60 protein-coding genes and 1 pseudogene (1 of these 61 running past the window's edge) are annotated in these 57,122 nt (G+C 50.4%); 2 read left to right on the top strand and 59 right to left on the bottom strand.

Annotated elements, in window-relative coordinates:
* From BLS58_RS11150 to sucC, 58 genes are all read right to left on the bottom strand, one after another.
* On the bottom strand, positions 1 to 832 hold the 5' portion of the coding sequence (locus tag BLS58_RS11150; protein ID WP_090398878.1) for a polysaccharide deacetylase family protein. It extends 200 nt beyond the left edge of the window; 832 of the gene's 1,032 nt are visible here — the first part of the coding sequence; it begins with the start codon at positions 830 to 832; the stop codon falls past the left edge of the window.
* Between the two features lie 100 nt (positions 833 to 932).
* Positions 933 to 3,014: a polyribonucleotide nucleotidyltransferase gene (gene pnp / locus BLS58_RS11145; protein WP_090398877.1), complete on the bottom strand. Its 2,082-nt coding sequence runs from the start codon at positions 3,012 to 3,014 to the stop codon at positions 933 to 935.
* An 86-nt stretch (positions 3,015 to 3,100) separates the two neighbouring features.
* Positions 3,101 to 3,370 (bottom strand): 30S ribosomal protein S15, encoded by a 270-nt coding sequence (gene rpsO / locus BLS58_RS11140; protein ID WP_090398876.1) that lies wholly within the window; start codon positions 3,368 to 3,370, stop codon positions 3,101 to 3,103.
* A gap of 142 nt (positions 3,371 to 3,512) precedes the next feature.
* Entirely contained in the window at positions 3,513 to 4,466 is a 954-nt protein-coding gene (ribF, locus tag BLS58_RS11135; RefSeq protein ID WP_245723144.1) for a riboflavin biosynthesis protein RibF, read from the bottom strand.
* Positions 4,467 to 4,480: 14 nt separating this feature from the next.
* A complete protein-coding gene (truB, locus tag BLS58_RS11130) occupies positions 4,481 to 5,404 on the bottom strand; it encodes a tRNA pseudouridine(55) synthase TruB (protein ID WP_342705654.1) in 924 nt (307 codons plus the stop codon).
* 27 nt (positions 5,405 to 5,431) lie between these two features.
* The gene (gene rbfA, locus BLS58_RS11125; RefSeq protein WP_090398875.1) at positions 5,432 to 5,779 is read right to left on the bottom strand and encodes a 30S ribosome-binding factor RbfA; all 348 of its coding nucleotides are present in this window, start codon (positions 5,777 to 5,779) and stop codon (positions 5,432 to 5,434) included.
* Between the two features lie 14 nt (positions 5,780 to 5,793).
* Positions 5,794 to 6,069: a DUF503 domain-containing protein gene (locus BLS58_RS11120; RefSeq protein WP_090398874.1), complete on the bottom strand. Its 276-nt coding sequence runs from the start codon at positions 6,067 to 6,069 to the stop codon at positions 5,794 to 5,796.
* On the bottom strand, positions 6,066 to 8,228 hold the full coding sequence (gene infB, locus BLS58_RS11115) for a translation initiation factor IF-2 (protein ID WP_090398873.1): 2,163 nt from the start codon (positions 8,226 to 8,228) through the stop codon (positions 6,066 to 6,068). Before infB ends, BLS58_RS11120 begins: the two co-directional genes overlap by 4 nt.
* Before the next feature lie 18 nt (positions 8,229 to 8,246).
* Complete coding sequence (locus tag BLS58_RS11110) at positions 8,247 to 8,579, bottom strand: YlxQ family RNA-binding protein (RefSeq protein ID WP_090398931.1); 333 nt, start codon at positions 8,577 to 8,579, stop codon at positions 8,247 to 8,249.
* A gap of 5 nt (positions 8,580 to 8,584) precedes the next feature.
* The gene (rnpM, locus tag BLS58_RS11105; RefSeq protein WP_090398872.1) at positions 8,585 to 8,848 is read right to left on the bottom strand and encodes an RNase P modulator RnpM; all 264 of its coding nucleotides are present in this window, start codon (positions 8,846 to 8,848) and stop codon (positions 8,585 to 8,587) included.
* Positions 8,845 to 10,020: a transcription termination factor NusA gene (nusA, locus tag BLS58_RS11100; protein WP_090398871.1), complete on the bottom strand. Its 1,176-nt coding sequence runs from the start codon at positions 10,018 to 10,020 to the stop codon at positions 8,845 to 8,847. Before nusA ends, rnpM begins: the two co-directional genes overlap by 4 nt.
* Positions 10,021 to 10,078: 58 nt before the next feature.
* Entirely contained in the window at positions 10,079 to 10,546 is a 468-nt protein-coding gene (gene rimP, locus BLS58_RS11095; RefSeq protein ID WP_090398870.1) for a ribosome maturation factor RimP, read from the bottom strand.
* Between the two features lie 206 nt (positions 10,547 to 10,752).
* Positions 10,753 to 15,051: a PolC-type DNA polymerase III gene (locus BLS58_RS11090; protein ID WP_090398869.1), complete on the bottom strand. Its 4,299-nt coding sequence runs from the start codon at positions 15,049 to 15,051 to the stop codon at positions 10,753 to 10,755.
* 47 nt (positions 15,052 to 15,098) lie between these two features.
* Positions 15,099 to 16,796, bottom strand: a complete 1,698-nt coding sequence (locus BLS58_RS11085) for a proline--tRNA ligase (protein WP_090398868.1) — start codon at positions 16,794 to 16,796, stop codon at positions 15,099 to 15,101.
* Positions 16,797 to 16,896: 100 nt separating this feature from the next.
* On the bottom strand, positions 16,897 to 18,156 hold the full coding sequence (gene rseP, locus BLS58_RS11080; RefSeq protein ID WP_090398867.1) for an RIP metalloprotease RseP: 1,260 nt from the start codon (positions 18,154 to 18,156) through the stop codon (positions 16,897 to 16,899).
* Between the two features lie 56 nt (positions 18,157 to 18,212).
* Positions 18,213 to 19,358 (bottom strand): 1-deoxy-D-xylulose-5-phosphate reductoisomerase, encoded by a 1,146-nt coding sequence (gene dxr, locus BLS58_RS11075; RefSeq protein WP_090398866.1) that lies wholly within the window; start codon positions 19,356 to 19,358, stop codon positions 18,213 to 18,215.
* 30 nt (positions 19,359 to 19,388) lie between these two features.
* Complete coding sequence (locus BLS58_RS11070) at positions 19,389 to 20,180, bottom strand: phosphatidate cytidylyltransferase (RefSeq protein ID WP_176764718.1); 792 nt, start codon at positions 20,178 to 20,180, stop codon at positions 19,389 to 19,391.
* A gap of 13 nt (positions 20,181 to 20,193) precedes the next feature.
* The gene (locus BLS58_RS11065) at positions 20,194 to 20,946 is read right to left on the bottom strand and encodes an undecaprenyl pyrophosphate synthase (RefSeq protein WP_090398864.1); all 753 of its coding nucleotides are present in this window, start codon (positions 20,944 to 20,946) and stop codon (positions 20,194 to 20,196) included.
* Between the two features lie 180 nt (positions 20,947 to 21,126).
* Positions 21,127 to 21,684: a ribosome recycling factor gene (gene frr, locus BLS58_RS11060; protein ID WP_090398863.1), complete on the bottom strand. Its 558-nt coding sequence runs from the start codon at positions 21,682 to 21,684 to the stop codon at positions 21,127 to 21,129.
* A complete protein-coding gene (gene pyrH, locus BLS58_RS11055; RefSeq protein ID WP_090398862.1) occupies positions 21,681 to 22,400 on the bottom strand; it encodes a UMP kinase in 720 nt (239 codons plus the stop codon). The genes frr and pyrH overlap by 4 nt, the downstream gene beginning before the upstream one ends.
* A gap of 77 nt (positions 22,401 to 22,477) precedes the next feature.
* Positions 22,478 to 23,362, bottom strand: a complete 885-nt coding sequence (tsf, locus tag BLS58_RS11050) for a translation elongation factor Ts (protein ID WP_090398861.1) — start codon at positions 23,360 to 23,362, stop codon at positions 22,478 to 22,480.
* Positions 23,363 to 23,431: 69 nt separating this feature from the next.
* Positions 23,432 to 24,199, bottom strand: a complete 768-nt coding sequence (gene rpsB, locus BLS58_RS11045; protein ID WP_090398860.1) for a 30S ribosomal protein S2 — start codon at positions 24,197 to 24,199, stop codon at positions 23,432 to 23,434.
* Between the two features lie 223 nt (positions 24,200 to 24,422).
* Complete coding sequence (locus tag BLS58_RS11040) at positions 24,423 to 24,842, bottom strand: DUF6115 domain-containing protein (RefSeq protein ID WP_090398859.1); 420 nt, start codon at positions 24,840 to 24,842, stop codon at positions 24,423 to 24,425.
* An 11-nt stretch (positions 24,843 to 24,853) separates the two neighbouring features.
* The gene (locus BLS58_RS11035; protein WP_090398858.1) at positions 24,854 to 26,242 is read right to left on the bottom strand and encodes a FapA family protein; all 1,389 of its coding nucleotides are present in this window, start codon (positions 26,240 to 26,242) and stop codon (positions 24,854 to 24,856) included.
* A gap of 37 nt (positions 26,243 to 26,279) precedes the next feature.
* Positions 26,280 to 27,047, bottom strand: coding sequence for a FliA/WhiG family RNA polymerase sigma factor (locus BLS58_RS11030; protein WP_090398857.1), 768 nt, complete (start codon positions 27,045 to 27,047; stop codon positions 26,280 to 26,282).
* A 16-nt stretch (positions 27,048 to 27,063) separates the two neighbouring features.
* Positions 27,064 to 27,555, bottom strand: coding sequence for a chemotaxis protein CheD (locus BLS58_RS11025; RefSeq protein ID WP_090398856.1), 492 nt, complete (start codon positions 27,553 to 27,555; stop codon positions 27,064 to 27,066).
* A complete protein-coding gene (locus BLS58_RS11020) occupies positions 27,552 to 28,148 on the bottom strand; it encodes a chemotaxis protein CheC (protein WP_090398855.1) in 597 nt (198 codons plus the stop codon). The genes BLS58_RS11025 and BLS58_RS11020 overlap by 4 nt, the downstream gene beginning before the upstream one ends.
* A 76-nt stretch (positions 28,149 to 28,224) precedes the next feature.
* A complete protein-coding gene (gene flhA / locus BLS58_RS11015) occupies positions 28,225 to 30,261 on the bottom strand; it encodes a flagellar biosynthesis protein FlhA (protein ID WP_090398854.1) in 2,037 nt (678 codons plus the stop codon).
* A 2-nt stretch (positions 30,262 to 30,263) separates the two neighbouring features.
* On the bottom strand, positions 30,264 to 31,376 hold the full coding sequence (gene flhB / locus BLS58_RS11010) for a flagellar biosynthesis protein FlhB (protein WP_090398853.1): 1,113 nt from the start codon (positions 31,374 to 31,376) through the stop codon (positions 30,264 to 30,266).
* Positions 31,377 to 32,150, bottom strand: coding sequence for a flagellar biosynthetic protein FliR (fliR, locus tag BLS58_RS11005; protein ID WP_090398852.1), 774 nt, complete (start codon positions 32,148 to 32,150; stop codon positions 31,377 to 31,379).
* Between the two features lie 16 nt (positions 32,151 to 32,166).
* A complete protein-coding gene (gene fliQ, locus BLS58_RS11000; protein WP_090398851.1) occupies positions 32,167 to 32,436 on the bottom strand; it encodes a flagellar biosynthesis protein FliQ in 270 nt (89 codons plus the stop codon).
* Positions 32,437 to 32,451: 15 nt separating this feature from the next.
* On the bottom strand, positions 32,452 to 33,135 hold the full coding sequence (gene fliP / locus BLS58_RS10995) for a flagellar type III secretion system pore protein FliP (protein ID WP_090398850.1): 684 nt from the start codon (positions 33,133 to 33,135) through the stop codon (positions 32,452 to 32,454).
* On the bottom strand, positions 33,135 to 33,752 hold the full coding sequence (locus tag BLS58_RS10990) for a flagellar biosynthetic protein FliO (protein WP_090398849.1): 618 nt from the start codon (positions 33,750 to 33,752) through the stop codon (positions 33,135 to 33,137). Before BLS58_RS10990 ends, fliP begins: the two co-directional genes overlap by 1 nt.
* 17 nt (positions 33,753 to 33,769) lie before the next feature.
* Positions 33,770 to 34,132 (bottom strand): response regulator, encoded by a 363-nt coding sequence (locus BLS58_RS10985; protein ID WP_090398848.1) that lies wholly within the window; start codon positions 34,130 to 34,132, stop codon positions 33,770 to 33,772.
* A 14-nt stretch (positions 34,133 to 34,146) separates the two neighbouring features.
* On the bottom strand, positions 34,147 to 35,313 hold the full coding sequence (gene fliY / locus BLS58_RS10980) for a flagellar motor switch phosphatase FliY (RefSeq protein ID WP_090398847.1): 1,167 nt from the start codon (positions 35,311 to 35,313) through the stop codon (positions 34,147 to 34,149).
* A complete protein-coding gene (gene fliM / locus BLS58_RS10975) occupies positions 35,300 to 36,298 on the bottom strand; it encodes a flagellar motor switch protein FliM (RefSeq protein ID WP_090398846.1) in 999 nt (332 codons plus the stop codon). The genes fliY and fliM overlap by 14 nt, the downstream gene beginning before the upstream one ends.
* 32 nt (positions 36,299 to 36,330) lie before the next feature.
* Positions 36,331 to 36,759, bottom strand: a complete 429-nt coding sequence (fliL, locus tag BLS58_RS10970) for a flagellar basal body-associated protein FliL (RefSeq protein ID WP_090398845.1) — start codon at positions 36,757 to 36,759, stop codon at positions 36,331 to 36,333.
* Positions 36,760 to 36,761: 2 nt separating this feature from the next.
* Positions 36,762 to 36,965 carry a flagellar FlbD family protein gene (locus BLS58_RS10965; protein WP_090398844.1) on the bottom strand — a complete coding sequence of 68 codons (204 nt, stop codon included), beginning with the start codon at positions 36,963 to 36,965 and terminating at the stop codon, positions 36,762 to 36,764.
* 37 nt (positions 36,966 to 37,002) lie between these two features.
* Positions 37,003 to 37,791 carry a flagellar basal body rod protein FlgG gene (gene flgG / locus BLS58_RS10960; RefSeq protein ID WP_090398843.1) on the bottom strand — a complete coding sequence of 263 codons (789 nt, stop codon included), beginning with the start codon at positions 37,789 to 37,791 and terminating at the stop codon, positions 37,003 to 37,005.
* Positions 37,792 to 37,809: 18 nt separating this feature from the next.
* Positions 37,810 to 38,286 (bottom strand): flagellar hook assembly protein FlgD, encoded by a 477-nt coding sequence (gene flgD, locus BLS58_RS10955; RefSeq protein ID WP_090398842.1) that lies wholly within the window; start codon positions 38,284 to 38,286, stop codon positions 37,810 to 37,812.
* Positions 38,287 to 39,480 carry a flagellar hook-length control protein FliK gene (locus BLS58_RS10950; RefSeq protein ID WP_090398841.1) on the bottom strand — a complete coding sequence of 398 codons (1,194 nt, stop codon included), beginning with the start codon at positions 39,478 to 39,480 and terminating at the stop codon, positions 38,287 to 38,289.
* 53 nt (positions 39,481 to 39,533) lie between these two features.
* Positions 39,534 to 40,100 carry a MotE family protein gene (locus tag BLS58_RS10945; RefSeq protein WP_090398840.1) on the bottom strand — a complete coding sequence of 189 codons (567 nt, stop codon included), beginning with the start codon at positions 40,098 to 40,100 and terminating at the stop codon, positions 39,534 to 39,536.
* 4 nt (positions 40,101 to 40,104) lie between these two features.
* Complete coding sequence (fliJ, locus tag BLS58_RS10940; RefSeq protein WP_090398839.1) at positions 40,105 to 40,551, bottom strand: flagellar export protein FliJ; 447 nt, start codon at positions 40,549 to 40,551, stop codon at positions 40,105 to 40,107.
* Positions 40,548 to 41,870 carry a flagellar protein export ATPase FliI gene (gene fliI, locus BLS58_RS10935; RefSeq protein WP_090398838.1) on the bottom strand — a complete coding sequence of 441 codons (1,323 nt, stop codon included), beginning with the start codon at positions 41,868 to 41,870 and terminating at the stop codon, positions 40,548 to 40,550. The genes fliJ and fliI overlap by 4 nt, the downstream gene beginning before the upstream one ends.
* The gene (gene fliH, locus BLS58_RS10930; protein WP_090398837.1) at positions 41,867 to 42,613 is read right to left on the bottom strand and encodes a flagellar assembly protein FliH; all 747 of its coding nucleotides are present in this window, start codon (positions 42,611 to 42,613) and stop codon (positions 41,867 to 41,869) included. The genes fliI and fliH overlap by 4 nt, the downstream gene beginning before the upstream one ends.
* A complete protein-coding gene (gene fliG / locus BLS58_RS10925; RefSeq protein WP_090398836.1) occupies positions 42,606 to 43,619 on the bottom strand; it encodes a flagellar motor switch protein FliG in 1,014 nt (337 codons plus the stop codon). Before fliG ends, fliH begins: the two co-directional genes overlap by 8 nt.
* Positions 43,620 to 43,630: 11 nt before the next feature.
* The gene (fliF, locus tag BLS58_RS10920; RefSeq protein ID WP_090398835.1) at positions 43,631 to 45,208 is read right to left on the bottom strand and encodes a flagellar basal-body MS-ring/collar protein FliF; all 1,578 of its coding nucleotides are present in this window, start codon (positions 45,206 to 45,208) and stop codon (positions 43,631 to 43,633) included.
* Between the two features lie 37 nt (positions 45,209 to 45,245).
* Positions 45,246 to 45,578, bottom strand: a complete 333-nt coding sequence (fliE, locus tag BLS58_RS10915; RefSeq protein ID WP_090398834.1) for a flagellar hook-basal body complex protein FliE — start codon at positions 45,576 to 45,578, stop codon at positions 45,246 to 45,248.
* A 24-nt stretch (positions 45,579 to 45,602) separates the two neighbouring features.
* Complete coding sequence (flgC, locus tag BLS58_RS10910; protein ID WP_245723143.1) at positions 45,603 to 46,055, bottom strand: flagellar basal body rod protein FlgC; 453 nt, start codon at positions 46,053 to 46,055, stop codon at positions 45,603 to 45,605.
* Between the two features lies 1 nt (position 46,056).
* Positions 46,057 to 46,446, bottom strand: a complete 390-nt coding sequence (gene flgB / locus BLS58_RS10905) for a flagellar basal body rod protein FlgB (RefSeq protein ID WP_090398833.1) — start codon at positions 46,444 to 46,446, stop codon at positions 46,057 to 46,059.
* A 348-nt stretch (positions 46,447 to 46,794) separates the two neighbouring features.
* Entirely contained in the window at positions 46,795 to 47,574 is a 780-nt protein-coding gene (gene codY, locus BLS58_RS10900) for a GTP-sensing pleiotropic transcriptional regulator CodY (RefSeq protein ID WP_090398832.1), read from the bottom strand.
* Positions 47,575 to 47,600: 26 nt separating this feature from the next.
* The gene (gene hslU / locus BLS58_RS10895) at positions 47,601 to 49,013 is read right to left on the bottom strand and encodes an ATP-dependent protease ATPase subunit HslU (protein ID WP_090398831.1); all 1,413 of its coding nucleotides are present in this window, start codon (positions 49,011 to 49,013) and stop codon (positions 47,601 to 47,603) included.
* Positions 49,014 to 49,047: 34 nt separating this feature from the next.
* Positions 49,048 to 49,587: an ATP-dependent protease subunit HslV gene (hslV, locus tag BLS58_RS10890; RefSeq protein WP_090398830.1), complete on the bottom strand. Its 540-nt coding sequence runs from the start codon at positions 49,585 to 49,587 to the stop codon at positions 49,048 to 49,050.
* Between the two features lie 11 nt (positions 49,588 to 49,598).
* Positions 49,599 to 50,504 carry a tyrosine recombinase XerC gene (xerC, locus tag BLS58_RS10885; RefSeq protein WP_090398829.1) on the bottom strand — a complete coding sequence of 302 codons (906 nt, stop codon included), beginning with the start codon at positions 50,502 to 50,504 and terminating at the stop codon, positions 49,599 to 49,601.
* A 178-nt stretch (positions 50,505 to 50,682) separates the two neighbouring features.
* Complete coding sequence (gene topA, locus BLS58_RS10880) at positions 50,683 to 52,755, bottom strand: type I DNA topoisomerase (protein ID WP_090398828.1); 2,073 nt, start codon at positions 52,753 to 52,755, stop codon at positions 50,683 to 50,685.
* 116 nt (positions 52,756 to 52,871) lie between these two features.
* Positions 52,872 to 53,726 (bottom strand): DNA-processing protein DprA, encoded by an 855-nt coding sequence (dprA, locus tag BLS58_RS10875; protein WP_090398827.1) that lies wholly within the window; start codon positions 53,724 to 53,726, stop codon positions 52,872 to 52,874.
* A 211-nt stretch (positions 53,727 to 53,937) separates the two neighbouring features.
* Positions 53,938 to 54,852 (bottom strand): succinate--CoA ligase subunit alpha, encoded by a 915-nt coding sequence (sucD, locus tag BLS58_RS10870; RefSeq protein WP_090398826.1) that lies wholly within the window; start codon positions 54,850 to 54,852, stop codon positions 53,938 to 53,940.
* A gap of 18 nt (positions 54,853 to 54,870) precedes the next feature.
* The gene (gene sucC, locus BLS58_RS10865) at positions 54,871 to 56,031 is read right to left on the bottom strand and encodes an ADP-forming succinate--CoA ligase subunit beta (RefSeq protein WP_090398825.1); all 1,161 of its coding nucleotides are present in this window, start codon (positions 56,029 to 56,031) and stop codon (positions 54,871 to 54,873) included.
* A gap of 137 nt (positions 56,032 to 56,168) precedes the next feature.
* Here sucC and BLS58_RS10860 point away from each other — a divergent pair, with 137 nt between their 5' ends.
* The gene (locus BLS58_RS10860; protein ID WP_090398824.1) at positions 56,169 to 56,372 is read left to right on the top strand and encodes a hypothetical protein; all 204 of its coding nucleotides are present in this window, start codon (positions 56,169 to 56,171) and stop codon (positions 56,370 to 56,372) included.
* A complete protein-coding gene (locus BLS58_RS10855; RefSeq protein WP_090398823.1) occupies positions 56,362 to 56,850 on the top strand; it encodes a nuclease-related domain-containing protein in 489 nt (162 codons plus the stop codon). The genes BLS58_RS10860 and BLS58_RS10855 overlap by 11 nt, the downstream gene beginning before the upstream one ends.
* A gap of 76 nt (positions 56,851 to 56,926) precedes the next feature.
* On the opposite strand, the pseudogene BLS58_RS17565 reads toward BLS58_RS10855, so the two are convergent.
* Positions 56,927 to 57,122, bottom strand: a pseudogene (locus BLS58_RS17565) (IS4 family transposase); the annotation flags it as partial.

The raw sequence follows: 57,122 nt of genomic DNA, 5'->3' as shown, positions 1-57,122 counted from the left end.
TGTTATCTGCTACTCGCTCTACCATAGCATCCGGTTCGGGGTTTTGCCAATCCACCGTGTCCACGGTCCAAAGCACTGTGTACATGTCAAGCTCATGGGCAATCTCTACCACTTCATGTCTGAAACTGCCTGAAGGAGGGGTGAACCAGTCCGGTTCTTCATTCAGCGTCGCTTCAATCACTTCGTTCGTATTTTCCAGTTCCTGTTTAATCTCTTCGGCTGACAGTGAAGCCATATCAGGATGAGAGTAAGCATGATTGCCAATTTCATGGCCTTCTTCCTGAATCATGCGCGCGAGGCGCGGTTGGTCACGCACCCACGACCCTTCCAGAAAAAAAGTGGCTTGTACATCCTGTTCATTTAACTCGTTCAAAATCGTCGGCAGATGTTCATTCCCCCAGGCGACATTGATGACAAAACCGACCATCTCCTTATTCGGATTGGCACGGTAAAAAGGCGTCGGCGGTAAATCTCTATAGGTGACCTCAGGGGCTGTATCATGAAAAACAAGGAGCTCTTCTTCATAGCGTTCATGTTCTTTCATATTTTCATAAGATTCACGAACATCGATGACGCGGCCGTTATAGCCGGGAATTCCTTTCCATACATCATCGACCACGGCATCGACTGGGGGTTCATCGAATTCATCTCTCGCCTCTTCAATCTGTTCACGAATCGCTTCGCTGCTCTCTTCGGTTTGCAAATCTTCTGCTTCCTCTGTCCATGTATCTACCGTCTCTTCCGATGTATCTGGAAATGACCAGGCAGTAAAGCCTACGATGACAACGATAAAACCTATAAGTACCTGCAAAAACCTCGTTTTAAACATCATTTAAGCTCACCCCTCGTCCCAGTTTATGCGAGAGTGTAAGCGTTATGTTACTTGTATAAGACAGTAAAAAAACTTGGCTTTTTACCAAGTTTCTCTGCCTTTAGGCCTCTTCGCTCAAAAGCGCTTTGCGTGACAGGTTGACACGTCCCTGATTGTCGATTTCAGTCACTTTTACTTTGACCGCATCGCCGATCTTCACGACATCTTCCACTTTGTTCACGCGTTCTTTCGCTAACTGTGAAATATGAACGAGACCGTCTCTTCCCTTAAATAGTTCCACAAAAGCTCCGAATTTCTCGATCCGTTTAACCTTGCCTTCGTAAATTTGCCCGACTTCAACCTCACGAACAATGTCTTCAATCGTTTGCTTTGCTTTTTCATTTGCGGTCGCATCCGTTGAAGAAATATAGACGGTGCCGTCTTGTTCAATGTCGATTTTTACACCTGTGTCTTCGATGATCTGGTTGATCATTTTACCGCTCGGTCCGATGACATCGCGAATCTTGTCCGGTTTGATATGCATCGTGAGAATCTTCGGTGCATATTCCGATAATTCGGGGCGTGATGTGCTGATGACATCGAGCATGTTTTTCAACACCTGCATGCGCGCGGTTCGGGCCTGTTCAAGGGCTTCTTCCAACACTTCACGGGTGATACCCTGGATCTTGATGTCCATTTGCAGGGCTGTCACGCCTTCAGACGTTCCTGCGACTTTAAAATCCATGTCCCCGAGCGCGTCTTCCATACCTTGAATGTCGGTGAGCACGCTAACGTCATCGTCTTCCTTGACAAGGCCCATGGCAATGCCTGCCACCGGTGATTTAATCGGAACGCCAGCATCCATCATCGCGAGGGTGCTCGCGCAAATACTCGCTTGTGACGTGGAACCGTTGGATTCCAACACCTCGGAAACGAGACGTATCGTGTACGGGAATTCATCCTCGTCGGGAATCACTCTTTCCAAAGCCCGCTCGCCAAGGGCACCGTGACCGATTTCCCGCCGTCCGGGTGCGCGCATCGGCCCTGTTTCCCCGACGCTATATGGCGGAAAATTGTAATGATGCATAAACCGTTTTGACTCTTCCTGCCCGAGACCATCGATGATCTGTACGTCCCCGAGCGCACCGAGTGTACAAACACTAAGGGCTTGTGTTTGTCCGCGCGTAAACAATCCCGAGCCGTGTGTGCGCGGAAGCAGCTGAACTTCAGAGGCAAGAGAGCGAATCTCTTCCGGGGCGCGACCATCCGGGCGGATTTTTTCTTTCGTAATTAACCGGCGAAACTCTTCCTTGACGAGGGATTGCAAAATGTCCTTTACATCGTCGTGCTGGTCTTCGTCGAAATGATCAACGACGGTGTTTTCCACCTCTTGAATAGCCACATCACGCGCATGCTTCTCTTTAACGAGCACGGCATCTTTCATTTGGCCTTCAGCCTGGTCACGTACTTCTGTCTCCAAATCAGCATCCGGCTTTTGTACCGTAACCTCCATTTTCTCTTTGCCGCACTGCGCGATGATATCTTCCTGGAATGCGACGATTTTTTTAATCTCCTCGTGGGCAAATAGAATCGCTTCCAGCATTTTTTCCTCACTTACTTCGCTCGCGGCAGCTTCTACCATATTAATGGCATCCTTTGTCCCTGCCACCGTTAACTCCATTTCGCTCACTTCTGTCTGCGTGCTCGTAGGGTTAACGACGAATTCACCATCCACGAGGCCAATCTCCACACCGGCAATCGGTCCGGCAAATGGGAGATCCGAAATCGAAATCGCGAGCGAAGAGCCAATCATCGCCGCCATTTCCGGGGAAGCATCCTGATCGACGCTCATCACCGTGCTGATGACTTGAACGTCATTTCTAAAGCCATCGGGAAATAACGGTCGGATCGGCCGATCGATGAGCCGGCTCGTGAGCGTGGCCGCTTCCGATGGACGCCCTTCCCGTTTAATAAAACCGTCGGGAATTTTTCCGTCCGCATATAAACGTTCTTCATAATTCACGGTTAGCGGAAAGAACGGCAAATCCTTCGGTTCTTTTGAACCGGTCGCGGTTGTCAGTACGACGCTGTCGCCGTATTTGACAAGAACAGCGCCGTTGGCCTGTTTGGCAAGTTTTCCGATTTCAAAAGAGAGGGTCCGGCCGCCGACATCGAGAGAAAATATCTGTTCTTCACCTTCCATGCAGAAACCTCCTTTACTGGTTATTGTGTTTGTAAAAAAAGCGGGAACGCTTCCCGCTTTTGGCTGAATTCCGTGGCAAGCGGCCGTTAGCGACGTAAGCCCAGCTTGCGGATAATATCCCGGTATCTTGTAATATCCTTTTTGCGCAGATACGTAAGCAGATTGCGACGCTTCCCGACCATTTTGAGCAAGCCGCGGCGAGAATGATGATCTTTATCATGCGTTTGCAAATGTCGGTTTAAGTCAACGATTTGTTCCGTAAGGATAGCGATTTGTACCTCCGGAGAGCCGGTATCCGTATCGTGTGTCTTATACGTATCGACGATCTCCTGTTTACGTTCCTGTGTTAAAGCCATCCTTTCCACCTCCTTTTTTTATTTCTCCACTTCCCTCGCTTACCGCCGGTGGCGCGCGTGAGCCAAGCAAGTGGACCTGTGGTCAATGCAAGAGACCACAACGAATACGATACCTTTTTTTTTATAAGAATGCAAGGGTTGATTAACGTTCAATGCCAAAATAGTGCATAGCGTCTCTCTTGTCCTCTTCCATCTGCGCGATTAATGCCGCGGCCGAATCGTACTTTTCTTCGGGTCGAAGCATTTTTAACCATTGCAGTTCCACCTGTTTCCCATATATATTTTCATTAAATGCGAGTAGATGGGCTTCGATGACAGGCTCTGGCTGCTGATCATGAAACGTCGGCCGGTAGCCGAAATTACAGACGGCCGGATAATCCCTTCCATCCATCCGCACATTTACACAGTAAACACCGGCCGGTGGCACAACATAAGTATGGCCGGGGACGATATTGGCGGTTGGAAAACCGAGTTCCCGTCCGCGTTTATCGCCTTCTACCACTTCTCCACGAACGGCGTGCGGGCGTTTTAATAACGCTCTCGCTTCCTCCAATTCTCCGGCATCTATACATTGGCGAATCCGCGTGGAACTCACTTTTTCCCCGCCCTGTTCCCACTTCGTTACAACGGTCGTCTCAAATCGTCCGCGGGCTTGGGCAGGCAGTGTTTCCATGTTCCCTTTTCCGTATTGGCCGTAGGAAAAGTCAAAACCGGCAACGACGTGGACAGCATGTAAGGGAATGATATACTGATCGACAAATTGTTGCGGTGAAAGGGAGGCAAGCGTTTTGTCAAAGGTAACGACGTATAGTCGATCCACAGCCAATGCACGAATGCGGTCTTCTTTTTCCGGCAAGGGTGTCAGTTCCGGGTAATCCACGCCTTCATATTCCTTGGCAAGAACGGTACGCGGGTGGGGGTTAAACGTTAAAACCCCTGTTTCGGCGCCTATGGTTTCTGCTGTTTCCCGGGCGGTTTCAATCACTTTCTCATGCCCTTCATGAACTCCATCGAAATAGCCAAGCGCCAGTACCACAGGGGGGCGCTTTTCACGGTCGCCCATTGCTAATCCCGCTCGTAAATATTCCACTTGCATCTCTTCTTACCCCCTTACTGGCCAGACTCCGGACTTAGCATCACTTCTGGTTTGATCATGCCCTCTTTTCTGGGATGGGGCACATAAATCGCCAGCGCCCGATCGTCGTGGGTAAAAACAAGGCGTTCGGCGTGTGGATAGTCACCTGTTCGCAAAACAGCCCCGTTTTTAATTTTCTCCGCTTCCCGATGGCTCACTTCGTAGTGCTGACAGTGGCGTAGAACATATTCAACGGAAAGCAGCGCTTGCTCGGCATCTCCGGCATTCGCCCGCCTTTCCATTTCGGCGATGCTCGTACATCGAGGGCGTTCAATGCCCGCGCTCTCTGTTCTTTTCAACTGAGACAAGTGGGCAGGGTACCCTAATCGTTCTCCCGCTTCCACCGCGAGCGTTCTGACGTATGTCCCTTTTGAACATACGACAGAAAACGGAATGCAGAGATGCTCCCCGTCCGGCGACCAACTCGTTTCTCCTGAACGACGGAGTGCGTGAACGGTGACGGATCGAAGCGGACGTTCAACCGCCTCCCCCGCCCGGGCATATTCATAGAGCCGTTTGCCGTTAACCTTCACCGCCGAATACATGGGTGGCACTTGCTGTATGTCTCCGACGAGCGAGTTGAATACACGCTGCAGTTGCTCCTCGGGGATCTCCCCAGGTACGCGGGCGCGGCTGATGACTTCACCACTGGCATCTTCTGTCGTCGTTGTGCTTCCCAGAGCCATCGTGCCTTCATAGACTTTAGAGCTTTCCATTAGTATGGGCACGAGCTTGGTCGCCCGTCCAATGCAAAGGGGAAGAACCCCCTCGACATCAGGATCAAGGGTACCCGTGTGACCAACCTCCCGCGTCTTAAACCAACGACGGGCCAGGAGCACACAATCGTGGGACGTCATCCCGGCAGGTTTTGCCAACGGCAGAATACCACTCACGACCATATTTTCTCCTCCTGAATCGGTATCCGCTTAATCTTCTTTTTTCAGATCCTTGAGCAATTGTTCAATGTGATTGCCGTAGGCGATCGATTCGTCAAAATCAAAATCGATCTCCGGGGTCTTGCGCAGTTGGATGCGCTTGCCGATCTCGGAACGGATGAACCCTCTCGCTTTTTGCAGTCCCCTTAAAGCCTCTTCCTGTTCCTCAGGCTCCCCGAGCACGGTGACAAATACCGTTGCTTGCTGCAGATCGCCGGTAACGTCAACCCCGGTGACGGTAACGAAATCCACGCGGGGATCTTTCACTTCCCGCATAAGAATATCGCTCATTTCCTTCTTCATTTGCTCGCCAACTCGTTGTGCACGCATCTGACTCATCGTTATGCTCCTTCCTACAGCCATTCATACTGGACGGAATGACATTCGATGCCTTCACTGTGATCGATCAGCTTAAGAACGTGGTCAAGTTCTTTTTCAATCACCTTGCGACTGTTGTTAATACAGGCAATAGCAAGCGTTGTCCGTTGCCATACATCCTGGTGGTCCATCCCCGAAATGGAGATATTCAATCGGCGCGCGCGGGTGATAAGACTCTGCAGGATTGAACGTTTCTCCTTTAGGGAATAACATTCCGGCAAAAAGCATTCACAATGGACGAGGCCGATCATGTGCGCGGAACTTCTTCCATCACATAGGCTTCAATGGTATCTCCCTCTTGCACGTCATTAAATTTGGCCAGCGTAATGCCGCATTCATAGTTGTTGCTCACTTCCCGGACGTCATCCTTAAAACGTTTGAGGTCCGCAATTGTGCCGTCGTAAATAACGACGCCGTCCCGCATGACCCGTGCGTTGGCATTACGGGTAATCTTGCCATCTGTGACATAACTCCCGGCGATCGTTCCTATACGTGATACTTTAAACGTTTGCCTTACTTCCACATGTCCGATGACCTTTTCTTCATATTCAGGGTCGAGGAGTCCTTTCATCGCCGCCTCGATCTCTTCAATCGCGTTGTAAATGACGCGGTAGAGACGGACATCGACGTTTTCCGATTCAGCCGTCTGTTTCGCGTTCGTCCCGGGACGGACATTAAAGCCAATGATGATCGCGTTGGACGCAGAAGCAAGGATCACATCCGATTCCGTAACCGCCCCGACGCCGGTATGAATAACATTCACCTTCACGCCGGCGACATCAATTTTCTCGAGGGAGCCACGAACCGCTTCCACGGATCCTTGCACATCCGCTTTTATGATGAGGTTGATTTCCTTGATTTCACCTTCCTGAATCTGGTTGTACAAGTCATCAAGACTCACGCGGGATGTTTGTTTGCGCTGCGCTTCTTTCGCACGGATGGCGCGCCCTTCTCCGATTTGTTTGGCTTTTTTCTCATCCGCGAAGACGAGGAACTGATCGCCCGCTTGTGGAACACCGTTCAGTCCGGTAACTTCCACGGGTGTCGACGGACCCGCTTCTGTCACACGAAGGCCAACATCGCTCATCATGGCCCGGACACGCCCATACGTATAACCGACAACGATGGGATCGCCGACTTTCAGCGTTCCCCCTTGCACGAGCAGGGTAGCTACCGGTCCGCGACCTCTGTCGAGTTCCGCTTCGACGACGGTTCCTTGTGCCCGCTTCGATGGATTGGCTTTTAACTCTTCAATTTCGGCCACGAGCAGAATCATTTCCAAAAGTTCATCGATGCCTCCACCGTTAACGGCCGAAACGTTGACGAAGATCGTATCGCCGCCCCACGCTTCCGGAACGAGTTCATATTCGGTTAGCTCCTGCATGACGCGGTCGGGATTGGCGTTTTCCTTGTCGGTTTTGTTCACGGCTACGATAATCGGGACTTCCGCCGCCTTCGCATGGTTCAATGCTTCAACCGTTTGCGGCATGACCCCATCATCGGCAGCGACGACGAGAATCGTGATATCGGTCGCCTGGGCGCCGCGTGCGCGCATCGTTGTAAAAGCCGCGTGTCCCGGGGTATCGAGGAACGTTACCCTTTTCCCGTCTTCTTCGACTTGATAAGCGCCGATGTGCTGGGTGATGCCGCCGGCTTCCGTGTCGGTGACCTTCGTTTTGCGAATCCCGTCGAGCAACGTCGTTTTCCCGTGGTCAACATGGCCCATAATCGTAACGACGGGTGCCCGCTCCTGTAAATCCTCCGGATCATCGGCTTCTTCGTAACGTTCAATATCGAGTTCGTCGATAACCTCTTCTTCTTCCACTTCCACGCCGAAATCATGGGCAATCAGCTCGATGGACGTTTTATCCAGCTCTTCATTTTTCGTTGCCATAACCCCTAAGCCCATGAGCTTTTTGATGATCTCTGAGGTGCTTTTGGTTAATTTTTCCGCGAGTTCCGCCACGGTTAAGCTCCCGGCGAATGTGATCTTTTCCGGCATTTTTGGCGCTTCTTTCGTCCGTCGTTTTTGGTTTTTATTGCTTTTGCCTCTCCGGCCCGGACCGTGATTCCCGCCTCGTTGCTGGGACCGCTGCTGCGCGTTATTTTTCTTGCCGCGCTGTTTGTTCCCCTGGGCTTTATTCCCCTGGTTCGTTTTCTGGTTATTGTTCTGGGGGCGTGAGGCTTCATTGCCCTGTTTGGGCTTCGATTGTTTCGTTTGCCTGTTTCCTCCCGGGCGTTCCTCTTGTTTCTTCGCTGGCTGCGCTTGCTCCAGCTGCGCGATCTGCTCATCATCAATGACAGACATGTGGTTGCTCACGGCTATATTTTTCGCCTTTAAGTCGGCGACGACGTCCTTACTCGGCCGATTGACGGACCTGGCATATTCATATACTCGCATTTTCGGCATATACACGACCTCCTGCTTCTATTGATCTTCCATCCGGTGATCCTCCATCCGGTGATCCTCCATCTGGATCAATTTATTTGCAAACCCTTTATCTGTGATGCCGATGACCACGCGCTCCTCCTTCCCGATGGAAGTACCGAGCATCTGGCGCGTTCCGACTTGCAAAAGCGGAACGTGATAATATCGGCATTTATCTTTAAATTTTTTGTGTGTGTTCGGTGAGGCGTCCTCGAAAATAAGAACGACATGAAAACGGTGGGTCTTGATACCGCGCGTGACGGTGTCTTCACCGCTCGAAATTTTATTGGCGCGGGCAGCAAGCCCGAGAAACTGATAAAATGTTTGCATCATAAATGTCATTGAAGACGTTCTGTCTCCAGCCTTTCATACGTTTCTTTATCCACATTCACTTTTAAGTGTCGGGATAACAGATCTTTCTGTTTCGCATGTTGAAAACATTCCCCTGTGTTTGTAATGTAGGCGCCGCGGCCATTCTTCTTGCCCGACGGGTCCACGGATACCTGGCCGTCGGTTCCGCGCACGATTCTTACGAGCTCTTTCTTTGCTTTCATTTCCCCGGTGACGATGCATTTTCGTAAAGGGGTTTTGCGTTTTTTCATTCTTCTTTCTCCTCAACGGGCTCGCTATCCCATCGCTCATCCCCGAGGTCTTCCTCAACATCCCAATCTTCGTCGCCCGCGCTGGCAGTCTCGGGTTCCCCGGGGACGCGGGCGGTAGCCGGATCATATAACCCTTGTTCCTCCGCCTCGGAATAACTTTTAATATCGATTTTCCAGCCCGTAAGTTTAGCGGCGAGCCGTGCGTTTTGTCCGCGTTTGCCAATCGCGAGCGAGAGCTGATAATCGGGAACGATGACGAGGGTACTTTTCTCTTCTTCATCCACCTGGACATCGAGTACGTTGGACGGACTTAAAGCATTTCCGACGTAGTTCACCGGGTTGTTGGAAAAATGGACGATATCGATTTTTTCACCTTTCAGTTCATTGACAATCGCCTGTACGCGTTGGCCGCGCTGCCCGACACAGGATCCGACCGGGTCCACTTCGGGGTCTTCAGCGTGAACGGAGATTTTGGAACGGTCGCCGGCTTCCCTGGCCACGGACCGAACCTCGACAGTTCCATCATATATTTCCGGAACTTCAAGTTCAAACAATCGCTTTAAAAGACCGGGATGGGTGCGTGAAATCATGATTTGCGGACCCTTTGTCGTCTTTTCCACTTTCGTAATAAAGGACTTGATCCGGTCATTATGCTGATACGTTTCATTCGGCATCTGCTCGCTTTGGGGGAGGATCGCCTCCACTTTCCCCAAATCAACATAAATAAAGCGATGATCCTGTCGTTGCACGATCCCGGTCATAATGTCTTCTTCACGATCGATAAATTCCGAATAGATGATACCTCTCTCCGCTTCGCGTACCCGTTGCGTAACGACTTGTTTAGCCGTTTGCGCGGCGATTCTTCCGAAATTTTTCGGTGTCACCTCAATTTCAACGACGTCATCAAGGCCATAATGTACACTATATTCCCTGGAAGCTTCAACAGAAATTTCCATTCGGGGGTCGAAAACTTCTTCGACCACTTGTTTGCGGGCAAACACTTTAATTTCGCCATTATCGCGGTTTATATCGACGCGGACATTGGGTGCCTGGCTAAAATTACGCTTATAAGCTGAAATCAAGGCCGCTTCGATGGCTTCGAGCACGATTTCCTTTTCGATGCCTTTATCTTCTTCCAGTGTCGTTAAAGCTTCCAAGAAGTCGCTGTTCATAACTACTTGATCCCCTTTCAGTGAACGCGCCTTCGCGTTTTGTCCTCTTTGATCTTAACTATAATACGGATAAACGGGCAGTGGCGATCAATCGTTCCGGTACTTGAAAGGCTTTGGTTCGTGTCTTTTCCCGAATATTGATCGTGACTTCTCCGCCCTCATAGGCCGTGAGTAAACCTTCAAATACTTTTTTACCGTCGACCTGTTCATAAGTCTTTACATATACGTTCTTGCCGACAGCGCCTTCGAAATCTTTCGCGTTTTTCAGCGGCCGTTCTGCACCGGGAGAGCTTACTTCCAAATAATAAAACCCCGGAATCGGGTCCTCTTCGTCGAGCTTTTGGCTGAGACGCTCACTGACGAGACTGCATTCTTCCAGACCTACGCCTTCATCGTTATCAATAAATACGCGTAAAACCCAGTTTTGTCCTTCTTTTTTATATTCGATATCGACCAGTTCCATATCGAGGTCATCGAGAATCGGTTGCGCGATCACAGCCGCTCGTTCCTTCACATTGTTTGCCATACGCTCCCTCCTCGCTTCGCTTATGTCTATAAGACAAGTAGAAAGAGTGGGAACGAGGCCCCACTCTTTCTCCATACGTATCCGTTGTGTCCAACGATAAAATATCACACATTCAGCACGAATGCAAGCGAATGATAACCTGCCTCATCGTTTTCTACTCACTATTCTTGCCTGCTGGCACCGTTGCTAAACATCGTGCTTCGCAATTAGAACAACGAAAGCTGGTTCGATTCCGGTAACCCTTCCAGACAACCATGGGCGTCCAAAAGTTGAATGACATTTTTGGTCGCCTTGCTCTTTTGTTGCAAGTCTTCTTTCGACAAAAATTCGCCGTCTGATCGTGCCTCCACAATATTTTTGGCCGCGTTCGCACCCACGCCTTCCAGCGCGCCGAACGGAGGGATCAAGGTGTCACCATCGACGATAAATGTACTGGCTTCGGAACGATAGAGGTCGATCTTTCCGAACGAATATCCCCGTTCGGTCATTTCCAGGGCCAGTTCCAAAACCGTGACCAGGCTTTTCTCTTTTGGAGCGGCCTCGAAGCCTTTCGCCTGAATATCCTCGATGCGGGCGCGGATCGCGGTGCTGCCTTTTTGCATCGTTTCGAGCTCGAAATCGGCGGCCCGTACGCTGAAATAGGTCGCGTAGAAGAGGATCGGATAGTGGACCTTGAAATAAGCGATCCGAACTGCCATCAATACATACGCAGCCGCGTGGGCCTTCGGGAACATATACTTGATTTTTTTGCATGACTCAATATACCAGTCCGGGATGTCATGCTTTTTCATTTCCTCGATCCATTCCGGCTCCAGTCCCCGTCCTTTACGGACGAATTCTGTGATCTTAAAGGCAAGGGAAGGCTCAAGTCCCTTATAAATCAAATTCACCATGATGTTATCGCGCAGACCGATGACGTCTTTTAATTCGCAAATGCCGTCACGGATGAGTTCGTCGGCGTTTCCGACCCAGACGTCCGCCCCATGGGAAAGCCCGGAAATTTGCAGGAGTTCGGAAAATGTCTGTGGCTTCGTTTCTTCCAGCATTTGCCGAACGAAGCGGGTGCCAAACTCGGGAATCCCGTAGGTCCCGGTTTTACACATGATTTGTTCAGGGGTTACGCCGAGCACTTCCGGTCCTTCAAAAATACGCATCACTTCCGGATCGTCAATGGGCACATCTTGCGGGTCAATCCCGCTTAAATCCTGCAGCATCCGTATGACCGTCGGATCATCATGGCCGAGAATATCGAGTTTCAGCAGATTGTCATCGATGGAGTGAAAATCAAAATGGGTCGTCTTCCAGCTTGCATTTTTATCATCGGCGGGATATTGCACCGGGGTGAAATCATGAATATCGTGGTCTTCAGGTACGACGATGATTCCGCCCGGGTGCTGGCCCGTATTTCGTTTTGCGCCTGTACACCCATCCACGAGGCGATCGATTTCAGCGCCGCGCAAGTGCCCGATATTTTGGTCGGTCTGATAGCCACGCACGAACCCATAAGCCGTTTTATCGGCGACCGTGCCAATCGTGCCGGCTCGAAACACCTTATCGTCCCCGAATAATTCACGGGTATAGGCGTGGGCGATCGGCTGGTATTCACCGGAAAAATTCAAGTCAATATCAGGCACTTTCTTGCCTTCAAAACCAAGAAACGTCTCGAAGGGAATATCCTGGCCTTCCCGCGTATAGGTCGTGCCACATTGCTCACATGCTTGCTTCGGCAAATCATAGCCTGAAGCAACAGAACCGTCGTCGAAGAAGACAGAATGGCAGCAACCCGGGCAGACGTAATGAGGCGGCAGAGGATTCACCTCGGTAATATCCGCCATCGTCGCCACAAAAGACGACCCTACCGAGCCGCGGGATCCGACGAGGTACCCGTCCTCAAGGGAGCGTTTAACGAGTTTGTGGGAGATCAAATAAATGACGCCATACCCATGGCCAATAATGCTCTCCAGTTCCTTTTGCAGACGTTCTTCGACGATGCGGGGAAGTTCCGAGCCATAGATACGCTTTGCTTTGCCATAGGTGAGGTCCCGCATCTCTTCATCGGCGCCTTCGATGTTGGGCGTGTATAAGCCACTCGGCACCGGTGCGATCGCTTCGATTTGACCCGCCAACGACTTCGGCGTATGAATAACGACGTTTTGTGCCGTTTCCTCTCCGAGAAAGGAGAAAGCCTCGAGCATCTCGCCGGTCGTCCGAAAATGGACCTTCGGCAACGTTTGTTTACTTAACGGGTGGCCTCCCCCCTGGGAGGAGACGATGATGGTACGATAAATGTGATCCTCCGGCTCCAGGTAATGAACATTGCCGGTGGCGACGACCGGTCGCTCCAGGCGCTCGCCTACCTCGGTCAATTTACGAATAATGTCGAGGAGTTGCGCTTCACTTTTCACCATTTCTCTCTCCAGCAAAGGCGCGTAAACGTCAGGGGGATGGATTTCGATAAAATCATAGAAACGAGCAACCTTCTCCGCTTCTTCTGCAGATTTTTGCATCATCGTTTCAAAGACTTCACCCTGGTCACAGCCCGAACCGATCAACAAACCTTCCCGATGCTGGACGAGTTTGGACCTGGGAATGCGCGGAGTCCGGTAGAAATACGACATGTGTGACAAGGAAACGAGCTCATACAAATTTTTTAATCCGGTCTGATTTTGCACGAGAATCGTACAGTGGGAAGGACGATTCTTGTAAAAGTCGCCTTGCCCGATATTGTCATTGAGCTCGCGATGATAGACAATACCCTGCTCATGGGCGTCCCGAATCATTTTCATAAACAGATAAGCCGTCGCTTCCGTGTCATAAATCGCCCGGTGATGGCTGACGAGTTCAATATCAAACTGTTTGCATAGCGTATTCAGCCGGTAATTCTTCATATTGGGATATAAAAAGCGGGCAAGCTCCAATGTATCCACGACCGGTTGTTCGCTCTCGGCCCATCCCTGTTGCTTAAACCCGGCATTGATAAACCCGATGTCAAAACTGGCATTGTGGGCCACAAGGCCGGCATCGCCCACGAAATCCGCAAACTGTCGTAAAACCTCGCCTACGTCCGACGCATCTGTCAGCATTTCATCGGTGATACCGGTGAGTTCGGTAATTTTCGCCGGGAGAGGCATGTGCGGCTGTGCGAACGATTCAAAGCGATCGACAATCTCGCCGTTTTCAACCTTCACGGCCGCGAGTTCGATAATCGTATCATAGACGGCTGACAAGCCCGTCGTTTCCACGTCAAAGACGACGAATGCTGATTGGGCCAGATGGCGCTCACTTTCGTTGTAAGCGATCGGTACCCCGTCATCGACGAGGTAGGCTTCCATACCGTAAAGTAATTTAATGTCCTTTTTTTTCGCTGCTGCATAAGCTTCCGGAAAAGCCTGTACAACGCCGTGATCCGTGATCGCAACAGCTTCATGTCCCCAGTCGGCCGCCTTCTCCACCATTTCGGAAGCGGACGCTACCCCGTCCATTTGACTCATCGTCGTGTGCGCATGTAATTCGATGCGTTTGTCGTTATCAGGGGCTTCATCCATTCTCTCTGCTTTACTTATTTGAGTTATATCATTGGCGATCATGACGAGATCGCGCACGAACGTGTCATTTTGTATGCTTCCCCGTGCCGTCAGCCACATGCCTTTTTGCACAGCGTTCAATAGCGGGATGTCTTCCTTGTCTCTTGAAAACATCTTCACGAGCAACGAATCTGTATAATCTGTAAGCTTGCACGTCAACAACACACGTCCACTTCTTAACTCACGCGTCTCCACGGCAAACACGTAACCCTGAATCGTCACCCGCCGTTCTTCATCCTGAATCGCTGTCAAAGGAAGCGGCTCATCCTTAATGGGGTAGCCGATGTGCAGTTGCTTCCTCTCTGCAGGTTCGGCCGGTTTTTCCTGTTTCTGCTTTTCCATCATCGCTTCGATGACTTTCGTTTGTTCTTCTTCTTTTTTTTGTTCCAGAAACCGGGTTTCTTCTTCGGTGGCGGCTTCTACCTGCGGAGAAAAAGTAAGCGCTTCAAACCCTAAAGCAGTGACCGCCCGCTCAAGGGCAGGACCTGCCTGGCGGGCAAGCGAAGTTGCCTCAACCTCACTATGGCATCTAAGGACGAGGGCAGTTCCGTTTATGGCAGGCGTCGAACGTTCCAGTTGCATGGCAATATGTGCCGGAAGATCCGTCGCCTTCGCGAGAATCGCAGGCCAATACGCGGCAATATGTTCCGAAGAGACGGGACCCGCGTCATGAACGATGGAAAAATCCACGGCGGCAATATCCTGAAAACCGCTTTGCAATTTTTCCTGTATAAGCTGAATCACGGAGGGCGTGACCGGTTTCTCGAGCCTGAACGTAAAGTGCCATGTTCGCTTCTCCCGGTAAACATCCAATTTATCAATGCGCCCGGAGCTTAGCTCCGTGTGGCCAAGCTCCGCGGGAATTCCGATCTGTTCCAGTAAAAGTTGAAAACGTTCATACCGAACGGCGCTTTCATCCATCTGCGAACTCCTTTCTAGAAGTTAGAGGTGGGAAGTTGGAGGTTAGACTAGAAGCCGATATCCTTAAGGTAAGCAGGCAAGTTTTCGACTTGCACTTCCGTCATTTCTCCGCTTTTTCGGTCTTTAACCTCGACGATGCCTTCACCGGCTTTTTTGCCGACCGTAATGCGAATCGGCATTCCATAGAGATCGGCATCCTTGAATTTAACACCCGCACGCTCATCACGGTCATCCAAAAGGACATCATATCCTTCCGCCTGTAAACCCTCGTAAAGATTTTCAGCAAGGGTCGACTGGTCCTCATCTTTTTGATTGATCATGAGCACATGCAAATCGAAGGGCGCAAGCGCCTTGGGCCAGATGATCCCGCTTTCATCGTGACATTGTTCCACGACCGCGGCGAGGGTACGACTGATCCCTATCCCGTAGCAGCCCATTTGCAGCGACTTACTTTTACCGTTTTCATCGAGAAAGGTGGCGCCGAAGGCTTCCGAATATTTCGTGCCGAGCTTGAACACTTGTCCCACTTCGATGCCTTCGGCAAATTGGATGTTTCCTTTTCCATCAGGGGAAGGGTCTCCTTCCTGTACTATCCGAAGATCGGCAAAGGCATCGATCTCGCAATCGCGCCGATGATCGACATTCAGATAAAACGCTTCCGTTTGATTGCCTCCGCAAATGGCGTTTGTAAGCGGGCGAATCGCCTGGTCAGCGATAATCTTTACATCCGTCGGCGCCTGTACCGGTCCTATGAAACTTTCGGCCGCCCCGAACAGGTGCTCCGTCTGCGCGGAACTGGCCTCTTCCACTTGCAAAGTGTCAAAATAGTTGCCGACCTTGACATCGCTGATTTTATGATCCCCCCGGGTAAGGAAGAGCACCGGGGCTTTATTGATATAATAAAGGTGCCCGTGAATGACAGCAGAAAGGGGGAGGCCCCGTTTGGACGCCAGCTCCTCCCCGGAGGTCCAGCCTTTTTCAAAGTCAAGCTCCGCGGGGGTATCTTCCGGCTCGGTTGCCGGGGGGGCCACGTCCGCAATTTCAACGTTGGCGGCGTAATCCGACTGATCGGAATATGCGATCGTATCTTCTCCGATGTCGGCGAGAGCCATAAATTCATGGGTTCCACCGGTCCCCCCGATAGCGCCGGCATCCGCTTTTACCGCGCGAAAATCGAGACCGCAACGCCTGAATATATTCCTGTAAGCCTCAAACATTATTTCATAGCTTTTATGCAGAGCTTCTTCCGACGGTTCAAAGGAGTAGGCATCTTTCATAATGAATTCCCGGCCGCGCAGAAGGCCAAAGCGCGGACGGCGTTCATCCCGATACTTCGTTTGAATTTGATAAACATTCATCGGTAAGCGTTTATACGAGTGAATGCCATCACGTATAATGGAGGTGATGACTTCTTCATGCGTGGGCCCGAGGACGAAACGTCGATCATGGCGGTCATTTAATCTCATCAACTCCGGTCCGTAGTCATCGAACCGCCCGGACTCCTCCCAAAGTTCTGCGGGCTGCACCGCGGGCATCAGCAATTCCTGGGCGCCCGCCCGATTCATCTCATCTCGCACGATCGCCTGAATCTTTTGCATCACCCGTGTGCCGAGGGGCAGATATGTATAAATGCCGGCCGCCGTTTGCCGCATTAAACCGGCGCGCAGCATAAGCTGATGGCTGGTGGCTTCCGCATCAGCGGGTATATCCCGCAACGTCGGTCCGAAAAACGTCTGTTGTCTCATTCAAAGACCCTCCTTTTCCAGAGATCAGTATTTTATATGTACAGGTGAGAAGCAGAGACTTTCCTTTCCAACTTCTAACCTCTCACCTCTAACTTCCAGATCACATGAATAATCGATTCAAATCATTCCAGGTAACCATGAGGACGAGCAGCATGAGCAAGGCAAAACCGATGAAATGCGCAACCCCTTCCTTGTTGGGATCGATCGGTTTACGCCGGATCGCTTCAAGTCCGATAAACACCAGTCTCCCCCCGTCAAGCGCGGGCAATGGCAACAAATTGATCAGTCCGATGTTGACGCTCAACATCCCGGCCCAACTGAATAAAATGAGTGTTCCCATTTCCATCACTTCACCGGTGTAATCATAAATGCCGACAGGTCCGGCTAAATAGTCCAGCGAGAACTGACCGGTGAAAATAAGCTGCAGAACCTCGAAGATTAATACGACGACCTCCTGGATTTGCGAAACGCTTTGTACAACGGAATCCATAAAGGAATGGCTCACCGCCGCCTCTATCCCGATTTGGCCGATTTCGGCGTCAACCATATCTTCGTATACCGCATCGACGACCATCGTAAACGATTCCGTATCACCGTCGGCCCGTTCCACGAGTAACGTCACTTCTTCTTCCGGCATTTGCTGAATCGTCTGGGTCACATCCGTCCACTCTTCCACAGGGTCGCCTTCGATGGAGACGATCCGGTCGCCTTCGACGATCCCTGCTTCCTCGGCAGGACTGTCTGCCTCTATATTTGCAGCTTCCGGTTGCGGGATGCCCTGGATAGTGAAAAAGATGACAAACAAAATGAACGCGAGCACAAAATTCATCACCGGACCGGCGAAAATCGCAGACGCTTTTTTCCATGGTTTTTTCGAGCCGAATTGCCGATCCCAGGGGGCGATCTGTTCGCGTTCTTCGTCGACGATCATGTCCGCCTGCGGGTGAACGTCATAGCGGGTCATACCGTCTTCATCATCACTGTAGCCTTCGATGAAAAGTTGGTGTTCAAGATCAGCCCGTTCAACGGACACAATTTTGGCATCGGGATGCTTGGCCTTGTTATTCACAATGATCTCTTTAACCGTGTCATCCTGATGAAAGGTTAAGCCTACTTCATATCCGGGCTTGATTTTTACAAGCTCCGGATCTTCTCCGGCCATGCGAACGAAACCCCCGAGGGGGAGCAGACGTAACGTATAAACCGTCTCGTTCTTTTTCTTTGTAAACAGCTTCGGACCGAAGCCGATCGCGAATTCACGGCAAAGAATCCCCACTTTTTTGGCCACATAGAGATGTCCCCATTCGTGGATCGCAATGATCAGGCCGAATATCACGATTATGGCTATGAGCGTTTGCACGTGCTTCCCACCTTACTGGATTATGGAAAGCGGGATGTTATCCCACTTCCCACCTCTCACTTCTCATTTCTGGTGCGCTCCCGTGTTTCCAGGTCGACTTCCATCACCTCATCGATGGAGGGGTGCGCGATGACTGTATGCGCGGCAAGGGCTTTTTCAACGGTGTCCGCGATGCCGGTAAACGACAGCTCCCCTTTTAAAAACTGTTGCACAGCCTCCTCGTTGGCTGCGTTTAAAACCGTCGGTGCCGATCCTCCGGTTTCGCCGGCCTGATAAGCCATCGTTAAACATTGATGTTTGATCGGGTCGGTATTTTCAAAATGGAGCGCTCCAACTTCCCATAAGTTTAACCTTTCCGGCCCATTTAATTCAAGCCTGTCCGGGTAGGCGAGCGCATATTGGATCGCCACCTTCATATCCGGTGTGCCCAGCTGAGCGATCACACTCTTATCTTGATATTCGACGAGAGAATGAATAATGCTTTCGCGATGGATTAAAACGTCAATATTTTCATAAGGCATATCGAACAACCAATGGGCTTCGATGACCTCCAGGCCTTTATTCATCATCGTGGCGGAGTCGATGGTGACTTTCTGTCCCATCGACCAATTCGGATGCTTTAAAGCGTCTTCCGGAGTGGCACGCGCCACCGCGTCGGCACTCCAATCGCGAAAACTTCCTCCGGAAGCCGTCACGATCAGCCGTGTGACTTCGCTGCGTTTGCTGCCCTCCAGGCTTTGCCAAATCGCGGAATGTTCACTATCGACAGCCATTAACTGCGCGCCGTAATGTTTGCTGGCGGCGGTAACGAGGTGACCGGCGGTGACGAGCGTTTCTTTGTTGGCAATACCGATCGTTTTTCCGGCTTCAATCGCTGTCAGCGTCGGTTTTAAGCCCTGGCTTCCGACCAGCGCGTTCATGACGAAGTCAGCATCCGTTTCGGCTACCGCTGCAAGCAATGCCGATTCGCCGGCAACGGCCCGCGTTCCGATCGGGAGATGTCCCTTAAGCTTACTTAAATCACCTTCGTCCCGAATCACGATAACCGCCGGTTGAAATTCTGCGATTTGTTTCTTTAATAGATCAATATTGCGGCCACAAGCCAATAAACGGACCTGAAAACGGTCCGGATGTTGACGGATGACATCGAGCGTTTGCGTGCCAATCGATCCCGTCGAGCCGAGAAGAGCCACTTTTTTCAATAGATTCACCTTCCTCGTTTACATACGTTTTTACGTAAGTAACGCCATCACGACATAAATAATGGGAAACACGAAAATGACGCTGTCAAAGCGGTCGAGAACACCTCCGTGTCCGGGAAGCATCCGGCCGGAATCCTTCACGTTGTAATAGCGTTTCAGGGCCGATTCCACGAGATCGCCGCACTGTCCGGCAACAGAAATAATGATAAGGGCGATCGTCGTCAGCCAAAGTTGATCAAATGGGGGCCAGAACCAGGCAAAAATCAGTCCCGCAACGAGCGCGAGCAAAAATCCTCCCGCTGCGCCTTCCACAGTCTTCTTCGGCGATATTTTCGGCCAAAGGGGCCGCTTTCCGAATTTGCGTCCGAACAAATAAGCGCCCGTATCGGTGGCCCAAATGGCGATGAGCACGAAGAGAACGAAGGCAAAACCGCTATCCAGTCGCGCCGCCAGAAAAAAATGCAACCCGAGTCCAACGTAGGCCCCCGAGAATAAAATAAAGGCAACCGTATCGAAATGATAGCGATTATTCGATAAAACGGTCACCAGCAACAACAGCCAGACGCCGACGGTTACAGCGAGCAGCGTAGCCTCATTCGAAACGATATCCATCCGCGGGCCTGCGTATAAAAGCAGAAGAGACATGCCCAAACCGACAAAACCCAGCAGCGGCGAAGTTGCCAATCGCTTCATCCTTAAGAGTTCGATAAATGCGACGATCGCCATCACCGTAACGAGCGTAACAAAAAGCGGACCGCCCATATACAGCGGAACGAGGAAAATAATCAGCCCAATCAACGCCGTAACCACTCTTTGCTTCATGCGAAAAGTCTCCTTACACGCCCCCGTACCGACGCTTGCGTTTCTGATAAACCTCGACGGCCGCCGCGAAATCTTCCGGACTGAAATCCGGCCACAACACATCCGTAAACCAAAATTCACTGTAAGCCATTTGCCAAAGCATGAAATTGCTTAAACGAACTTCCCCGCTCGTGCGAATCAGCAAGTCAGGGTCAGGAAAATCCGCTGTATACAACAGCTCAGAGAGCTTTGCTTCCGTAATATCGTCTGCCCGGTAACGCCCTTGTTCGACACCCTCGCACAACTGCTGTACGGCTTGTACAATATCCGATCGTCCGCCGTAATTGAGCGCCAGATTTAAAATGAGCCCGTCGTTGGCGGCGGTTTCTTTCGTGACGGTTTCGACGGCTTTTTTCGTATGGGAAGGTAATGCCTCCACGGAACCCATAATCCGAACCTGGACATTATTCGCCTGCAGCTTCGGCAATTCATGGGATAAAAAACGATCGGGCAGGCGCAGGATAAAGTCTACTTCCGATTGGGGACGTAACCAGTTTTCAGTAGAAAAAGCAAACAGCGTCAGCACTTTGACGCCTATATCATTAGCGGCTTCGGTTATACGGTGGATCGCCTTCATTCCTTCACGATGGCCGATATTTCTCGGCATCCCCCGTTTAAGCGCCCATCGCCCGTTCCCGTCCATCACGATGGCCACATGTACAGGAACATCCGTTTCCACTTCCAGCGATCGTGATTCTTTCTGATTATTAAAAAACCTTCCCAACATGGTCTAAGCACCAACCTTGCTAGATGTGGGAGGTGGGAGGTTGGAAAAGAGCAAAACCCTTATCCCGGCGATAAGCACATCTAACCTCCAACTTCCAACCTCTCACCTCTACTACCCACATATCCAGCTTCTCTACTTTGCACACCTTTAACCTCTAACCTCCAGCTTCCAACTTCTAAGCTATACTTCCATAATGTCCTTTTCCTTTTCGTCTGCCGCCTGATCGATCGCTTCGATATGTTCATCCGTTACTTTTTGAATGTCATCTTGAGCACGACGGGATTCATCGGCCGCTATATCCCCATTTTTTTCCTGTTTTTTCACCTGGTCGTTGATTTCACGGCGAATATTGCGGACAGCAACACGAGCATCTTCGGCATATTTGCGTACAAGCTTGCTCAATTCTTTGCGGCGTTCGTCCGTGAGCGCCGGGATGGTAATGCGAATGACCTGTCCATCATTGTTGGGCGTCAGCCCAATATCCGCTTTTAAGATCGCTTTTTCGATGTCGGCAATGGATGATTTGTCAAAAGGAGAAACGACGAGCATCCGGCCTTCGGGAACGGTAATGGAAGCCAGTTGATTGAGCGGCGTTTCCATGCCGTAATAATCGACGGAAACCTTGTCCAGAATGGCCGGATTCGCGCGCCCCGTCCGCAATGTCGCCAGGTCGCGGTCCAATGCCTCCACTCTTTTTTGCATTCGACTTTTCATGTCTTTTCTCATCGAATCATTCATGATCCATTCCCCCTCACGACGGTTCCAATGTCTTCACCCTGGACCGCCCGTTTAATGTTTCCTTCTTTAGAAATCGAAAAGACGAGGACCGGGATATTATTGTCCATGCACAATGAAGAAGCGGTGGAGTCCATCACACCCAGCCCGTCTTTAAGCACGTCAAAATAAGACAACTCTCGATATTTTACAGCATTCGCATCCTCTTCAGGATCTGCATTATATACGCCGTCCACTTTATTCTTTGCCATCAGGATGACATCGGCCTCGATTTCCGCCGCGCGTAAAGCTGCTGTTGTGTCAGTGGTAAAATAAGGGTTTCCGGTGCCGGCTGCAAAAATAACGACGCGCTTTTTTTCCAGGTGGCGGATCGCTTTACGACGTATGTATGGCTCAGCGACTTGCCGCATCTCTATGCTCGTTTGCACCCGGCTTTGCACATCGATTTCCTCAAGGCTGTCCTGCAGGGCAAGGCCATTCATAACGGTGGCCAGCATCCCCATGTAATCAGCGGTTGCCCGATCCATTCCCTGTGAATGGCCGGCCATACCCCTCCAAATATTTCCGGCGCCAACGACGATGGCAATTTCGGTTCCCAACGCGGCGACTTCTTTCAGTTGGGCCGCAATCGATTGAATGACGTTTGGGTCGACGCCATATCCTTGCTCACCGGCCAGCGCTTCTCCGCTCAATTTAAGAACCACACGTTTGTAGTGCATCGTTCGCCTCCAGTGCTAGAAGTGAGAGGTGAGAAGTGGGAGGTGGGGAAAAACCACCTGAGCCCACCTCTTCGCCCTTAATCCTTGATTTGTGACATGACTTCATCGGCAAAATTGTCATCGTTCTTCTCAATGCCTTCGCCCACTTCATAGCGAATAAAGGAGGTGACACTCGCGTTTTGACTCTTCACGTATTCTTCCACCGTTTGATCGCTATCCTTGACGAATTCCTGATCGAGGAGGGTCACTTGCTGGAAAAATTTCTTTAAACGGCCTTCGACCATTTTTTCAACGATCTTTTCCGGCTTCCCTTCGTTAAGAGCCTGTTGTTTCAGAATGTCGCGCTCTTTGTCAACTTCTTCTGCAGGCACTTCATCACGAGACACGTAATTAGGTTTGATGGCGGCCACGTGCATGGCGACATCTTTAGCCACGTCTTCATCGTCTGTGCCGTCAAGCAATGTGAGAACCCCAATGCTACCGCCCATATGCAGGTAGGCGCCGAATGCCTGGTTATCCGTTTTGTGGAAAATGGTGAAACGACGCAAAGAAATTTTCTCGCCGATGGTGGCAATTTGTTCGGTAATATAGTGTTCGAGCGTATCGCTGCCGCCTTCAATGGTTTGGGTCAACGCCGTTTCCACATCGCTCGGCTCATTGACGAGCAGGTGGTGCGCGATCGCATCGACCGCCTGTTGGAAATTCTCGTTTTTGGCCACGAAGTCTGTTTCCGCGTTAATTTCCACGATGATAGCCTTGTCACCTTCGATTTTCACACTGGCGAGTCCTTCGGCTGCTACACGCTCGGCTTTCTTCGCCGCTTTGGCAATGCCTCTTTCCCGCAGGAAAGCCACCGCATCGTCCATGTTGCCGTCCGTTTCCGTCAATGCTTTCTTGCAATCCATCATTCCGGCACCGGTTTTTTCACGTAATTCTTTTACTTTGCTGGCACTAATGGCCATAAGAATGCCTCCTTTTTTCTGGAAAAAAGGTGACATGGGACTCGCCCTTGTCACCCCGTTTATTCTTCCTTATTCTTCCGTATGGGTCGTTACTGGTTCCGTTTCCGTTTCTTTTTCCGTCTCCGTCTCTTGTCCTTCTGCCATTTCCTCTTCTTCACCCTGGCTTGCTTCGACGACGGCATCCGCCACTTTCGATGTCAACAAACGGACGGCACGGATGGCATCATCGTTGCCGGGGATAACATAATCGACTTCATCCGGGTCGCAATTGGTATCGACGATGGAAATAATCGGGATATTGAGCTTGCGCGCTTCCGCTACAGCGATACGTTCCTTGCGCGGATCAATGATGAAAACGGCATCCGGCAAACCTTTCATTTCCTTAATGCCGCCGAGAAATTTTTCCAGACGGTTCATCTCTTTCTGTAAGATGGTCACTTCTTTTTTCGGCAGAACATCAAAGGTGCCGTCTTCCTGCATTTTCTCAAGATCCTTAAGGCGGGCGATCCGTTTTCTGATCGTCTGGAAGTTCGTCAATGTACCTCCCAGCCACCTTTGGTTAACATAATACATTCCGCAGCGGAGAGCCTCTTCCTGGACGGATTCCTGCGCCTGTTTTTTCGTGCCGACGAACAGGATATTGCCCCCGTCCGCAGCCAGGTTGCGTACGTATTTATAGGTTTCATCTACTTTTTTCACCGTTTTTTGCAAATCGATAATGTAGATGCCATTACGTTCCGTGAAAATGTAACGGCTCATTTTCGGATTCCATCGTCTCGTCTGATGACCGAAATGAACACCTGCTTCCAGTAACTGTTTCATTGAAATAACAGCCATTCTTTTTCCTCCTTTGGTTTTTTCCTCCGCGTAGCTTCGCTTCCGAACAAAACCGCGAAACACTTCGGCGGCACCATTGTTCGAATCAGCTCGCGTGTGTACTGGATGAACACCGTCGTTAATATACCATAAGAAGCATAGATTCGGCAAGGGTTGTGACATTCGGCTTTTCCCATTATAGACACAGGGTTAAACACCCATACGTTACCGCTGTTTCACTCTATCAATGTCCGTCCCGTTTTTTGAGCAACAGCTCGACTTCCCCGGACGTAAGTGAAAGTTCGCGGGCTATCTCTTCCTTGCTTTTGCCGATGTGCGCCAACCTTAATGCCTGAGCGGCAGGTGTCACTTCTATTTCGTTCTCACCGGCGGGTTCTGGCGGTTCGTAACGTTTTGCTTCTTTTTCCTCCTGGTTCTGGAGTGCTTGCGTCAGCTCAGACTGAAAAACACGCTCGGCTTGTTGCGGCTTTAAGCGCTGCAGCAAGCGTTCATTGTCTTTTTTCATTTCCTCTGTATAGCTTATCAGCAACTGTTCGATTTTTTCTTCGGGCGCCGCAGTTTTTTGCGATTGCCGATACAAATAAAGAATGGCCGTGACGGAAACGATATGTAATAGCATACTTACGATCACAAATAACGTCACATCTATCCTCCTTACCGCCGATCCTGGATCACAACTTCACCTTCGGCCAGAAATACGTTAATGCCGTTCCTGTTTTTTGTAATCATCCGCTTATATTTACCAATGTGCACGTTCGTATTCATGAACGCCTTTTCGGTGACAAAAATGGCGTCCCCTTCATTTTCTTTCATAACGCTCTTAATGTCTTGCAGCGTGTCCGCGGCCCGTGTCATTTTATCCAAAAGCTCACTCATCGTATTGCGGATACGAAGTTTCGTAATACGATCCTGAATGGTGAGGGCCGACGCCTCCTTTTCTTTTTCTTCCAGTTTAGCGTGTAACTTCTGTAGTTTGGCCTTTTCCTCTTTTCCCTGCAAAAGCGTGTTTTCGGCTTCTTCACGTGCTTTCAGCATCTGTTCCCGGACCCCGATATAAAAAGAAGTGGACGTATTCAACGCGTTTCCGGCCTCCCGCAGTTTGATCCAGCGGCCGGCGGTGTTTTTTCCGCCGACGATACTCCCTTTTCCCTGCGTACATACGAGCGCGTTTCCGGCCTCGCAGTGGCTATGTAAAATGCTTTGAAAAACGTGAATATTATGCCCGGCAAAAACGATACCCTGATTAATATAACCGCTATGGACATCCCGTCTTGCCTGCACTTCTCCCTTTCCCTGTCCGGCAATGCCCTCGGCGACGAATACGGACCCGCCCGCTGTTAAGTAAGAGGCTTCTACAGACCCCTTGATATGGATATCGCCATCGGCACTAATCCGAAAACCGGAAGGAACGGAACCATGGATCACGACATTGCCGTTAAAACGGATGTTTCCGGTTTTCATGGTGATGTCCCCGGGCACTTCATAAACCGGATAAACGTGCACCGTGCGGCCTTCCACACTTAATTGCCCGTTGACTATCGCTTGCAAGGACTTCCCGTCTGCGGACAGCGCCGTGTTTTTCCCGGGTCTTAATGTAAAATCTTTTCCTTTTAAACCGGGCAGCGCCTTCCCATAAACATCACAGCCTCCCGCGCCGGTGGTCGCTTCCACTTTGCGGGCGACGATTTCATTTTGCGAAGCCATCGGGATCGTCCACCCTTCCCGCAAGTCCACGGACGAGGTGGATGTGTCCAAGTCTTTTGGCAACGATGAATTTTTCCGCGTCGCTTCCAGATAGGCGGCTTTGCCCCGTTCCGGTTTCCGGCCTCTTGCGATGATCAATGGAAAAGTGACGTTTTGCGGGTCGCTGACCCATTGCCGGATATGTTCGGTTTCAATCCCGAACGTTACCCCTGACGTATGTAAAAAATTAAGCACATCTTTTTCACTGAATGTCCCGGCTTCCATTGGCTTTACGGAAAAACATTTCGCGAGCATCGCATCCGCGGATACTTTAATCTGAACATACTCTTTAAGTTCCATGGCTCACATATCCTCCTCCGCAAGACTGATGCCAACGTTAGGCCTTTGTGTTTTCCTTCTGAAAGGCTTGTTTTAACCGAAACAAGGCTCTGGAATGAATTTGCGAAATTCTGGACGTGGACAATCGGAGCGTATACCCGATTTCCGTCAATGTCAGTTCCTCATAATAAAAGAGGGAAAGAACGAGTCTTTCTTTCTCCGAAAGGTTTGAAATGAGGCTTTGCAATTGCTCTTTGATCGCGTTGTTTTCCACCGCCTCGTGAGGCGTGGGGGTATTATCGTCTTTGAAAGTTAACCGATAAGGTTCTTCCTCTTCATCATCCGCGGACGCTTGCTCCATGGATACAAGATGGGCCATGTAACTTTCCGCGGTCGTCTTTAATACATCAGCCACGGGCATGTCAAGCTCTTCGGCGACTTCACGTTCCGTGACATGCCGCCTTTTTTGTTGTTCGAGTCTTTCGGTGGCGTCATCGATTTTTTTGGCCTTATCCCGCGATGAACGGGGAAGCCAGTCTTCTTTGCGGAGGCTATCGAGCATGGCCCCGCGGACACGAAAAGAAGCATATGTATAAAATTTAAGGTCTCGCTCGTGATCAAACTTTAATAACGCATCATAGAGGCCGTACATACCCTGGGAACGCAATTCATCACGATCGACGTTTTGCGGAAGGGTTGAGCCGATCCGCTGAAGATGATACTCAACGAGTGGCACATGGGCAGCGATGAGTTCTTCGGCTGCCTGCCTGTCTTCGTGCTTGATCCAGCGGGCCCAACATTCTTCCATCTCTGATGTGGTCTCCATGTTATACGCTCCCCCTTTAATAAAATCTCGTGCCCCCGTGAATCGTGCGTACCGATAACGACTGATCCGCGGGGAAAAATTCAATCGTTCGTCCTGCGTGCCCGCCTGTTATCTCTGCCATGATCGGGATGTTCTCGTCCCTGAGGGCACGTCTCACCGCTGCAACATTTCGGGTACCGATGTCGAGTAGCGGATCGACCGTAGCCAGCTGCGGAAACATATGCGCTCCCCCAGCGATTTTAGCGCGCTTTCGTCCGTGATAACCGCGTTGATGAATCGTTTCCGCAAGCAGTGGGACAGCAGTATCTGCGTATTTTGCCGGGTTCACATCGAGAACGCTGCTCATCGCCGAGTCCGGTAACATCACATGGGCAAGCGCTGCAACATGAGCTGTATAGACGACGACCCCGACACATGAGCCCAAACCAGAGGTGCGTATGGATTGGGGCCGAAGGCAATAAGCCACCCCTGCCATTCCGACATTTACGGTAAGCGTACGCCTGTTCATTGCGACAATCCCTTTAGAACCTGCCTTAGCACATCGACACTGCCGGGTTCCGGAAGCAAATAAAACTGGGCCAATCGCTTTTCATCGTTAAAGTCCGTTTGCAGCAAAATGACTTCATCTCCGTATACAGACAGGGGCAAAAGGCCCGGTGTTAGCACGGCACCCGCCATATCAATGACACTGGCGGGAATCGAGGCGCGCACATCCAGCTTTGTCATATCGGCAAACGTAGCCACATAAGTGCCGGCGATAATGTTGCCAAACTCATTTAATGCCGAGAGGCCTGTTTCCTCATCTATATCACTTTTTTGGCCGGTGAGTTGCCGAACGATCCCGCTCGCCTGCTCAGCAGGAAGAACAAAAAGAATCGTCGCTCGGAACGGTCCCTCGATTTTGAGAAATATTGCTGCCACCACGTTCTCCGGCCCGCCGGCTAACGCCACCACCTCATCGAAAGCAACGATATCGACAGCCGGAACCGTCATTTTACATCGCTTTTGCAATAACTCGGAAAGAGCGGTCGCTGCATGGCCAAAGCCGATGCTGCTGATTTCCTTTAATTGATCCATTTCCACCGCGGTTAAATCAAGCACATGCGCACCCCTCTTTAATAGATCTATTTTACCATGAAATTCATCTCATTTAATAGAAAAATATTCTTTTATGTCGTTAAGCCACATTTACCACCCCGACACTTTGGATTTCGACCTCCGGTTCCAGTTCGTTATAGGACAATACGGGCATATGTGGAAATTGACGTTCGATCAATTGCCGCACGTGGAGACGTACCGCCGGTGAACAGAGAATGACGGGCGCCTGGCCGAAATCCGCCAGTTTTTCGGCTTCCCGGCCAATCGTTTCGATGACTTGACCGGCATCGTCCGGCGGAAGGGATAAAAAAGTCCCGTGTTCCGTCTGCTGCAACGCGTCGGCGATCTTTTTCTCCGCTGTTCCGCCAAGGGTGACGACATACAAAGGTCCGCTGTTCGGAACGAAGGCGTTTGTGATTTGCCTCGATAACATTTGTCTGACGTACTCGGCGATTAACTTGGGATCTTTGACCATCGGTCCGTAATCGGCCAATCCTTCAAAAATGACGGGCAAATTCCGAATCGAAATTTTTTCTTTCAGCAATGTCCTTAATACCTTTTGAATATCACCCAGATTGAGAGGATTGGGCGTAACCTCTTCCACGAGCGCCGGGTATGTTTCCTTGACATGATCGACGAGTTGCTTCGTTTCTTCCCGTCCCAGCAATTCATGGGCGTGGCGTTTGATCGTTTCCGTTAAATGCGTAGAGACAACCGATGGCGGGTCAACGACGGTGTAGCCTGCGATTTCGGCTTGATCCTTTTCTGCTTCATCCACCCATAAAGCCGGCAGGCCAAAGGCCGGTTCGAACGTTTCAATACCGGTGACCGTTTCCTCCTCGGCTCCCGGACTCATAGCCATATAATGATCGAGGAGCAATTCCCCGCGGCTGACTTCTTGGCCGCGAATGTTAATGACATATTCATTCGGCTGTAGTTGAATGTTGTCGCGAATACGGATCACAGGCACGATGATCCCTAACTCCAGGGCCAATTGCCGCCGGATCATGACGACCCGATCGAGCAAGTCTCCGCCCTGGTTCGCATCTGCGATCGGAATGAGCCCATAGCCAAACTCGAATTCAATCGGATCAATCATCAAAAGCTGTGTGACATTGTCCGGAGATTTAAAGTCCTCTGTTTCCGCTTCTTCGTCAGCGGGCGATTCTTCGGTGCTCGTCACCGCTTGGTTGCGGGAGAGCATCCACCCGCCGATACCGAGAAATACCGCGATGGGAAACGTAACGATGTTGGCAATCGGTGTAAGCACGCCGAGCAGAAAAATCGTTCCGCTCGCAATATAGAGCAATTTCGGGTAAGCGAGCACCTGTTCACTTATATCGTGGCCGAGAGAGCCGTCTGAGGCGGCACGGGTGACGACAATGCCCGTGGCCGTGGCGATCAGAAGGGCCGGAATTTGCGTGACAAGTCCGTCGCCAACCGTGAGCAGCGTATACGTGTTCGCGGCTTCCGCAAAACTCATGCCGTGTTGCATCATGCCGATGATAAAACCGACAATAATATTGACGAGGACGATGACGATGTTTGCAATCGCATCCCCTTTGACGAATTTACTCGCCCCGTCCATGGAACCGTAAAAGTCCGCTTCTTCTTCGATCTTTTCCCTTCTTTGCTTCGCTTCCTGTTCGGTGATCAAGCCGGCATTTAAATCCGCATCTATGCTCATCTGTTTCCCTGGCATGGCATCGAGGGTAAAGCGCGCGCCCACTTCGGACACCCGCTCCGCCCCCTTGACGATGACGATGAACTGGATGACGACGAGAATGAGAAAGATGACAAAACCGACGAGCGCATTGGACCCCACCACAAAAGACCCAAACGTGTCGATCACGCTCCCGGCTTCGGCGCGACTTAAAATCGCACGCGTCGTCGACACGCTTAAACCAACACGAAATAAGGTGGCGAGTAAAAGAATGGTCGGAAAAATCGAGAAATCGAGCGGTTCCCTCATGTTCATGGCGACGAGAATAATCAGTAATGACAGCGAAATATTGACGATGATGAGCACATCGATCATCGGTGACGGCAACGGAAAGATAAGCATCGCCACGATTAAAATGACACCTATTAAAATGACCAAATCACGTGCTCGCATTTTCAGACCTCCGGATACCTTTTGGGTGCAATCGATGGCAATCGATAAACATACGCGAGAACCTCGGCTACCGCCCGGAATAAATCTTCCGGCACTTCGTCGCCAATATCCGCCCCGTCATAAAGGCTGCGGGCGAGTGCTTGATTCTCAAGAGTCGGCACCGCATTTAACTCGGCCACCTGTCTCATACGCAGCGCTGTATAATCCGCCCCTTTGGCGATGATCGTCGGCGCGGCCATCACGTCGCCGTCGTAATGTAGAGCGATAGCATAATGTGTCGGATTGGTGATAACGACATCGGCTTTCGGCACTTCCTGCATCATGCGTTGCATCGCCATCTCTTTGGCGCGATCGCGTCGTTTCGATTTAATAAGCGGGTCGCCTTCCATTTTTTTATGCTCATCCTTGACTTCTTTTTTCGACATTCGGATCTGTTTTTCATGGTCATAGCGTTGGTAGACATAGTCGGGCACAGCTAGAATGAGCAATAGCAACGCGCTGGCAATGCCGATCATCCCCGTCAAGTACGACACGAGATGAAAGCCGTCCATAACGTCAACGAGGGCCAGACGCAGTAACTCATCGGCATATAACCAGAGAATACCAAACGCGACAAGACCGACGAGGATGATTTTTAAAATCGCTTTAAACAATTCCACAATCGCCCGTGCGGAAAAAATACGCTTGATGCCATTAATCGGATTGATTTTCGACAGCTTCGGCTTAATCGCTTCCGGCGCGAACAAAACCCCGACTTGTACCATGTTCGAGACCACCCCGGCTATCAAGGCGGCAAGCATAATCGGCACCAGCACGACTGCGATTTCAAACAGTAAGTCGAGAAACAGCGCCATGACATTTTCGATCGTAAATGCCATTCCCACGTAATTGATGTATATTTCCATGAATAAATCGTGCAGGAACTGCCCGGGAACGGCGGCATAAGCGAAAAGTAAAATAAATACGAACAATAGGATAAGCGCCGTATTGACGTCGTTACTTTTCGCCACTTGCCCTTTTTTGCGCGTGTCCTGTCGCTTTTTCGGCGTCGCTTTTTCCGTTTTTTCCTGGCCGCCGCTTTCGGCAAAGTACTGCAGATCCATGCGCAGACCCATTTACTCTCCTCCAAACAATTGCAACAGCGTTCGCATCGTGATCACCATCTCATCGACGAGATTGGAAACGAGCCAAAGGAAGGCCGGCAACATGAACAACATAATCGGCCAACCGAGGAAGATTTTGAGCGGCAAGCCTACGACGAACACATTCATTTGCGGGACCGCCCGTGACATCATGCCGAGCGCTACATCGACGAGAAAAAGCGCCCCCACGATCGGAAAAGACATCTGAAAAGCGATGACAAACATCGTTGACATGGCGCCCACCGCCGTCTCCAGCACCGATTCCCGGCCAAAATGAAAATTCACTTCCTCGACGGGCACATATGCAAAGCTGTAAAAGATGCCGTCCAGTAATAGATGATGACCGTCGGTCACGAGGAGAAGCAGTATGGCAAAGGCATACAGGAACCCCCCGGTTAACGGGCTTTGCGCACCCGTTTGCGGATCGATGACATTGGCGACGAGAAAACCCATTTTCAAGTCCATGAAAGCGCCGGCCACTTGAATGGCATAAAACAGCATCGTCGCAATAAGACCCAATAAAAGACCGATCAAGGCTTCCTTGATGATCAACAAAAAATAAGTCGCATCAATACCGACACCGGAAACATCCACCGTGAAAAAAATGATATAGGCAAAAAAGAGCGCAAAGGCGACTTTAAACGTATTCGGGACATTGCGGTAGGAAAACACCGGCAATGTAGCCATGAAGGCAAGTATACGCACGAAGATTAACAGGAAAACGGGCAGTTGGTTGATCCACTCCATGCCTTAAGCTCCCAGGTCAGCCTATAAAGTTGTGCAAATTCGTATAGATTTCTTCCGTAAACGCCGTGAGTTGCCCGAGCATCCACGCCCCAAAAACGACGACCGCGGCGAGCACGCCGATAATTTTCGGGATAAACGCCAGCGTCTGCTCCTGGATTTGTGTCGTCGCCTGAAAAACAGCGACCGTCAATCCGAGAGCAAGCGCAACGACCAGCAAAGGTCCGGCGACGACAAAAATGACGGTCATACTCCGTTCGGCCATGCTTAGAACTGTTTCCTGTGTCATAGTACCCACCCCTTTTTAAAAGCTGATTAAAAGCGATTCGACGACGAGATGCCAACCGTCCACGAGGACGAATAACAAGACTTTAAAAGGCAGCGAAATCATCACCGGCGGCAACATCATCATCCCCATCGACATTAAGACACTGGCCACGATCATATCGATGACGAGAAAAGGAACGAAAATGAGAAACCCGATCTGGAAGGCGGTTTGCAATTCACTAATCGCAAACGCCGGAACCAAAGCCGTCAGGGGGATGTCCTCAACCGTCTCCGGCGCTTCCATATCCGCATAATCCAGAAACAGCGCCAAGTCCTTTTCACGTGTATGGTTCGCCATAAATTCTTTCATGGGCGAAGCCGCTGCTGAAAAAGCTTCTTCCTCGTCGATCTCCCCTTCCATAAAGGGCGTCAACGCTTCTTCGTTCATCTCAAGGACGACCGGCGACATAATGAAAAAAGTAAGAAATAATGCGAGCCCAATGAGCACCTGATTCGGCGGCATCTGTTGGGTAGCCAGCCCCATGCGCACGAAGGCAAGGACGACGACGATTCTCGTAAAACAGGTCATCAGCACGAGGATACCCGGTGCCAGCGAAAGGACGGTGATCAGGAGAATGAGACGCAGCGCCGTGGAAAGTGCGTCGGGATCATCGCTAAAAAGCTCACCGATGGGAACGCCCGGTATGATGGCGGAAATCATCACTTTCTCCCTTCCAGATGGTTGAATCCGGCTTCTTTATGCTGTTTGACTTCGTGCATCTGTCGCTCCAGCCGGGCATATACCTGTTTTGCGTCATTCTCCTCCGCCTTTTCGCCTTTCCACAGCGCGAGCGTCTTACTCGTAAAATCTGAAGTCTGCTGGCTTTCTGCCAACGCCTTTAACGCTTTCGCTTCCTGTTCATCGTTAATTTCCTGCAGAAGCTGAATCGACTGGCCGACGCCCACGACGAGGAGTCGATCCCCCACGCGGATGAGCTGTACGGATTTTTGGTTTCCAAGGCCGATGCCACCCAGGTTTTGCATCGTTTTCGTCGTTTGAAAACGATTCGTCCGATTAGCCAGTATCTTCAACAGTACGAACATAACGAGAATGACGGCGGCAAGGGCCAGACCGAGCTGGAATAAAACACTCCAAACGCTTTGCTCTTCACTTGTCCCCATCCCTTCGCTGCCACCTTCACCCTCATCACTGACGACACCGTCATTGCTCTCGTTCAGTGAATCCAGGACGGAATCGTCCGCTGCAACCGGATGGGGCAGGCAAAAGACGAGAAACATCATCATACAGACTGCCAACCGGGCATTACATATTTTCATATAAAAACATACTCCTATTAACCGAGGGTTTTATTCACCGCGTCCAGTACCCGGTCCGCTTGAAAAGGTTTCACGACGAAGTCTTTGGCCCCGGCCTGAATCGCGTCGATGACGAGCGCTTGTTGCCCCATGGCAGAACACATAATGACTTTCGCCTGTGCATCGTACGCGTAGATTTCCTTTAGAGCCTGGATGCCGTCCATCTCCGGCATCGTGATATCCATGGTGACGAACGTAGGCTTTAATTCCTTATATTTTTCCACCGCTTCTTTGCCATCCTCTGCTTCACCGGCAATGATAAAATGGTTCTTTTCCAGAATATCCTTGATCATCATACGCATGAAAGAAGCATCATCAACGATCAATACGCTACTTGACATAGTCCTTCTCCCCTTTATTCATTTTTTAGGTGCAGCAGACGCTGTTCACGACTGACGATATCGGTCACCCGGACGCCAAAATTCTCATCGATGACGACGACTTCGCCTTTTGCCACCAGGCGCTGGTTCACGAGAATATCAACGGGCTCGCCGGCAAGCTTGTCCAATTCGATGATCGACCCCTGGGTAAATTGCAAAATGTCCTTGATCGAGCGGCGTGTCCGGCCGAGTTCCACCGTCACATCAAGGGGGATGTCCATCAACATATCAAGGTTTTGCGATTGGGTCGGTGGCAGGCCAACATCATCGAAGTCGTGGAAAGCCACCGGTTGCACGTTCCGTTCCGACGTTTCAGGCTTTGCGCTCTCCTCTCTATTTTTGACGCCGGGTTGGGTATCCAGGGCTTCGCCATCGGGTTCTGCGCTTTCATCCTCGTCGCCTGATGGAGCGAGCAATTGCGCTACCATTTCTTTGGCAAAAGAGACGCTCACCAGTTGCATAATCGCCGAATCAATCATATCGCCCACCCGCAAGTGAAAGGATATTTTGATCAATGTCGACGCCTGGGGCATATAATCGGTTCCGCTCTCTTCGAGCATATCCAGCATATCGATGGCGGGGGGAGAGATACTGACGCGCAAATTAAAGATTGTTGATAAAGACGTTGATGAACTCCCCATCATTTGGTTCATCGCTTCCTGGATAGCGCTTATATGTATATCCGTAAGCTCGGAATCCGGATGTTTTCCATCCCCGCCGAGCATGAGATCGGCGATAATTTTAGCATCTTTTTCCTTGATCACGAGTAAATTCGTCCCTTTGAAGCCATGTGTGTACTTAACGTGCACAGCCACATGGGGGACCGGAAACTCTTCATGCAAAAGGTCAAACTGGACGGCCTGAACGACAGGGGTGGTAATGGACACCTTTTGCTGAATCAATTCGGAGAGCGCCGTCGCCGCACTCCCGAAAGAAATATTTCCGATTTCACCGAGGGCGTCCTGTTCGACAGCGGTTAAGTACTGATTCGCATTCAGCGCCGCTTTCGTCGGAGGCGGGGGATAGCCATCCTCATCAAAGTCTCGGCTTTTCAGTTCTCCTTCGTTATCTTCAAAGTTTTCCAGCAAACGATTGATTTCTTCCTGCGAAAGTGTCTCGTTTTCGTTATCATGATCGTTCATTGTCTTCGGCCTCCTTCATCTCCTCGGTCACTTGCACGGCCAATCGCTGTTTACGCTTCCCTGTTTGCACATAATACTTCGGCTCGCCGCCGACGTATGCGATAATCGGGTCGTTGACCGCCTGATCAAGCTCGATCACGTCCCCGGCGCGCAAGTACAGAAGTTCTTCAAGGCTGATTTGGGAATGGCCAAGCACGGCCTGTAGAGGTAAACGAGCGTGGCGAACCGATGTTTCAAGCTTTTCTTCTTCATCTTCAGCGCGCGTCTTGTTCGTCGTTTGCATCCAATAATGACCGGACAATTTCGGTAAAATCTCTTCAAGGACGACATACGGCAGGCAGATGTTGATCATCCCGGCTGTTTCTCCCACGGTGGCGGAAAGGGAAATGACTACGACCGTTTCATTCGGGGAAACCATTTGCATAAACTGGGGATTGACTTCCAAATCTTCCATAACCGGTTCCATGTCAACGACGGATTGCCAGGCTTGTTGAAAACTGTCCAGCATATAGTCGGAAACTTGCGTGAGGATATTCGTTTCAATTTCGGTCAAGTTTTCAATTTTATTATAATTGGTTCCTTTCCCTCCCAGGATGCGATCGAGCATGGTATACCCTATTTGCGGGTTCATTTCGATCAACAGACGCCCATCGAGCGGAGCGGGTTCAAAGACATGGAGCAAGGTCATTTTAGGAATGGAGCGGATGAATTCTTCATAGGGCAGTTGTTCAACCGTAGCAACGGCAATGTGCACAAACGTCCGCAACCGGGCGGAGAGCGTTGTCGTTAACAAGCGGGCAAAATTTTCATGAATACGCGTGAGCGAGCGTATCTGATCCTTGGAAAAACGCAGCGCCCGTTTGAAGTCATAGGTGGTAATTTTTTTCTCATCGATCTCCTTGCGTAAGGCCTCCGCGTCCATTTCTCCCGTAGACATCGCGGCCAACAAGTCGTCGATTTCTCCTTGCGAAAGTATGTCTGCCATTGCTTATCACCTCATTTCCAGCTGCCGCCGCTTTATTGTATGATGCGGCTCGTCGTGTACACGCTTTCCACTTCACCCTCATCAAGCAGTTGATTAATATCCTCCTGCAACCCTGCCTCCAGCGTCTCAAGACCTTCCGAACTGCCTAATTCATCCGCGTCCATTTCCGCCAGTCGGTGGATGATGGCATTTTTAATTTGAAAGTCCCGCTTCTCTACTTCTTCTACGGTATCGCCGGAATCGGCCTGAATCCGAAAAGAAGCACGCACGTAATCATCGCCTTCCACATTTGTCGTTAATTCTTCGGTGTCCCATGAACGATCAAGCACTTCATCGATGCTGGGATCCGAGCCTTCAGTCGTCGGTTCGCCGTTAAATTGAACGGACAGGATAAACGTCGCCGCAATAGATACGATCAGGGCGATGATGACAACACTTACGGCAATCATCAGTTTTTTCACGGTCACGTCCCCCTTTGCGTCGCAAACATCCCGATCGATCTGTACAGGGTATTGATTTTTTCCGTGACGTCGGCAACCGGGTCGAGCACGATCATTTTACGTTGATTCGTGAGTGTGATCGTCGTATCCGGCAACGCTTCAATCGTTTCGATATGAATGATGTTCAGGGAAAACACGGTCCCATTCAATCGCTGCAATTCAATCATATATGTATCCCGCGGACCGCCCCGGGCCCGCGCCTCCTTATCTCAGATTCATGATCTCCTGCAACACTTCATCGGAAGTCGTAATAATTCGCGTATTCGCCTGCAGGCCACGCTGACCGGAAATCATTTCCACAAACTCTTCGGAAAGATCCACGTTGGACATTTCCAGCATGCCGGCGGCGATTTCACCAGCGCCTCCCGTTCCCGCTTCCAGGTTGTTTGCGTCTCCGGAGTTGACCGTTTCTCCATATAGATTACCGCCCGCTTGTTCCAGGCCTTCCGGATTCGCGAAGGTAGCGAGGCCGATCGTCCCCGCCTCAATCACTTCCCCATCAATGTCTTCTGTCACCGTGCCGTCGCTGCCAATGCTGAAATCGGATGCCTCTTCGGCAATCGTAATGGTGCCCCCGTCTGCACCCAGCACATAATAACCGTCCTCATTGACGAGATCTCCAGCCTCATCCCGGGAAAAGTTTCCGGTACGCGTGTAAAATTCTCCACCTTCCGGATTTTGAATACGAAAATAACCATCACCGCCAATAGCAAGGTCAAGTTCACGATTGGTCGGCTGCATCGCCCCCTGGGTATGTAGCGTATCAATGGTGCCGGTTTGACTTCCAAGCCCCACTTGTACCGGGTTCGTACCGCCTTGATCCGCACCGGGTTCTGTCGCGCCCTGCACTTGCTGGCTGATCATATCCTGAAATGTAAAACGCCCTTTTTTAAAACCGGCCGTATTGACGTTGGCAATATTATTTCCGATTACGTCGAGTTTTGTTTGATGGTTTTGCAGACCGGAAATGCCGGAATACATCGATCGCAACATGAATAACGTCCTCCTTTATTAATCTTCTTCGCCTGCTTCTAAACCAATGCGTGCGAGTTGACCCTGATCGATCCAGCTATCATCATCGAGGAGCAGTTCAATCGAGCCGTCTTCGCTTCTGCGCACGGAAACGATGTCGTTTTGTCGATATTCGATCTCTTCACCCTGGTCATTATCGACGAGACGCGCCCATTCGACCGTCTTGCCAATCAATTCGCTCGTTTGTGCGAGGGCACCGTTTTCCTGGCTCTCGACGAAACGCTGCATCCCCTCGTTCATATTCGTCATCTGTTCCAGGGAGGAGAATTGCGCCATCTGGGCAATAAATTCACGATCATCCATGGGATCGAGGGGATCCTGGTTTTGCAGCTGGGCGATTAATATTTGTAAAAAATCATCCTTGCCGAGCATCTGCTCTTCCGTCGTGGTGACCTCCACGCCGTTCACTTCCCTTTGCCCGGGGACGGCCGTCGTTGCCTGAGCGTTAATATTCATTCAGATCACCTCCTCTTCTTCATTCAGCAATGTCTGTAACCATTCCGCAAACGATTGATTGTCATTTTCTCCTTCCGTTTCTCCTTCATGAGGGTCCCTTTCATCTTCAGCAAAGGAAGGATTTTCTTCTTTACGTTCTTCAGGCTGCTCGGTATTCATCTGCTCGACAACGATCCGCTCCACCGGCAATTGTTGCTGCCCGAAAGCCTGGCGAAGGTGAGGGAGCTGGGATTCAACCAATTCACGGGCAAGCCCCGTCGTCGTTAAAAATCTCGCCTGCAACACGCCGTTGTCTTTACTGATCGTTATATCCAGACGTCCCAGGCTCTCCGGATAAAGCTTAATCGTTATTTGCTGCTGAGTGTCGCCATTGACACGAAGAACCCCTTTCCCGAGTACCTGCTGGAATTGCTTCACGAATTCAACTGCCCGCGCATGGTCTGTTTTTTGCTCCCCAAGGTGAATCGTTAATTGCTGGCCTTCGTTCAACGGCTGCATCGCCAATGTTTCATTGAAGAAAGGCAGGGAGGATGAGGGATGTGAACCAAGTTGCTGAACGTGTGGGAGCGGTGTTTGTCCCCTTCCCTGCATCTGCAACCATTCCTGTGAGGCCCGGATGGGCTCTGCACCGTTTCGGTCGGCGACTTGCGGCCATGATGGCAAGTAAGGAGGGCGTTGCCGGCTTCTTTGTTCAGGTTCCCCGCCCTTCTCAGTCGCAAAGGCAACGAGCGCCGTCAATGACGGGATTAGCGCCGTTAGCGCTTCCCGGAGGGAAGCTTCATCTCCTTGCGTTGACTTAGATTCAAGCAAGGCCACCATCTCGTTAAGAAACGTTTCCACGGAAGTATCTCCCGCGACGAACGCCTCTGTCACTCCCCGCAGATCCGCCAATGCCTCCTTTTCCGTTACCGCTTCTTTTAGCATGAGGAGCGTTGTTTCCCAATCTGTCTCCTCTGCCTCGTTTTCGGGGACCGGCAAGGTTGGCATCCACTCACGGATGGTGTCCATTAATTCGAGGGCTGGTACGTCTGAGCTCTCCTCTTCCATCTCAGGAAGTGCCGCTTCGTTCCTTCCCAGAAAATGAGAAAACAATTCTGCAAAGGTACTTTCTTTTTCCATCCCCTCGTCGAATGGTGCAGCGAACCTGGCTTTTCCTCCCGGCCAAAGTTGGGTCAAAAACGCTACCGGTATCATCCTTTCACCTCCACTTGGCTTAGCGCCGAGTCCGGCGAAAGCCTCGGTTGCACTTATCCGCCAAGCAATGTCGTAATGTCGGCGGCTCGTTCCGGGTCCATGTTTTGTAAAATATCCGAGCGGCTGTCGTCATTCATCTCTGACATATGAAGCAAAACGACGTCATCGGAGAGTTCTTCCATAATTTCGGCTGCCCGCCTTGGATTCATATTTTCATAAACGCGTGCGATGCGTGCGAGCTCTTCCGGTGCCTCATCTTCTTCGGCCATATCTTCGCCCGATTGGGCGAACGCTTCATCTTCTTCCATTTGTTCGATTTCTTCTTCAAGCTCCTCTATCGTTTCTTCCGCTTGCTGCAATGCTTGTTCCAGACGCATGATTTCGTCATCGTTTTCCATAAGGGAGCCTTCATTTTCTCCGACTTCATCGTCGTCTTCTGCAGTGATCCAGGTGGATACGACCGGCAGCTGACCGGCGGCGGACCTCACTTGCTCCATGGGGTTCATCCCTAACAGCGACAATAAAACGCCACCGAGCACAACGAGAACAGCAGCAGGAATGACAATCAGAAACAGAAACATGGGCAGCCCGTTTTCTTTTCGTTTGCTCTTTTTTGCCATTCCTTCACCTACTTCTGCTTCTTAAAACTTGCCGGGAAGCGATCTCGTCTATGAATTTTTGCTCTTGCTTTTTCATTTCATGTTGATATTCTTCCCATTTGCGCCCTTTCATTTTTTCGTATTTTTTACATTCGATCGTCGCTGCCTGCCATTCCTCTTTGCGTTTGGCCATCTCCTTGCGGGCGGCGTTTGTCTTCACCTGGCAGCGGGCGATCGTCGTTTCAACGTTTTCTCTTACCATTTGTCTGGATTGTATTGCCGCGATCGTCGTCCCCGTCTGGCAATCTTCATGCTGGCTTTCATCAAGCGTCTCTCGGGCTTTCAACCAGCGATATAATTCATACCCGATCGTTTCAAACTTACCGATTGCCTCCTCATATCCTTTTCTCAGTTCGACAGCTTCACGTTCCTTAAATTCCAGTAGTTTTTCGAGTGTAAACGTAAAAGTCATCGACCATCGTTCCCTTTCCCTGCTAATATTTGCAATTGTTCCGTCGTTTTTGTGAAATTCAGTGGCTTGTCGGTCCCTTGCTGCAAAAAGGCTTGAATGTCCGGCTGCAAATCAAGAGCGAGGTCAATGTCTTTAGACGTGCCACGCTTATAGGCGCCTACCTGAATCAAATCTTCATTCTCTTCGTACGTCGCCAGATGTTGCCTGAGAACGGAAGCTGCGGCTCCATGCTCCTCGCTTACAATGTCGGGCAGCAAACGGCTGACGCTTTTTAAAATGTTAAGCGCCGGGTAATGCCCTTTATTTGCCAGTTTACGGTCAAGAATAAAATGCCCGTCCAGGATTCCGCGCACGGCATCGGCGATCGGCTCATCGAGATCATCGCCATCGACAAGCACGGTATAAAAAGCCGTGATCGAGCCATATTCACTCGTACCCGAGCGTTCCAGCAGTCGAGGCAGGAGGGCGAAAACGGAAGGCGTATAGCCTTTCGTCGTCGGCGGCTCGCCGATGGCAAGGCCGATCTCGCGTTGAGCCATCGCAAAGCGGGTAATTGAGTCCATCATTAAATTGACCCTCTTTCCCTGGTCGCGAAAATATTCCGCAATGGCTGTGGCGGCCATCGCCCCCTTGATGCGAACGAGGGCGGGTTGATCGGAAGTGGCCACGACGACGATCGTATTTTTTCGCCCTTCGTCACCGAGATCTTTGTCGATAAAATCTTTCACTTCCCGGCCTCGTTCACCGATGAGGGCGATCACATTGATATCTGCCTCCGAATATTTCGTAAACATGGCCATCAACGTGCTTTTTCCGACCCCGCTGCCGGCAAAAATCCCCACTCTTTGCCCTTCCCCTACAGTAAGCAGACCATCGACGGCCCGGACACCGAGCGATAATGGGCGCGTAATCCGCGGGCGGGTCAGCGGGTTGGGAGGGCTGCGCTCGACAGACGTTTTATACAGCCCTTTCGGTCTTTCCCCGCCGTCAAGCGGATGGCCCAAACCATCGATCACTTTTCCGATCAACCCTGTCCCGACACCGATGGTGAGAGGCTTCCCCGTGCTTTTCACGAGTGAACCGGGCTGAATGTGGGCTGTCGGGGAAAACGGCATCAATAAAAGGAGCGATTCCTTAAAGCCGACCACTTCCGCCTGTAAAGGGTCGCGTTCATTCGTCGGATAAATCAGGCAGATGTCACCGACAGCGGCTTGCGGTCCACGCGCTTCGATGGTAAGACCGACGACACGCGTCACTTTTCCAAACCATTTCAACGGCTGCAAGTACTCGATTTCATTTGCGATCTCCGACGCTTTCATGGCGATCGTCCCGCCGCAAGCTTTTCATAAAGATCGGTTTGCAATGCCGTCAGTTGGTCCTTGAGCGAAGCGGCCAGACGCCCGTAGGGGGTCTCGACGATACAATCGTTTTTGTCCAGATCCGCGTCCGGAAAAAAACGAATGCGTTCCGAGTTACTGAGAATTGCTAACCATTCTTCCCGTTGCTGCACCGTTTCTTCGTAGCGATCAGGGTGGACATAAACGGCGACGTCGCTCTGATTTTTCACTTCTTGGAGCGCTTGTTTGACGAATTGCAGCCAATGCGTCTCCTGTTCCAGTTTCTCGCCCAGAATTTTTTCGGAGAGTTTCATGGCGACATCGATAATCACCGGCTCGGCACCATCCAAATAGTGCTGGTATTCCTCACGGGCTAAGGTCACGATGTCCCGGGCATCGTTAATAATCGCCCGATACGCTTCGTAACCTTTTTCTTCCCCTGCACGAAACCCTTCTTTCTCACCGGCACTTTTCGCTGCCGCGTACTTCTTTTCCATCGTCTGCTCCAGTTCGGCACGGGATGTCTCCATGTCTTCATGTATGGCTTTTCTTTCGGCCCGTGCCTCCGCGAGGATCGTTTCTGCCTCTTTGCGGGCGTCGGCAATCATATGGTTGTTGGATGCTGTCCCCTCACACCCTTCACGATTTGTAAACATCGGTTGTAACATGACAGAACGAGGGTTGACGCGCATCGTTGATGTTTCTCTTTTGATAATGTTAGACAATCACATCGTCCCCCCCACCTCGGGCGATCACAATTTCGCCCGTTTCTTCCAAACGACGCACCGTCCCGACGATCCGCGTTTGCGCCTCTTCCACATTTTTCAGACGAACCGGTCCCATGTACTCCAGTTCCTCTCTGAACGTTTCGGCCATACGCGTAGACATATTGCTGAATAGAATCGTTTTCACTTCCTCGCTGACCACCTTCAGGGAAAGCTGCAAATCTTCCTGGTCCGCTTCCCGAATAATTCGCTGAATGGAGCGGTTATCGAGGGTGATGACATCTTCGAATACGAACATTCGTTTTTTAATTTCATCGGCAAGTTCCGGGTCCTGGAACTCGAGGGAACCAATGATGGTCCGCTCGGTGCCGCGGTCGACACTGTTCAGAACATCGACGACCGAGGCGATGCCTCCCGCTTCTTTATAGTCCTGAGACACCGTCGAGGACAGTTGTTGCTCAAGAATCTCTTCCACTTCACTAATGACTTCGGGAGAGGTGCTGTCCATCACCGCGATCCGTCTGGCCACATCCGCCTGTAACTCTATAGGTAACTCAGAGAGAATTTGGCCGGCTTGTTCCGCATCCAGATAAGAAAGGACGAGGGCGATCGTCTGCGGATGTTCATTTTGAATAAAATTTAAAATCTGCAAAGGTTCCGCCTTGCGGGCAAAATGAAACGGCCTGACTTGCAACGTCGATGTGAGCCTCGTGATAATGTTCATCGCTTCTTCTTCTCCAAGCGCTTTTTCCAATACATCTTTCGCGTAGCCAATGCCGCCCTGGGTCATGTAATCCTGGGCAACGGCGAGCTGATGAAATTCAGTGATCACTTTTTCTTTCGTTTCGTTTTCCACTTTGCGAACGTTGGCGATCTCGAGGGTCAATTGCTCGATTTCTTCCGATTGCAAGTGTTTATAAACATTTGCCGAAACGTCAGGCCCCATCGAGATCAGAAGAACAGCTGCTTTTTGTTTTCCGGTGATTAATTTTTTTCCTTTCGTCATCCATCTGCCTCCTAATCTTCCGAGAGCCACGTGCGCAGAAGTTTGGAAAACTCTTCCGGTTTTTCGCGTGCGAGCCTTTCCAGCCGTTTTCGTTGTTCACCTTCAACCGAGACATCTTCTTCGGGAATATCTTCCAGGTTGACACGTTCATCCTCGAAATCCTCTTCATCTATGTTATAGCGGTTGCGTCGCATAATGAAGATGATGGCCACGATAGCTGCGAGGATCGCGATCCCTAATATATAGACCCAGGCGGGGATGCCTGCACTTTCCGGTTCTTCCTCTTCCATGTTGTTCATAAACGGCTGGGCAGAAACGAATATCTTGTCCCTGATCTCCCCGTCGTCAATCTCTTCCAGATAGGTTTCATCGATGCTCGTTGAGACGACCGTCTCCAAAATCGATTCGATGTCCTCGACGGTATCCGCCGGCAGCGATAACATATCTTCCGGATCAGGCGGTTCGACGACGACCTGGATGCCTAGGTCTCTTAATCTATAAGGGCTCTCCTGAATATGGCGGTGAATGCGATTGACATCATTGTTCACGCGTTCTTCGATTCTTTCATAGTCGCCATCTCCACCGGCCGCGGCCCCGGGATAGTTGGCGATGTCATCTTCCCCCGTCCCGGCAACCCCTTCTTCAGGTAACTCTTCACCTTCATACGTTTCCGTGATCGACTCGGCACTTATTTCGATGCCTTCCATGCTGTCTTCATCCACGGGCTCGATGAGTTCCTCTTCACGACTTTCCTGGGTAAAATCAATATCCGTCGTCACCGATACCATCACCCTATGTTGCCCCATCATCGTCCCGAGCATCTGCTGAAGCTGTTGTTGCAGGTCATTTTCGATATCACGGCTGATCTCCCGCTGCTGGTCATATGTTTGCCGAGTCCCGTCGATCGCTCCCTGATCTTCATAATGGTATTGATTGGCCTGATTGTCCGCGATCATAATATTTTCCTCGGGCAAATGGGGGATACTTCGTGATGCGAGGTGATAGAGGGCCTGGACGTTGCCTTGCTCCAATTGATATCCGCCGTCCAGAGTAAGCACGATCGAGGCACTGGCTTCTTCCGGCTGGTCGCTCACCCATACCGTTTCTTCCGGGAGCGTAATCATCACCTCGGCAAGTGAAACGCCATCCACCGACTGCATGAGGTTGCTGAGTTCCGTCTCCAGCGTCGCTTTTTCCATCACCGAAAACTCATTCTCGGTCATGCCGAAGCCAAGCTGGTCCTGAAAATCTTCATAACCGATGGAGCCGCTCTGCGGAATCCCTTCAGCGGCCAGTTCCACTTTCAACTGGTCAACGCTTTCTCTCGGCACTAATATGGCGGTGCCATCAGCAGTCACTTCCGAGGGGATGCCCCGGCTGTCGAGGGTTTCCTTAATCTGTCCCGTTTCTTCCACAGGCAAGTCATTATACAACGGCGCATAATTCGTCCTTATGCTGAAGAAGATGATCACTCCGATCAACACGATAATTAAGAGGAGGCCGCCGAGGATAAAAAGTTGCTGATGCCTGGATCTCGTTGTCCAGTATTCCCGTGCTCTATCTTTGTATCTATGTATCGTTTCATTCATGAGATGCCGCCCGCCTCCTCATCGAACCTTCTCGCTGTCACAGTGTCATTCGCATCACGTTGTCATATGCATCGATCACTCTGTCTCGCATTTCCACGGTAGCCTGCAACGCGACGCCTGCTTTTTCGGAAGCAATCATAACATCATGCAGGTTTTCCACTTCTCCGTTTAGCAACTGTTGGGTCATCTCTTCGGATTCGGCCTGATGGCTCTCAACATTTTCCAGCGCTTCTTTCAGAATGTTACCAAAGGTGTTTTGTGCCTCAGATGCACTTACCTGCTCCCCTTGCTCATCGGCAGCTTCCGGAGCTTGCGGCGCAAGTGGCGAAACCGGCATCGGCAAATGAGTATCACCTTGTATTCCTTGCATACCCTTATCCCCTTTTTAGTCTTTTTACCCTCGTCCAATGTCCAAAGCGTTCATTTTCATCCCTTTATGGGCATCGAATACTGTCGCGTTCGCTTCATATGAACGACTCGCCCCCATCACATCTACCATCTCCTGCAAAGGGTCCACATTGGGGAGCTCGACATTGCCATCCTCATCGGCATCCGGATGACCCGGTTGCCGGATCGTCTGAAAAGGCGTCTGATCTTCAATGATACCGCTCACCCTTACGCCTCCGCCCTCGCCTTGTTCTGCCCTTCGCAAATGGGAAGCAAACGAGGGCTGACTATCTTGCGGGGTCATGGAGACCATTTTCCGTCTGTATGGTTCCCATTCCCCATCGACCATCGTCCCACGCGTTGACGAGGCGTTGGCCATATTGGCGGAAGCTGTATCCATACGCAAACGTTGCGCGGTTAAAGCTGAGGCTGTCGCATTCATTCCCGCAAACATAGACATACTAGTTTCCACCTCCCAAAGCTGTTTTCAGACTGCTAAATTGGCCGTCCATCCGATCGACAAGGGCTGCCTGGTAGATTTGGTTGTTGGCCATGGCCGCCATCTCCTTATCCAGATCAACGCTGTTACCATTGTGATCGTACATACGGTTACGGTCGACGGAGGTGTACGCCCCGCGGGGCTCTCCGCCAAAATCGACATGTCGACCGCTCGTCTTATACGCGTCGAAGCGCTGCTCGGCTTCGTTAAGCGTGTGCTGAAAGTGGGCTTTTCTCGCCTTGAAGTTTGGCGTGTCCACATTTGCGATGTTGTCCGCGATCGTCTCCTGCCGAAGCGCTGCACCATCCAGCCCGCTATGTAACGACTGCACATTTGAGGAAAATAAAGCCACGCCTATCCCTCCTTTTTATGAAAAATAATATAACGTTTAGCTCAGTGGTAATATCTTGTTACTTAGGTCGGATAAAATTCGACTCTTTCATTGTATAAAAAATACTGGAAGATTGTCTAATAGAATCGAAAAAAATAAAAAGTCAGTAGATTTTATCTATTAAACTTCATTCATCCGCTCTTTTAATTAGTTCTTTAGATTCATTGATTTTAATATAAAAGTGACTTTGTACTAAATTGTGCAAACGCTTTATATGGATAATATTGGGATTTTTTCATTAAAAAAGAGCGAGTCGTCTCCTCTTGCAAAAAGAAGAGATGACTCGCTCTTTCGTTCATAGTTCACTGCTTATTCATCACGAAGTCGTTCGAGTTCCACCAAAAATTTGTCGTTAAGCACTTTGATATACGTCCCTTTCATCCCTAAAGAACGGGATTCGATGACGCCCGCGCTTTCAAGTTTACGCAGAGCGTTGACGATGACTGATCGGGTAATGCCGACACGATCGGCAATTTTACTGGCCACGAGCAGCCCTTCCTTGCCGTCCAGCTCTTCGAAAATATGCTCAACCGCTTCTAGTTCGCTGTACGAAAGGGAGCTGATGGCCATTTGCACAACAGCCTTACTTCTGGCTTCGTCTTCGATTTCCTGGGCTTTTTCATGAAGGATTTCCATGCCCACCACCGTGGCGCCATATTCAGCCAACACGAGATCGTCATCGCTAAAGGTACCATCAAGGCGAGCAAGGATGAGTGTCCCCAATCGCTGGCCGCCTCCGACGATGGGGACGATCGTTGTCAGTCCCGAGCGGAACAGGTCACGATTTTCGGCCGGGAAGGCCGTGTGTTCACTGTCAATATCCAGATTCGGGGATGTTTCGGTTACATTGAAAATACCGGCGGTGTATTCTTCCGGAAATTGTCTTTCGTCAAGGATGCGGTCAATTTTATCGTGTTCGATCTCTTGCTGAATCGAATAACCGAGCAGTTTGCCCCGACGACTGACGACAAAAATATTCGCCGAGATCACGCTGCTTAACGTTTCTGCCATATCCTTGAAATCCACATGCTGACCTGCTGTCTTTTGTAACATATCATTGATTTTTCTCGATCTTGCCAGTAGTTCCATTTAAGGTGATTCCTCCTATTTTTAACTTACAAAATAAAGTGGCTGGTATCTTCGTTTCCGGCTACATCCGCGAGTTTTTCATCGACATACGGCGCTGTGATCGTTATCTTTTCCAGGGTGATATCAGAGGCCTCAAAGGACAATTCCTCGAGTAAACGTTCCAGCAGCGTGTGCAATCGGCGGGCGCCGATGTTTTCGGTCTCACGGTTGACGTGTTCGGCTAGTTCAGCCAATCTGTCCACAGCATCGTCAGAAAATTCTACATCTATACCTTCCGTTTTCAAAAGAGCGGCATATTGTTTGAGAAGCGCATTGTCAGGCTCGCGCAGAATATTGATGAAGTCATCCCTGGACAAGTTCACCAACTCCACGCGTGTAGGGAAGCGTCCCTGTAATTCCGGAATCAAATCGGAAGGCTTTGACATATGAAACGCACCTGCGGCCACGAATAAAATGTGATCGGTTTGCACCGCTCCATATTTTGTCGTTACGGTCGCTCCTTCTACGATGGGGAGGATGTCGCGCTGCACGCCTTCCCTTGATACATCGGCACTGCTGTTGCTTTGTTGGCCGGCGACTTTGTCAATCTCGTCGATGAAAATCATTCCGAGTTGTTCCGTCTTTTTGACGGCTTGCTGGCTGACTTCCTCCATATCGACGAGTTTTTGCGCTTCATCATCAGTGAGAACACCGCGCGCTTCCTTTACGGGCAACTGTCGGTTTTTCTTCTTGTTCGGCATCATGTTCCCGAGCATTTCCTGCATATTCATGCCCGTCTGTTCCATCCCCGTACCCTGGAACATATCCGAAAACGAAGGCGTTTGTTCTTCCACTTCGACGGTAACGAGATGATCTTCCAATTCACCGAGGGCCAGTTGATGGGCGATCCGTCGTCGGCGTTCACGGTTACTCTCCTGTTCAGCTTCCGTGCCTTCATCCTCCTGTTCAGACTCATCGTCTGACTGGGATTGAAATATCGCTTCGAAGGGGTTTTTGAATTGCTGATTCTTTTTTTTGGAGGGCGCGAGCAATTTCACCAGTCGCTCATTGGCCTGCTTTTCGGCCTGGGGTCTCACTGCTTCCATTTTCTCCGTTTTCACGATCCGCACCGCGTTGTCGACAAGGTCACGCACCATGGATTCGACATCGCGGCCGACATAGCCCACTTCCGTGAATTTCGTGGCTTCCACCTTTACAAACGGAGCGCCGACAAGTTTGGCCAACCTGCGGGCAATTTCCGTTTTCCCGACACCGGTCGGACCGATCATGAGAATGTTCTTCGGTGTGATTTCCTCGCGTATGCCTTCCGGCACTTTACTGCGCCGGTAGCGATTCCGAAGGGCGATCGCGACCGCACGTTTTGCCTCATTCTGGCCGACAATGTATTGATTAAGCTTATCGACAATTTGACGCGGCGTGTGATTGGCATATTCTTCCAACTGTTATCACCTTTCCTAACCCTAACAAGGGAGGTTAAATCTCCTCGATGGCACGCTGGTCATTCGTGTATACGCAAATTTCACCGGCGGTTTTAAGGGCTTCTTCAGCGATTTCACGCGCGCCAAGCCCTGAGTGTCTCACGAGTGCCCGCCCGGCTGCCAACGCGTAGAAACCGCCCGAGCCAATCGCCAATATCCCGTCATCAGGTTCAATCACTTCGCCTGTGCCGGCAATTAACAACAATTGTCGGTCATCCATAACGATGAGCATCGCTTCCAGCCGGCGCAACACTTTGTCACTGCGCCACTCTTTGGCCAATTCGCGGGCGGCTCGCTGCATTTGCCCGCCGTATTCCTGTAACTTTCCTTCAAACTTCTCGAATAGCGTGAACGCGTCGGCGACCGAACCCGCAAAGCCCGCGAGCACTTTGCCGTTATAGATTCGGCGTATTTTCTTCGCGCCATGTTTCATGACGGCCGCCTGCCCAAACGTCACCTGGCCATCACCAGCCATCGCCCCTTCACCGTTATGGCGAATGGCAAAAATCGTCGTCGCGTGAAAAGCCTGTTCCATAGTTTCTCCTTTCAGGCACGTGGATGCGTCCCTTGATAAATCGTCCGTAAGCGCTCCGTCGTCACATGTGTATAGCGCTGAGTGGTCGTTAAGGACTCATGTCCGAGCAGCTCCTGCACCGCGCGTAAGTCGGCCCCTTCATTCAGAAGGTGGGTCGCGAATGTATGGCGCAAGCTGTGTGGGGAGATGTCCAGTGAGGAGGAAGCCTCGTTCACACGTTTGTTCAACACATAGCGTAAGCCGCGATCGGTTAACGCCCCACCCCTAACATTCAGAAAAAGAGCGGAAGGATGATTGTCGCTACGAGTCGTCAACGTGCGTCTCCCGTCTTCGCTATACCTTAATAACGCATCTATTGCGTAAGCCCCTATCGGAATGTAACGTTCTTTTCTATTTTTGCCGATAACGTGCACCATTTCCGTGTTAAAATCAACGTCACTGACTTGCAACCCACAACACTCGGAGGCTCGAATGCCGGTGGCGTAAAGCAATTCAATGAGCGCCAGATCCCGTTGTTTAAGGGGGTTATCCCCTTCACAAACGCTTAAGAGCTTCTCGAGTTCATTGCTATAGAGAAAGCGGGGCAACCGCTGGGGCTGGGTTGGAAAACGTGTAAAAGCCACGGGGTTTTCCTCTACCAGCGATTCCCTTTTCAAGAAACGATAAAACGAGCGAAGCACGGAAAGTTCACGAGCGATACTCGTCCTGGCGAGACCTTTCTCATGGAGATGCGTCAAATAAGCACGAATGTGCCGATCGTTGGCATTCAGAACGTCGACCTCTATGTTTGCCCGTAAAAAATCCTTCCATACAAGCAATTGCCGTCTGTAAGCAGCCATCGTATGTTTGGACACGTTCTTTTCGACCTGCAAATATTGAAAAAACGCCAGATAAGGGTCTTGCGAAACCGCAGGCATACCATTCTCCTTTCGGGAAAGCGAGTAAAGTTTAACACACCACGAACCCTAAAGCAAGGTATTATTCATAAAATTCTGATTTGCTGCGTATATTTTTTATATTTGTGTCTGAAATCTGTCAATATTGTGAAGGTGAATGTGACATTCAACCGGCTTTTCTTTAGTATAGGAAAACCCCTTAATTGGGGTCTTCCCGGTAATCACAATTCGTACACTGCACCCGCACGTCTTTCTTTACTTTTTTCTCTACGAGTAAGCTTTGACATTTGGGGCACGGCCTTGCAATCGGTTTGTCCCAGGAGACGAATTCGCATTCAGGGTAACGGTCACACCCGTAAAAGGTGCGTTGCTTTTTACTTTTTCTCTCCACGACATTGCCTTCCTGACAGCGGGGACATTTAACGCCGATCGGCTTAAGAATGGCCTTTGTATTTCGACAATCGGGAAAGTTGGAACAGGCCATGAACCTGCCATAGCGGCCCATTTTATAGACCATCGGATGGCCACACTCTTCACAATCTTCCCCGACCGGCTCATCTTTAATCTCTACTTCTTCCATCTCTTGATCGGCCACTTTTAATCGTTTTTCAAAACCCTGATAAAAGTCGTCGATGATCGCAATCCAGTTTTCCTGACCATTCTCCACTTCATCGAGATCCGTTTCCATTTGGGCGGTAAACTTGACATTGAGAATTTCCGGAAAAAACTCAACGATTAAATTGATCACAATTTCTCCGAGTTCCGTCGGCACGAAACGACGGTCCTGCAGGGCGACGTATCCTCGCCGCTGAATCGTATCAAGCGTGGGCGCAAATGTCGAAGGACGGCCGATACCAAGCTCTTCCATTGTACGGACAAGGCGGGCTTCTGTATACCTGGGCGGCGGTTGCGTAAAATGTTGCGTCGGCTCCAGCGTTTCTTTTTTGGCCGTTTCGCCTTCTTCAAGGGCAGGGAGCAGTTTATTGTCTTCCTTTTTCTTGTCATCGCTGCCTTCGATATAGACTTTCATAAACCCTTGAAACTTAACTTTGGAGCCTGTCGCTCTAAAGGTCATTCCGCCGTTTTCCAAATCAGCCGACATCGTGTCCATGATGGCCGGAGCCATACGGCTGGCGACCATGCGCTCCCAGATCAAGCGATATAAGCGTAATTGATCCCGGGACAGATAAGGTTTTAACGATTTCGGCTCTCGGGTAACGAATGTAGGCCGGATGGCTTCGTGCGCATCCTGGGTATTTTCATTTTGCTTTTTTTGCTTGCGGTCGGCACCCACATACTCTCTCCCGTACGTTTCTTCGATATAAGTCCTCGCCTCTTCTTTCGCTGTGTCGGAAAGACGCGTGGAATCGGTGCGCATGTACGTAACCAAACCGACCGTGCCTTCCTTGCCGATTTCGACGCCTTCGTATAACTGTTGGGCGAGCATCATCGTCTTTTTCGCACGAAAGTTCAGCTTACGCGCAGCCTCTTGTTGCAGAGACGACGTGATGAATGGTTGTACCGGGTTGCGGCGACGTTCTTTTTTGCTGACAGAGGCAATCGTAAAGTCATTCCCCTGAATATTGCCGAGCACTTCGTCGACATCCTCTTTTGTTTTCAGGGGCTGCTTCTCTTTTCCTTTCCCGTAAAACTGGGCTTCAAACCTTTCTTTTCCGTACGAAAATTCACCTTTAATGTTCCAGTACTCTTCCGGTTCAAACTGTTGAATTTCTTTCTCCCGATCGTTAATCATCTTGACGGCAATCGACTGCACGCGCCCGGCGCTTAATCCTTTTTTTACCTTTTTCCAAAGCAAAGGACTAATATTATACCCGACGAGGCGATCCAAAATGCGGCGCGCCTGCTGGGCATCCACGAGATCGGTATTGATCGTGCGCGGATGTTTGAAGGCCTCTTGAATCGCCGGCTTCGTAATCTCGTTGAAGACGACCCGGCAAGGCGTCTCTTCATCGATGCCCAAGCTGAATGCCAAGTGCCAGGCAATCGCTTCCCCTTCCCGGTCCGGGTCAGCGGCAAGATAAACTTTTTTCGCTTTCTTCGCTGCCTGTTTTAATTCTTTTAATACCGGACCTTTGCCGCGAATCGTGATGTATTTCGGGTCATAGTTATGATCAACGTTCACGCCCATCTGTGATTTCGGCAAATCACGGACGTGGCCCATAGATGCTTTCACCGTATATTTTTTTCCTAAATATTTTCCTATGGTTTTCGCTTTAGCGGGAGATTCAACGATTACAAGGTAATCTGACATCTCTAGGTTTCCTCCCCCTTGATATTAATGTAAAACCTTCCTCATTATTAAACAACACTTTCACGTTTGTCAAACAAAGCTTTTCATTAAGGGAGGAATTTTTTGAAATTAAGGGGCTACAGATCGGATGGATGCAGGACCATGCCCGCGCCTTGTTCGATGAGACGATTCGTGCCGATGGATTTCTGATTGTAAATTGAGCCCGGCAAGGCGCAAACATCCCGCCCTTGTTCCAATGCTTGATCGACTGTAATGAGCGTTCCTGACCGTTCGCCGGCTTCGACGACAAACAGGCGGTCGCTGAGGGCACTTATAATGCGATTGCGTTCCGGAAAATGCCATTTTTGCGGCTGTTGTGTGGGTGGGTATTCGGATAGGATGAGGTGATCTTTGGCGATATCGTCCGCCAATGGTTGATTTTCGCGCGGGTAAATGTGGGAGAGCCCGCCGGCGATCACCGCGATCGTTTTGCCTTTGGCGAGGATAGCTCGTTGATGGGCGATGGTGTCGATCCCTTTCGCCAGGCCGCTCACGATCACACGTCCCGCCTGGGCGACAGGGGGGAGCAGTTCTTCGGTGGCGCGCACGCCGTATTTGCTCGGTTGCCGTGTACCGACGACCGCCAGTGTCTCTCTCTCACATAAAGACACGTCACCTTTACAATAGATGACCCAGGGCGGGTCGGGCATTTGCCGCAATCGCCACGGATACAGGGGATGATCGACTGTAAGCGGCATAATTCCTTCCGTTTGCATGTTTGTTTCCAACTCGTCAATGGCTGTGTTTCTCCAGAAAGATTGCCAGCTGCGGACTGTTGTATAGCGACAGCCGGTCACATGTGCCAATGTTTGCAGCGAAGTATGGGCATATTGTTCCAGGTGGGGCTGTTCAGCATGCAGGCGCTGGAGGGCGCGCCAAGTCATACCGGGGGCATGATGGGCGTGGAGTAATCGTTGCCGATACGTGGACATAGGGGGCTCCTCTCATAGATCGTATGTTCGTGCTTTTCTATTATAGCACGTCTGTGACAGAAGTCAAGCGTAAAGAAAACTTGGCTTATCGCCAAGCCTTTAAGGCGATAAGCCTTAGTTGCACTTATGCAGGATAAGAAAGTGGTTTATACTTTCTTACCTGCAAAAAAAGACACCTGTCATATTTTCATGACAGATGTCGCAAAACCTGTTATGCTTTCGGTTCATGCGTCAAGCATGCTTCATAAAGATTGTTCTTTTTCAACGATTCGATCAATGTCTCTCCGATGATCGCAGGCGTCTCGGCGACGGAAATGCCGCTTGCTTCCATCGTTTTTTTCTTTTCCTCCGCTGTGCCTTTGCCACCGGAGATAATCGCGCCGGCGTGACCCATACGTTTGCCTGGGGGCGCCGTCGCGCCGCCGACAAAGCCAACGACAGGTTTGTCCATGTTCGCCTTCACCCATTCGGCGGCTTCTTCTTCAGCCGTGCCGCCGATCTCGCCGATCATGACGACGGCTTTCGTGTCGTCATCTTCATTGAAAAGCTGCAACGCATCGATAAAATCCGTGCCATTCACCGGGTCGCCGCCTATGCCGACCGCTGTCGACTGGCCGATACCCGCGCTCGTCAATTGATCAACAGCTTCATACGTTAAGGTGCCGGAACGGGAAACAACGCCAACGTGGCCCTTGCGATGAATGTAGCCGGGCATAATGCCGATTTTACATTCTTCCGGCGTAATGACGCCCGGACAGTTCGGGCCGATGAGACGTGTCTTTTTCCCTTCCATGTATCGTTTCACTTTCAGCATGTCGATGACCGGGATGCCTTCCGTGATACAAATAACGACATCAAGTTCCGCGTCAACGGCTTCAAAAATCGCGTCGGCCGCGAGTCCCGGCGGAACATAGATGACGGAACCCGTGGCTCCGGTTGCGTTTACAGCTCCTGAGACCGTGTTAAACACGGGGACCCCTTCGATTTCAGTCCCGCCTTTTTTCGGCGTGACGCCGGCCACGATTTGCGTGCCATACTGAAGCGTCTGTTGTGTATGAAAGAGGCCGGTGGCACCGGTAATCCCCTGAACGATAACTTTCGTATCTTTATCGATTAAGATACTCATAGTAGAGTGACCGCCTTTCTATTTTACTAAATCTACAATTTTCTCGGCACCATCTGCCATAGTGTCTGCCGCTGTAATATTTAAACCTGATTCCTTGAGAATTTTCTTGCCTTCATCGACATTTGTGCCTTCCAGTCGGACGACGAGCGGCATCGTCAGACCTACCTCTTTCGTGGCTGTCACGACACCTTCCGCGATCACGTCACATTTCATGATCCCGCCGAAAATATTGACGTAAATGCCCTGGACATGCTCGTCTTCGAGAATGATTTTAAAAGCAGCCGTTACTTTTTCCGCGTCTGCACCGCCGCCCACGTCCAGGAAGTTGGCCGGTTCGCCGCCGTTATGCTTGATAATGTCCATCGTGGACATGGCTAGACCCGCGCCGTTCACCATACAACCGATATTGCCGTCAAGGGCGATATAGCTAAGGTCGTATTTGGACGCTTCGATCTCTTTCGGATCCTCCTCGTCAAGGTCCCGCAATTCCTGAATATCTTTTTGACGGTAAAGTGCATTATCGTCGAAGTTCAGTTTCGCATCCAGAGCGAGCACATCGCCGTCTTTCGTGGACACGAGCGGGTTAATTTCCGCGACGGAACAATCTTTCTCCATGAAGACCGTATATAGGCCATTCATAAATTTGACGGCTTGTCCAAGCGAATCGTTGGGGATGTTCATGTTAAAGGCGAGTCGACGTGCCTGGTAGCCTTGCAGACCAATGGCGGGATCGATATATTCCCTGAAGATTTTTTCGGGCGTTTCTTCAGCCACCTGTTCGATCTCGGTGCCGCCCTCTTCAGAGCCCATCAAGACGATACGGGACGTGCTGCGATCCAATACCAAGCCAATGTAATACTCTTTATCAATGTCACAGCCCTCTTCGATCAACAACCGTTGCACTTCTTGGCCTTCAGGGCCGGTCTGATGGGTGACGAGCGTTTTACCGAGAATCTCCTCGGCATATGTACGTACCTCATCCTCATTTTTCGCTATTTTGACACCACCGGCATTTCCACGACCACCGGCGTGAATTTGCGCCTTCACGACGCGCACATCCGTGCTCAGCGAACGGGCTTTTTCCACGGCTTCTTCAACAGAAAAAGCTTTATAACCCGTCGGCACGGCCACGCCGTACGCTCTGAGTAGATCTTTACTCTGGTACTCATGAATATTCATGTTCTGTCCATCCTCCCTATGAGTCTTCACACACTTTTTTATGATACCAGTCTTTTTGAAAAGAATAAAGGGAAGGGGGTTGGTTTTTGTGGTCATTTCCCTTATTATAAAAAGAATCAATCGAAAGGGGCTGAGTGATGAAACTAAAGGATAGGGAAGAACCTATTGAATTAAAATATTTCAGATTTTTGGAAGGACGAATGCTTTTCTCACCAGACGAAAAACAACAATACGCCAATGTGCAAAAAGGATTTGAAGGTGAGAAAAAATTTGATCGTTGGATTGAGAAAAACCTTTCGTCTGATTATATTTTATTGAAGGGTTTGTTGCTTGAACATTAAAGAGAGCTTTTTCAAATTGATTCGCTGCTTATTTTTTCAGGTTGTCGGTGATTATTATGTTAATGGAGAAAAATGGCACGCCATCTCCGGTATTGAAATCAAGAACCCGCTCCTTCAGCTACAACGGAGTGAGTTCCTCCTTCGACAATTGCTTCGAAAACTTGGGACAAACACCACGATCGAATCCTCTCTTATTTTTATTCACTCTGAATTCATTTTGTACAATGCTTCCCCACAGCTCCCTATCGTTTTTTCCGGCCAACTTAATCGATTTAAGAAAAAACTGGACAGCAAGACGTCGAAAATAGAACGAAGACAAGAAATACTTGCTGAGAAGCTCAACGATTTACACATCACTGACCCCTCTCCTCGCGTGCCTAATTATAGCTATCACCAGTTGAAAAAGGGAGTGATTTGTGTCGCGTGTGAGACATTCATGAGTGAAAAAGAGCGAACTCGAGTTTCGCACCCCAAATAGCAAGGGATTCAGCGTAACTATGTGAATCTATAACCCTTATATGGCAGTGCTTTCCCCGAAATTCCATTTTCGGCCTTTAAGCGACATTATCGCCGTCAAATAGTTGATTGACCAAAAACGAGTCTTCAAAAAGGGTTTTAATATACTGGTATTCCTCGGACATCTTAAAGGCATGAATATCTACTACTCCTGACTCTGAGATGGCCGTGATAACCACGTCCAGAAGCTCATCAAACATTTCCCATAGCTGTTGCGCCATATTTTTCTCTACC

The organism is Natribacillus halophilus, assembly GCF_900100185.1.
In the GTDB taxonomy this organism is placed as follows: Bacteria; Bacillota; Bacilli; order Bacillales; family Marinococcaceae; genus Natribacillus; species Natribacillus halophilus.
This window is presented reverse-complemented; position numbering and strand designations above follow the sequence as displayed.

What these genes read in the sequence shown, in the direction of transcription:
- pnp (WP_090398877.1), bottom strand. Translation starts at nt 3,014, where the DNA reads ATGGAAGGTGAAGAACAGATATTTTCTCTCGATGTCGGCGGCCGGACC.
- rpsO (WP_090398876.1), bottom strand. Translation starts at nt 3,370, where the DNA reads ATGGCTTTAACACAGGAACGTAAACAGGAGATCGTCGATACGTATAAG.
- ribF (WP_245723144.1), bottom strand. Translation starts at nt 4,466, where the DNA reads ATGCAAGTGGAATATTTACGAGCGGGATTAGCAATGGGCGACCGTGAA.
- truB (WP_342705654.1), bottom strand. Translation starts at nt 5,404, where the DNA reads ATGGTCGTGAGTGGTATTCTGCCGTTGGCAAAACCTGCCGGGATGACG.
- rbfA (WP_090398875.1), bottom strand. Translation starts at nt 5,779, where the DNA reads ATGAGTCAGATGCGTGCACAACGAGTTGGCGAGCAAATGAAGAAGGAA.
- BLS58_RS11120 (WP_090398874.1), bottom strand. Translation starts at nt 6,069, where the DNA reads ATGATCGGCCTCGTCCATTGTGAATGCTTTTTGCCGGAATGTTATTCC.
- infB (WP_090398873.1), bottom strand. Translation starts at nt 8,228, where the DNA reads ATGCCGAAAATGCGAGTATATGAATATGCCAGGTCCGTCAATCGGCCG.
- BLS58_RS11110 (WP_090398931.1), bottom strand. Translation starts at nt 8,579, where the DNA reads ATGATGCAAACATTTTATCAGTTTCTCGGGCTTGCTGCCCGCGCCAAT.
- rnpM (WP_090398872.1), bottom strand. Translation starts at nt 8,848, where the DNA reads ATGAAAAAACGCAAAACCCCTTTACGAAAATGCATCGTCACCGGGGAA.
- nusA (WP_090398871.1), bottom strand. Translation starts at nt 10,020, where the DNA reads ATGAACAGCGACTTCTTGGAAGCTTTAACGACACTGGAAGAAGATAAA.
- rimP (WP_090398870.1), bottom strand. Translation starts at nt 10,546, where the DNA reads ATGGCAAACAATGTGAAGGAACGAGCGGCTGTGATCGCGCAACCGATT.
- BLS58_RS11090 (WP_090398869.1), bottom strand. Translation starts at nt 15,051, where the DNA reads ATGGATGAAAGCGCCGTTCGGTATGAACGTTTTCAACTTTTACTGGAA.
- BLS58_RS11085 (WP_090398868.1), bottom strand. Translation starts at nt 16,796, where the DNA reads ATGAGACAACAGACGTTTTTCGGACCGACGTTGCGGGATATACCCGCT.
- BLS58_RS11070 (WP_176764718.1), bottom strand. Translation starts at nt 20,180, where the DNA reads ATGAAGCAAAGAGTGGTTACGGCGTTGATTGGGCTGATTATTTTCCTC.
- BLS58_RS11065 (WP_090398864.1), bottom strand. Translation starts at nt 20,946, where the DNA reads ATGTTGGGAAGGTTTTTTAATAATCAGAAAGAATCACGATCGCTGGAA.
- frr (WP_090398863.1), bottom strand. Translation starts at nt 21,684, where the DNA reads ATGAATGATTCGATGAGAAAAGACATGAAAAGTCGAATGCAAAAAAGA.
- pyrH (WP_090398862.1), bottom strand. Translation starts at nt 22,400, where the DNA reads ATGCACTACAAACGTGTGGTTCTTAAATTGAGCGGAGAAGCGCTGGCC.
- tsf (WP_090398861.1), bottom strand. Translation starts at nt 23,362, where the DNA reads ATGGCCATTAGTGCCAGCAAAGTAAAAGAATTACGTGAAAAAACCGGT.
- rpsB (WP_090398860.1), bottom strand. Translation starts at nt 24,199, where the DNA reads ATGGCTGTTATTTCAATGAAACAGTTACTGGAAGCAGGTGTTCATTTC.
- BLS58_RS11035 (WP_090398858.1), bottom strand. Translation starts at nt 26,242, where the DNA reads ATGGAACTTAAAGAGTATGTTCAGATTAAAGTATCCGCGGATGCGATG.
- BLS58_RS11030 (WP_090398857.1), bottom strand. Translation starts at nt 27,047, where the DNA reads ATGGAGACCACATCAGAGATGGAAGAATGTTGGGCCCGCTGGATCAAG.
- BLS58_RS11025 (WP_090398856.1), bottom strand. Translation starts at nt 27,555, where the DNA reads ATGAACAGGCGTACGCTTACCGTAAATGTCGGAATGGCAGGGGTGGCT.
- flhA (WP_090398854.1), bottom strand. Translation starts at nt 30,261, where the DNA reads ATGCGAGCACGTGATTTGGTCATTTTAATAGGTGTCATTTTAATCGTG.
- flhB (WP_090398853.1), bottom strand. Translation starts at nt 31,376, where the DNA reads ATGGGTCTGCGCATGGATCTGCAGTACTTTGCCGAAAGCGGCGGCCAG.
- fliR (WP_090398852.1), bottom strand. Translation starts at nt 32,150, where the DNA reads ATGGAGTGGATCAACCAACTGCCCGTTTTCCTGTTAATCTTCGTGCGT.
- fliQ (WP_090398851.1), bottom strand. Translation starts at nt 32,436, where the DNA reads ATGACACAGGAAACAGTTCTAAGCATGGCCGAACGGAGTATGACCGTC.
- fliP (WP_090398850.1), bottom strand. Translation starts at nt 33,135, where the DNA reads ATGATTTCCGCCATCATACCGGGCGTTCCCATCGGTGAGCTTTTTAGC.
- BLS58_RS10990 (WP_090398849.1), bottom strand. Translation starts at nt 33,752, where the DNA reads ATGAAAATATGTAATGCCCGGTTGGCAGTCTGTATGATGATGTTTCTC.
- BLS58_RS10985 (WP_090398848.1), bottom strand. Translation starts at nt 34,132, where the DNA reads ATGTCAAGTAGCGTATTGATCGTTGATGATGCTTCTTTCATGCGTATG.
- fliY (WP_090398847.1), bottom strand. Translation starts at nt 35,313, where the DNA reads ATGAACGATCATGATAACGAAAACGAGACACTTTCGCAGGAAGAAATC.
- fliM (WP_090398846.1), bottom strand. Translation starts at nt 36,298, where the DNA reads ATGGCAGACATACTTTCGCAAGGAGAAATCGACGACTTGTTGGCCGCG.
- BLS58_RS10965 (WP_090398844.1), bottom strand. Translation starts at nt 36,965, where the DNA reads ATGATTGAATTGCAGCGATTGAATGGGACCGTGTTTTCCCTGAACATC.
- flgG (WP_090398843.1), bottom strand. Translation starts at nt 37,791, where the DNA reads ATGTTGCGATCGATGTATTCCGGCATTTCCGGTCTGCAAAACCATCAA.
- flgD (WP_090398842.1), bottom strand. Translation starts at nt 38,286, where the DNA reads ATGAATATTAACGCTCAGGCAACGACGGCCGTCCCCGGGCAAAGGGAA.
- BLS58_RS10950 (WP_090398841.1), bottom strand. Translation starts at nt 39,480, where the DNA reads ATGATACCGGTAGCGTTTTTGACCCAACTTTGGCCGGGAGGAAAAGCC.
- BLS58_RS10945 (WP_090398840.1), bottom strand. Translation starts at nt 40,100, where the DNA reads ATGGCAAAAAAGAGCAAACGAAAAGAAAACGGGCTGCCCATGTTTCTG.
- fliJ (WP_090398839.1), bottom strand. Translation starts at nt 40,551, where the DNA reads ATGACTTTTACGTTTACACTCGAAAAACTACTGGAATTTAAGGAACGT.
- fliI (WP_090398838.1), bottom strand. Translation starts at nt 41,870, where the DNA reads ATGAAAGCGTCGGAGATCGCAAATGAAATCGAGTACTTGCAGCCGTTG.
- fliG (WP_090398836.1), bottom strand. Translation starts at nt 43,619, where the DNA reads ATGACGAAAGGAAAAAAATTAATCACCGGAAAACAAAAAGCAGCTGTT.
- fliF (WP_090398835.1), bottom strand. Translation starts at nt 45,208, where the DNA reads ATGAATGAAACGATACATAGATACAAAGATAGAGCACGGGAATACTGG.
- fliE (WP_090398834.1), bottom strand. Translation starts at nt 45,578, where the DNA reads ATGCAAGGAATACAAGGTGATACTCATTTGCCGATGCCGGTTTCGCCA.
- flgC (WP_245723143.1), bottom strand. Translation starts at nt 46,055, where the DNA reads ATGTCTATGTTTGCGGGAATGAATGCGACAGCCTCAGCTTTAACCGCG.
- codY (WP_090398832.1), bottom strand. Translation starts at nt 47,574, where the DNA reads ATGGAACTACTGGCAAGATCGAGAAAAATCAATGATATGTTACAAAAG.
- hslV (WP_090398830.1), bottom strand. Translation starts at nt 49,587, where the DNA reads ATGGAACAGGCTTTTCACGCGACGACGATTTTTGCCATTCGCCATAAC.
- xerC (WP_090398829.1), bottom strand. Translation starts at nt 50,504, where the DNA reads ATGCCTGCGGTTTCGCAAGACCCTTATCTGGCGTTTTTTCAATATTTG.
- topA (WP_090398828.1), bottom strand. Translation starts at nt 52,755, where the DNA reads ATGTCAGATTACCTTGTAATCGTTGAATCTCCCGCTAAAGCGAAAACC.
- dprA (WP_090398827.1), bottom strand. Translation starts at nt 53,726, where the DNA reads ATGTCCACGTATCGGCAACGATTACTCCACGCCCATCATGCCCCCGGT.
- sucD (WP_090398826.1), bottom strand. Translation starts at nt 54,852, where the DNA reads ATGAGTATCTTAATCGATAAAGATACGAAAGTTATCGTTCAGGGGATT.
- sucC (WP_090398825.1), bottom strand. Translation starts at nt 56,031, where the DNA reads ATGAATATTCATGAGTACCAGAGTAAAGATCTACTCAGAGCGTACGGC.
- BLS58_RS10860 (WP_090398824.1), top strand. Translation starts at nt 56,169, where the DNA reads ATGAAACTAAAGGATAGGGAAGAACCTATTGAATTAAAATATTTCAGA.